At 55.5% G+C, this 57,671-nt stretch carries 46 protein-coding genes (1 of these 46 running past the window's edge); 11 read left to right on the plus strand and 35 right to left on the minus strand.

Features of this window, described 5'->3' with window-relative positions; genetic code table 11:
• Positions 1 to 421, plus strand: a 421-nt coding sequence (locus tag JWG43_RS12320; RefSeq protein ID WP_205243239.1) for a hypothetical protein, incomplete at its 5' end; no start/stop codon positions are given.
• Here the strand turns inward: JWG43_RS12320 and JWG43_RS12325 are convergent.
• Positions 396 to 1,649 (minus strand): chloride channel protein, encoded by a 1,254-nt coding sequence (locus tag JWG43_RS12325; RefSeq protein WP_240193563.1) that lies wholly within the window; start codon positions 1,647 to 1,649, stop codon positions 396 to 398. The two genes, JWG43_RS12320 and JWG43_RS12325, sit on opposite strands and share 26 nt — an antisense overlap.
• Positions 1,650 to 2,489: 840 nt before the next feature.
• On the opposite strand from JWG43_RS12325, the gene JWG43_RS12330 reads away from it, so the two are divergent.
• Both JWG43_RS12330 and nifJ read left to right on the plus strand, forming a co-directional pair.
• On the plus strand, positions 2,490 to 2,666 hold the full coding sequence (locus tag JWG43_RS12330; RefSeq protein ID WP_205243240.1) for a hypothetical protein: 177 nt from the start codon (positions 2,490 to 2,492) through the stop codon (positions 2,664 to 2,666).
• Between the two features lie 452 nt (positions 2,667 to 3,118).
• Complete coding sequence (gene nifJ / locus JWG43_RS12335; protein WP_205243241.1) at positions 3,119 to 6,694, plus strand: pyruvate:ferredoxin (flavodoxin) oxidoreductase; 3,576 nt, start codon at positions 3,119 to 3,121, stop codon at positions 6,692 to 6,694.
• Between the two features lie 295 nt (positions 6,695 to 6,989).
• Here nifJ and JWG43_RS12340 read toward each other — a convergent pair whose 3' ends face one another.
• Positions 6,990 to 7,922, minus strand: a complete 933-nt coding sequence (locus JWG43_RS12340) for a YkgJ family cysteine cluster protein (RefSeq protein WP_205243242.1) — start codon at positions 7,920 to 7,922, stop codon at positions 6,990 to 6,992.
• Positions 7,923 to 8,222: 300 nt separating this feature from the next.
• Between JWG43_RS12340 and JWG43_RS12345 the strand changes: the two genes are divergently transcribed.
• Together JWG43_RS12345 and JWG43_RS12350 are read left to right on the plus strand one after the other, a co-directional pair.
• The gene (locus tag JWG43_RS12345) at positions 8,223 to 8,420 is read left to right on the plus strand and encodes a hypothetical protein (protein ID WP_205243243.1); all 198 of its coding nucleotides are present in this window, start codon (positions 8,223 to 8,225) and stop codon (positions 8,418 to 8,420) included.
• Positions 8,421 to 8,488: 68 nt separating this feature from the next.
• A complete protein-coding gene (locus tag JWG43_RS12350; RefSeq protein ID WP_205243244.1) occupies positions 8,489 to 9,286 on the plus strand; it encodes a histidinol-phosphatase in 798 nt (265 codons plus the stop codon).
• Positions 9,287 to 9,298: 12 nt separating this feature from the next.
• Here the strand turns inward: JWG43_RS12350 and JWG43_RS12355 are convergent, their stop codons facing one another.
• The 5 genes from JWG43_RS12355 to JWG43_RS12375 all read right to left on the minus strand — a co-directional run bounded on the left by JWG43_RS12355 (position 9,299) and on the right by JWG43_RS12375 (position 17,169).
• A complete protein-coding gene (locus JWG43_RS12355) occupies positions 9,299 to 10,927 on the minus strand; it encodes a HEAT repeat domain-containing protein (RefSeq protein WP_205243245.1) in 1,629 nt (542 codons plus the stop codon).
• A gap of 196 nt (positions 10,928 to 11,123) precedes the next feature.
• Positions 11,124 to 12,851 (minus strand): FAD-dependent oxidoreductase, encoded by a 1,728-nt coding sequence (locus tag JWG43_RS12360; RefSeq protein ID WP_205243246.1) that lies wholly within the window; start codon positions 12,849 to 12,851, stop codon positions 11,124 to 11,126.
• Between the two features lie 71 nt (positions 12,852 to 12,922).
• Positions 12,923 to 15,205: a hypothetical protein gene (locus JWG43_RS12365; RefSeq protein WP_205243247.1), complete on the minus strand. Its 2,283-nt coding sequence runs from the start codon at positions 15,203 to 15,205 to the stop codon at positions 12,923 to 12,925.
• Positions 15,206 to 15,809: 604 nt separating this feature from the next.
• Positions 15,810 to 16,412, minus strand: a complete 603-nt coding sequence (locus JWG43_RS12370; RefSeq protein WP_205243248.1) for a response regulator — start codon at positions 16,410 to 16,412, stop codon at positions 15,810 to 15,812.
• Positions 16,384 to 17,169 (minus strand): sensor histidine kinase, encoded by a 786-nt coding sequence (locus JWG43_RS12375; protein ID WP_205243249.1) that lies wholly within the window; start codon positions 17,167 to 17,169, stop codon positions 16,384 to 16,386. Before JWG43_RS12375 ends, JWG43_RS12370 begins: the two co-directional genes overlap by 29 nt.
• A 682-nt stretch (positions 17,170 to 17,851) precedes the next feature.
• Here JWG43_RS12375 and JWG43_RS12380 point away from each other — a divergent pair.
• Positions 17,852 to 18,259 (plus strand): hotdog fold thioesterase, encoded by a 408-nt coding sequence (locus tag JWG43_RS12380; protein WP_205243250.1) that lies wholly within the window; start codon positions 17,852 to 17,854, stop codon positions 18,257 to 18,259.
• 88 nt (positions 18,260 to 18,347) lie between these two features.
• Here JWG43_RS12380 and JWG43_RS12385 read toward each other — a convergent pair whose 3' ends face one another.
• The 7 genes from JWG43_RS12385 to JWG43_RS12415 all read right to left on the minus strand — a co-directional run bounded on the left by JWG43_RS12385 (position 18,348) and on the right by JWG43_RS12415 (position 25,940).
• Positions 18,348 to 18,746, minus strand: coding sequence for a hypothetical protein (locus JWG43_RS12385; protein WP_205243251.1), 399 nt, complete (start codon positions 18,744 to 18,746; stop codon positions 18,348 to 18,350).
• Between the two features lie 208 nt (positions 18,747 to 18,954).
• Positions 18,955 to 20,052, minus strand: coding sequence for a TIGR04283 family arsenosugar biosynthesis glycosyltransferase (locus tag JWG43_RS12390; protein WP_205243252.1), 1,098 nt, complete (start codon positions 20,050 to 20,052; stop codon positions 18,955 to 18,957).
• Positions 20,053 to 20,110: 58 nt separating this feature from the next.
• Positions 20,111 to 21,628: a glucose-6-phosphate dehydrogenase gene (zwf, locus tag JWG43_RS12395; RefSeq protein WP_205243253.1), complete on the minus strand. Its 1,518-nt coding sequence runs from the start codon at positions 21,626 to 21,628 to the stop codon at positions 20,111 to 20,113.
• Positions 21,629 to 21,630: 2 nt separating this feature from the next.
• Positions 21,631 to 22,656: a phosphogluconate dehydrogenase (NAD(+)-dependent, decarboxylating) gene (gene gnd / locus JWG43_RS12400; protein ID WP_205243254.1), complete on the minus strand. Its 1,026-nt coding sequence runs from the start codon at positions 22,654 to 22,656 to the stop codon at positions 21,631 to 21,633.
• Between the two features lie 70 nt (positions 22,657 to 22,726).
• The gene (locus JWG43_RS12405) at positions 22,727 to 24,211 is read right to left on the minus strand and encodes a dihydrolipoyl dehydrogenase family protein (protein ID WP_205243255.1); all 1,485 of its coding nucleotides are present in this window, start codon (positions 24,209 to 24,211) and stop codon (positions 22,727 to 22,729) included.
• Positions 24,212 to 24,234: 23 nt separating this feature from the next.
• Positions 24,235 to 24,942, minus strand: coding sequence for a TVP38/TMEM64 family protein (locus tag JWG43_RS12410; RefSeq protein ID WP_205243286.1), 708 nt, complete (start codon positions 24,940 to 24,942; stop codon positions 24,235 to 24,237).
• Positions 24,943 to 24,962: 20 nt separating this feature from the next.
• The gene (locus JWG43_RS12415) at positions 24,963 to 25,940 is read right to left on the minus strand and encodes a glucokinase (protein ID WP_205243256.1); all 978 of its coding nucleotides are present in this window, start codon (positions 25,938 to 25,940) and stop codon (positions 24,963 to 24,965) included.
• Positions 25,941 to 26,251: 311 nt separating this feature from the next.
• On the opposite strand from JWG43_RS12415, the gene JWG43_RS12420 reads away from it, so the two are divergent.
• The 4 genes from JWG43_RS12420 to JWG43_RS12435 are packed head-to-tail and all read left to right on the plus strand — an operon-like array spanning position 26,252 to position 30,878.
• Positions 26,252 to 27,286 carry an SPASM domain-containing protein gene (locus tag JWG43_RS12420; protein WP_205243257.1) on the plus strand — a complete coding sequence of 345 codons (1,035 nt, stop codon included), beginning with the start codon at positions 26,252 to 26,254 and terminating at the stop codon, positions 27,284 to 27,286.
• A complete protein-coding gene (locus JWG43_RS12425; protein WP_205243258.1) occupies positions 27,283 to 27,951 on the plus strand; it encodes an ATP-binding cassette domain-containing protein in 669 nt (222 codons plus the stop codon). Before JWG43_RS12420 ends, JWG43_RS12425 begins: the two co-directional genes overlap by 4 nt.
• A 21-nt stretch (positions 27,952 to 27,972) precedes the next feature.
• Positions 27,973 to 29,175 (plus strand): ABC transporter substrate-binding protein, encoded by a 1,203-nt coding sequence (locus JWG43_RS12430; protein WP_205243259.1) that lies wholly within the window; start codon positions 27,973 to 27,975, stop codon positions 29,173 to 29,175.
• On the plus strand, positions 29,172 to 30,878 hold the full coding sequence (locus JWG43_RS12435) for an ABC transporter permease (RefSeq protein WP_205243260.1): 1,707 nt from the start codon (positions 29,172 to 29,174) through the stop codon (positions 30,876 to 30,878). The genes JWG43_RS12430 and JWG43_RS12435 overlap by 4 nt, the downstream gene beginning before the upstream one ends.
• Before the next feature lie 86 nt (positions 30,879 to 30,964).
• Here JWG43_RS12435 and JWG43_RS12440 read toward each other — a convergent pair whose 3' ends face one another.
• From JWG43_RS12440 to JWG43_RS12530, 19 genes are all read right to left on the minus strand, one after another.
• Positions 30,965 to 31,663, minus strand: a complete 699-nt coding sequence (locus JWG43_RS12440) for an endonuclease/exonuclease/phosphatase family protein (RefSeq protein ID WP_205243261.1) — start codon at positions 31,661 to 31,663, stop codon at positions 30,965 to 30,967.
• A gap of 15 nt (positions 31,664 to 31,678) precedes the next feature.
• A complete protein-coding gene (locus JWG43_RS12445; protein WP_205243262.1) occupies positions 31,679 to 33,814 on the minus strand; it encodes a VTT domain-containing protein in 2,136 nt (711 codons plus the stop codon).
• 33 nt (positions 33,815 to 33,847) lie between these two features.
• A complete protein-coding gene (locus JWG43_RS12450) occupies positions 33,848 to 34,195 on the minus strand; it encodes a P-II family nitrogen regulator (protein ID WP_205243263.1) in 348 nt (115 codons plus the stop codon).
• Positions 34,196 to 34,205: 10 nt separating this feature from the next.
• Complete coding sequence (locus tag JWG43_RS12455) at positions 34,206 to 34,922, minus strand: DUF1538 domain-containing protein (protein ID WP_205243264.1); 717 nt, start codon at positions 34,920 to 34,922, stop codon at positions 34,206 to 34,208.
• On the minus strand, positions 34,922 to 35,617 hold the full coding sequence (locus JWG43_RS12460; protein WP_205243265.1) for a DUF1538 domain-containing protein: 696 nt from the start codon (positions 35,615 to 35,617) through the stop codon (positions 34,922 to 34,924). The genes JWG43_RS12455 and JWG43_RS12460 overlap by 1 nt, the downstream gene beginning before the upstream one ends.
• A gap of 147 nt (positions 35,618 to 35,764) precedes the next feature.
• Entirely contained in the window at positions 35,765 to 36,880 is a 1,116-nt protein-coding gene (locus JWG43_RS12465; protein WP_205243266.1) for an NAD(P)/FAD-dependent oxidoreductase, read from the minus strand.
• Positions 36,877 to 37,722: a rhodanese-like domain-containing protein gene (locus tag JWG43_RS12470; RefSeq protein ID WP_205243267.1), complete on the minus strand. Its 846-nt coding sequence runs from the start codon at positions 37,720 to 37,722 to the stop codon at positions 36,877 to 36,879. Before JWG43_RS12470 ends, JWG43_RS12465 begins: the two co-directional genes overlap by 4 nt.
• 497 nt (positions 37,723 to 38,219) lie before the next feature.
• Positions 38,220 to 39,209: a 3-oxoacyl-ACP synthase III family protein gene (locus JWG43_RS12475; RefSeq protein WP_205243268.1), complete on the minus strand. Its 990-nt coding sequence runs from the start codon at positions 39,207 to 39,209 to the stop codon at positions 38,220 to 38,222.
• Positions 39,210 to 39,270: 61 nt separating this feature from the next.
• A complete protein-coding gene (gene brxL / locus JWG43_RS12480) occupies positions 39,271 to 41,316 on the minus strand; it encodes a BREX system Lon protease-like protein BrxL (protein ID WP_205243269.1) in 2,046 nt (681 codons plus the stop codon).
• A 48-nt stretch (positions 41,317 to 41,364) separates the two neighbouring features.
• Entirely contained in the window at positions 41,365 to 41,748 is a 384-nt protein-coding gene (locus tag JWG43_RS12485) for a GxxExxY protein (RefSeq protein ID WP_240193566.1), read from the minus strand.
• Positions 41,735 to 44,104: a BREX-1 system phosphatase PglZ type B gene (pglZ, locus tag JWG43_RS12490; RefSeq protein WP_205243271.1), complete on the minus strand. Its 2,370-nt coding sequence runs from the start codon at positions 44,102 to 44,104 to the stop codon at positions 41,735 to 41,737. Before pglZ ends, JWG43_RS12485 begins: the two co-directional genes overlap by 14 nt.
• Entirely contained in the window at positions 44,101 to 45,600 is a 1,500-nt protein-coding gene (locus JWG43_RS12495; RefSeq protein WP_205243272.1) for an RNA-binding domain-containing protein, read from the minus strand. Before JWG43_RS12495 ends, pglZ begins: the two co-directional genes overlap by 4 nt.
• Complete coding sequence (locus tag JWG43_RS12500) at positions 45,597 to 49,370, minus strand: Eco57I restriction-modification methylase domain-containing protein (RefSeq protein ID WP_205243273.1); 3,774 nt, start codon at positions 49,368 to 49,370, stop codon at positions 45,597 to 45,599. Before JWG43_RS12500 ends, JWG43_RS12495 begins: the two co-directional genes overlap by 4 nt.
• Positions 49,370 to 49,771, minus strand: coding sequence for a four helix bundle protein (locus JWG43_RS12505; protein WP_205243274.1), 402 nt, complete (start codon positions 49,769 to 49,771; stop codon positions 49,370 to 49,372). Before JWG43_RS12505 ends, JWG43_RS12500 begins: the two co-directional genes overlap by 1 nt.
• A gap of 18 nt (positions 49,772 to 49,789) precedes the next feature.
• Positions 49,790 to 53,278 carry a BREX system P-loop protein BrxC gene (gene brxC / locus JWG43_RS12510; RefSeq protein WP_205243275.1) on the minus strand — a complete coding sequence of 1,163 codons (3,489 nt, stop codon included), beginning with the start codon at positions 53,276 to 53,278 and terminating at the stop codon, positions 49,790 to 49,792.
• Between the two features lie 40 nt (positions 53,279 to 53,318).
• Positions 53,319 to 53,699, minus strand: a complete 381-nt coding sequence (locus tag JWG43_RS12515; RefSeq protein WP_205243276.1) for a GxxExxY protein — start codon at positions 53,697 to 53,699, stop codon at positions 53,319 to 53,321.
• 27 nt (positions 53,700 to 53,726) lie between these two features.
• Positions 53,727 to 54,278, minus strand: a complete 552-nt coding sequence (locus JWG43_RS12520; protein WP_205243277.1) for a BREX protein BrxB domain-containing protein — start codon at positions 54,276 to 54,278, stop codon at positions 53,727 to 53,729.
• Positions 54,265 to 55,056 (minus strand): hypothetical protein, encoded by a 792-nt coding sequence (locus JWG43_RS12525; protein WP_205243287.1) that lies wholly within the window; start codon positions 55,054 to 55,056, stop codon positions 54,265 to 54,267. Before JWG43_RS12525 ends, JWG43_RS12520 begins: the two co-directional genes overlap by 14 nt.
• Positions 55,057 to 55,625: 569 nt before the next feature.
• A complete protein-coding gene (locus tag JWG43_RS12530; RefSeq protein WP_205243278.1) occupies positions 55,626 to 55,844 on the minus strand; it encodes a hypothetical protein in 219 nt (72 codons plus the stop codon).
• Positions 55,845 to 55,986: 142 nt separating this feature from the next.
• On the opposite strand from JWG43_RS12530, the gene JWG43_RS12535 reads away from it, so the two are divergent.
• Positions 55,987 to 56,970 (plus strand): helix-turn-helix transcriptional regulator, encoded by a 984-nt coding sequence (locus tag JWG43_RS12535; protein WP_205243279.1) that lies wholly within the window; start codon positions 55,987 to 55,989, stop codon positions 56,968 to 56,970.
• Positions 56,971 to 57,000: 30 nt separating this feature from the next.
• On the opposite strand, the gene JWG43_RS19940 is transcribed toward JWG43_RS12535, so the two are convergent.
• Positions 57,001 to 57,129, minus strand: coding sequence for a hypothetical protein (locus JWG43_RS19940; protein ID WP_275888466.1), 129 nt, complete (start codon positions 57,127 to 57,129; stop codon positions 57,001 to 57,003).
• Positions 57,130 to 57,323: 194 nt separating this feature from the next.
• A protein-coding gene (locus JWG43_RS12540; RefSeq protein WP_205243280.1) for a DUF4149 domain-containing protein crosses the window boundary here: on the minus strand, positions 57,324 to 57,671 show its 3' portion. It continues 171 nt past the right edge of the window; the window shows 348 of its 519 coding nt (coding positions 172-519); the start codon falls outside the window, past its right edge — the gene reads right to left on this strand; its stop codon occupies positions 57,324 to 57,326.

Below are 57,671 nucleotides of genomic sequence, written 5' to 3' on the forward strand. Positions count from 1 at the left end.
CGGCGCGGTGGAGTGCGGTTGCAAGGAGTTCAAAAACGTCTTCTACACCCAGTGGGAATCACGTCCGGCAACTGCGGCGGATAAAGAAAAAAATCTGCTTGAACAGGCCATCGAGGTGGCGGCGACCACCGTCCACCTCCTCAATGAGGTCATCCCCAGACCGGCGCTGGGAGGGGTAACGCCAGCCGATGTGCAGCGGGGTGAAGAGGAAAGCCGCCGACGGAAAATAGAGCGGTATCGCCAGGAGGAAGAGGACAAACCGCAGCCACCCCCTCCATCACGGCCCATCTGGGAGGTGGTCAAACAGGCAGTGAAGGCAGAGGCGATGAGCACCAAGGAAGTGCTCACCAGACTCGCCTTCTTCGGCATGCGGCCCTTGCGAAGGGTCGCTCAACTCAATAGGGAGGTGTGGGGGAATTAAGGTGATTTTTTGTCCGATTTATCTTGCGCCACTGCAGGTAATTGCCGGTCATCTCAAAAAGGAGAAAGATGGCGGTGAGTGGTGCATGGGTCGAGGCGGCAACAAAGGCTCCGATGCCCACCGTGGCATACGCCCCGGGGGAGGCCGTATAGTGCGGCAGAAAATGATGAACAACACTGCCATAGGCCCCGCCCAGGACCGCACCGATGAACAGTGCAGGGGCAAAAACCCCTCCGGCACCACCTGAGCCCAGGGTGATGGCCGTGGCCAGGGATTTGAGAGCGACCAGGGCCAGCATCTGCCACATCAAGGTTTCTCCGGCCAGGGTTTCAGCTATGTATTCATAGCCTTCTCCCATGACCTGAGGGAAAAAAAGGGCAATACACCCCAATAAAAAAGCGCCAAAAATCGGTTTCACCTGCGCATGCAGGGGGAGGGCCTGGAATCGGTCACGGACAAAATAAAAAAGGCGGATATGGAACACCGCCACCACTCCGACAATGACCGCCATCAGGGTATAGAGGGGCAGCTCGACAAAGGCGTTGACAATTGTGTAATCCGGAATGGGAAATGCGGGTACTTCTCCGTAATAGGCTCGGGAAACAACCGTGGCCAATGCAGAAGCAATCACCAGGGCCGCGAAGGAGGAGAGTTCATAGGTACCGAGCAGGACGATCTCGGCGGCGAAGAACACCCCGGCCAGGGGGGCATTGAAGATACCGGCAACGCCCCCGGCACAGCCGGCGGCAATATAAACCTTCCGCCGCGAACCCGAGACCCGGAATCGCTGCCCCACCTGAGACCCGAGGGCTCCACTGATCTGGGCTATAGGCCCTTCCACACCGGCCGAGTTTCCGGAACCAATGGTCAGGGCGGTGCTGATGGTTTTGATGAAAATGTTCCGGGCTCGGATAACACCGTTTTCCAGATTAACCCGGCGCAGAAAAGCCGTGAACCCATATCCGTTGACCTTACCGGGAAAGGCTAGAGACAATGGGATCAGCAGGGCAGCGCCGGTCATGGGCAGCAGAGGCAGAAGAAACCAGCGCCAACCACCCTCCCCTATCCGCAGCAGCTCATACCCCCGGACAAAGAGCATTTGATGCACGAACTCCACGGTCTCCCGGAACACGATGATGACCAACCCGGCCATAACCCCGATGCAGGCGGCGATCATGAGCATTCGTGATCGATCACCCGGTAAAAAAGGTTTCAGTCTAGCCAGCATATCCGCTCCGGTTTCCAGGTCGTGCAGTCATTTGGTACATCTTTGGAACATAGCAGTGAACGGTTGCCGGTCATTCCTGAGCGACAGTCACCGGTCTGGAAAAACAATTCCGCGACTGCAATCGCCACAAATAAACGCCAATGAAATATATCCGGCGGTCTGGCGTGTTTCAGTCATGGAGAGGGCCGGGCCATGCACTTGCCGCCCCTGTCTGCCGCGCGAAGCGACCTGGGCCGTGACGAACCCAGGACAAGGCGACCATAACAAAAACCACGTCTGAAAAAAAGAACCTCTCACAAAAAAAAGACTACCACCTCGTGTCCCTCCACAAGCAAGAATTTCTGTTCTCACTGGAGGCACCCTGGCAAAGGTGCCCACAGGCATGGAGATCCTGTTCGAAGAGGTCATGTGCGGTGCCACAAAGTGTCAAGCATGGATCCATGAGCGTTCGTCCGCAGGTCGGCTTTGTTATTGGTGGCCGTTCGATTAAAGTAGACTGTATCGGACGGGTACGGAAATGAAGTTAGCGGATGAACATCCCCAAGGGCGGCGAGTACAGTCGCATTAGACAATTTTTCTCCAAGTACAACCTGATTTCGTTACATTACAACCTAAACAGCAGCACAGCAGCTCAACCTTGACGAATCCAGGTCAGGGGAAGAAATCCATTTCTGGACACCGGAACCACCTCGAGCAAACAGAATATACGTCCGCGGGATGGTCACCTGCACCATCCGAACCTTGCACAATGGTTTCCTGTCCCCTATAATGGTCTCGTGCACCCCTTCGCTGTACAGTCAGCGTCTCTATTTTCACACCGATTCATTGCGGGAAGGTCTCATGCCAGACAATAAAAGAAAACCCGATGCCGCCAGGGTAGCCTTCCTACGTTCACTGCCCGCTGAAATCAAAGCGACCATCAGCGGAACCGAGGCCGAACAGTTCATGTACGGAGACGATATCCCGGAATCCCTCTTTGAAAAAATCAAGGATTTCCTGGTGGACAACGACGAATAAACGATTCCTCCCTTGGACGTCAATCTGCTCACCAGCCCGCCCCATCTTTGCGTACCCGGGCCGAGTTGTACCCAAGCCGACACCGGTAGGCCGTATCTCTTGCCGGGAGCGGCAACCCATTGCAACTGTATGGATTTCCGCAAACGCTTTAGCATTGCATAATGCTATTATTTGGTTTATGTTGCCCCATTAAGGTGCTGAATGTCAATTCAGTATCTCAGCCGGCAACACCCTTTTTCCTCTGCATTGTGCAGTTGATGTGCAACCAAGGTCTACCGGTACAGTTATCAGTCATATCCTGCCTGCAGCAACAAGAGGGCGAAAAACAGGGCGGCACGACCTGAATTTTTTTTCAAGGTTCCCCGGAACCTTTCCCATGGCGTTCATCTTTTAACCGTTTCCGGCGGCCAGCCGTCGGCAAATACCAACCACCGTGTAAGGAGAATGATCTTATGTCGCGAAAAATGGTCACTATTGACGGAAACCAGGCATGTACGCATGTAGCGTATGCCACAAGTGAAGTCATAACAATCTATCCCATTACGCCATCGTCTCCGATGGCGGCCGAAGCGGATGCCAAGGCCAATGCCAAACAGAAGAACATCTGGGGCTCCATCCCGGTCATCTCCCAGATGCAGTCCGAGGCCGGTGTGGCTGGCTCCATCCACGGTTCGTTGGGTGCCGGAGCGCTGTGCACCACTTTCACCGCATCCCAGGGCCTGCTGCTGCTGACCCCCAACATGTACAAGATCGCCGGCGAACTCCTGCCCACGGTCTTCCATGTCACCGCCCGCGCCATTGCCTGTCAGGGTCTGTCCATTTTCGGCGACCACGGCGATGTCATGGCCGTTCGCCAGACCGGCTGGGCTCTGATCTGCTCCCAGGATGTCCAGGAAGCGCAGGACTTCTCCCTGATTTCCACCCAGGCGACCCTGGCCTCCCGCATCCCCTTCCTCCATTTCTTCGACGGATTCCGCACCTCCCACGAAGTTATGAAGATCGAGGAGTTGAGCTATGAAGAAATGCAGGCCATGATCGATGAAGACCTGATCATTGCCCACCGTGAGCGCGCCCTGACCCCGGACCGTCCCACTATCGGCGGAACCGCGCAGAACCCTGATGTCTACTTCATCGGTCGCGAAACGGTCAATAAATTCTACGAAGCGCTTCCGGGCATTGTCCAGCAGACCATGGACAAATTCGCCGCCATCACCGGGCGTCAGTACCACCTCTTTGATTACATCGGTGCCCCCGATGCCACCGATGTTATCGTTGTCATGGGCTCCGGTGCCCTGACCGTCACCTCCACCGTCGAACATATGGTCGCCCAGGGCGACAAAGTGGGCGTGGTTATTGTCCGCCTGTTCCGTCCGTTTGACGCCACAGCCATGGTCAATTCCCTGCCGCCGACCGTGGAAAGGATCACGGTGCTTGACCGTACCAAAGAGCCCGGCTCCAACGGCGATCCGCTTTACCTTGATGTCCGCACAGCCCTCACCGAGGCTGCCGAGGCCAACCCGACCATGTTCACCCCGGTCATCCTCAACGGCCGCTATGGCCTGGGTTCCGCCGAGTTCACTCCGGCCATGGTCAAGGCTGTCTACGACAACATGGCTTCCCTGGCACCGAAGAAAAAATTCTGTGTCGGCCCCAACGACGACGTGGCTTTCACCAGCCTCAAGTACGACAAGACCTACAATATCGAGGGCGCCGACGTCTATCGGGCCATGTTCTATGGGCTGGGCTCCGACGGCACCGTCGGCGCCAACAAGAACACCATCAAGATCATCGGTGAAGAAACCGATAATTCGACCCAGGGATACTTTGTCTACGACTCCAAGAAATCCGGTTCCATGACCGTCTCGCATCTGCGTTTCGGCAAGAATCAGATCGTTGCTCCCTATCTGATCAATAAAGCCAACTTCGTAGCCTGCCATAACCCCGCCTTCCTCAACACCTATGACATGGTGGGCAAACTCGAGTCCGGCGGCACCTTCCTGCTGACCACCACCTTCACCAAGGATGAGATCTGGGATCACCTGCCGGCCATGGTGCAGAAACAGCTCATCGAAAAGAAAATCAAATTCTACATCATCGATGCGGTCAAACTCGGTCAGGCTCTAGGCCTGGGGGCGCGCATCAACATGATCATGCAGACCGCTTTTTTTGTCATCTCCGACATCATCAGCAAGGATGATGCCATCAAGGCGATCAAAGACGCGATCAAAAAGACCTACGGCATCAAGGGCGACAAGGTCCTGAAAATGAACTACGGTGCCGTTGATGGTGCCATTGAGAATATCGTCGAAGTCAAGATCCCGAAAAAAATCAGCGGACATGAACTGCCGCCCACCGTTTCCGAGGAAGCCCCGGACTTTGTAAAAACCGTGACCGCCAAAATGATGGCCGGGTTCGGTGACGAGATCCCGGTGTCCCAATTCCCCAATGACGGTCGCTGGCCCACCGCCACCTCCCAGTGGGAAAAACGCAATATCGCTGTTACCGTGGCCCAGTGGGATCCAGCATCCTGCATCCAGTGCGGTCGCTGTTCGCTGGTTTGTCCGCACGGCTGCATCCGCATGAAGGTCGCCACCCCCGAGGCCCTCAAGGCCGCAGGTGCCGATGCCAGCTTCAAGACCGCCGATGCGGTGGGCAAGGAATTCAAGGGTATGCAGTTCACCGTTCAGGTCTCCACCCCCGACTGCAACGGCTGTACCCTGTGCGTGGTCGCCTGTCCGGCCCGCGCCAAGGACAAGGATGGCAAGAAGACCGAGCACCGTGCGCTGGAAATGGTCAATAACACCGACGCGGTCAAGGCCGAATCACTGAAGACCTGGAAAACCTTCCTGGCCCTGCCGGAAGTGGATGAGAGCCTGTTCAATGTCGGCACCATCAAGGGCAGCCAGTTCAAACGGCCCCTGTTCGAGTTCTCCGGCGCCTGCGCCGGTTGCGGTGAGACCCAGTACATCAAACTCATCAGCCAGCTGGTTGGCGATCGGATGCTGGCGTCCAATGCCACCGGTTGCTCTTCCATTTACTCCGGCAACCTGCCCACCACCCCGTACTGTCAGCGTGACGACGGACGCGGTCCGGCTTGGTCCAATTCCCTGTTCGAGGACAACGCCGAGCATGGATTGGGTATGCGCCAGGCCGTGGACAAACTGGCCAGCCAGGCCGTTGAACTGGTTGAAGAGGCTGTCAAGGATGGCCTGGTCACCAAGGCCCTGGCTGACTCCCTGCTCACTTCTTCGCAGAAAACCCAGGCCGAGATCGAAGCCCAGCGGGCTCGCGTGGCCGAACTGAAGGCAGCTCTGGAGGGTAAAAAAGACAAGATCTCCAAGCGTCTTCTCCCGGTGGCTGATTATCTGGTGAAAAAATCGGTGTGGATCATTGGTGGTGACGGCTGGGCCTATGACATCGGGTACGGCGGCCTGGATCACGTACTGTCCACCGGCATGAACGTCAATGTCCTTGTCATGGACACCGAGGTCTACTCCAACACCGGTGGTCAGATGTCCAAGGCCACCCCGCGGGCCTCGGTCGCACAGTTCGCCGCCGGCGGCAAGAAATCACCCAAAAAGAACATGGGCCTGATCTTCTCCACCTTCGGCAATGTCTATGTGGCCCGGGTCGCCCTCGGAGCCAACCCGCAGCAGACCATCAAGGCCATCCAGGAAGCCGAGGCTTATGACGGTCCGTCCATCATCCTCGCGTACGCCCACTGCATCAACCACGGCATCAATATGGCCATTGGTCTGGATCAGCAGAAGAAAGCGGTCGAGTGCGGTCACTGGTCACTGTTCCGCTACAACCCGACGCTTGAAGCAGAAGGCAAAAACCCGATGGTTATTGATTCCAAGGAACCGACCATCTCCTTTGCCGATTATGCCATGAACGAAAACCGCTACCGGATGCTGAAACTCTCCAACCCGGAAATGGCCGATGAGTTGATGGCACTGTCCCAGCAAGACGTTGATAAAGCCTGGAAACTGCTCAAGGGTTGGGCTAAGGCTCTTGAAAGCGAATAAACCTGGAAAACCATCATCCGTCCGCGGATGATGACAAACAAAAAAAAACCTGCCGGCTCACGCCGGCAGGGTTTTTTTTGTGGCAGAAACCTGAATCCGTGACGGCTGGTGAAAGGTATCGCCAAGGATTCCCCTACAATTAAGATGATTACAGCAAGATATATCCGAAATAAGAGTTCAGCCGTCACGCATTCAGGAGAAAGGGACGCGTTCTCCATCCCCTCCGAAGCTTGCTCAGGTCGTCCCGGGTTGTCAAGAACGGGGACTCAGGATTAGCCGTCTTTTCTTGGTCGGCTTACCGTTCCCGTGCCATGCGGTCCCGTTCCGCTTTCATTTGCTGATACTCCTGCTCCGCCTTCTGCAGCGCTTCGTCCTGGCGCTTTCTGATTTCTTCCACCTTGCTCTGAATTTTTTCCTCCTTGATGCTGAGGCCAGCGGCTCCGAACAAGGTATTGGCAAGATATTTGAATGAAAAGAGCATCAGCTTGACATCATCTTCCCTGATCGCGGCCAGGGTTTCGGCATCGACCTCATAGGTGTCAAGAAAAGAACTCTCAAAAATAAAAGTACGAAAAGTATCAAGGTCGGTTGAAGCCATGAAGAACATGCGTTTGGCGGCATCACTCAAGGAAGCCTGATGGCCAAAGGATTTACGCCGCATCACCAGGCGCAGCCAGTCCTTGTTCATCTCGTCCCGCAGGTCGACCCCCTGGTCCTGCCGCCACTCTCCGATGGTCCATTGCTTCGGTTCCTCGTGCCCTTTGCAGTGCGGTTCTTTGACCAGAAAGAAAAATTTCTCCTCGGCATCATCATCCTTGCCTCCTTCATGAAAGTCGGCCATGCCCACCGGGTAATACCGACAAGCGGAAGGCCTGTCCGTATAGACGGTGCATCCTTGTGGGGTCACAAACGGACAACCATTTTTCTCGCCAACCAGTTTTATCTGCAATCCGGGCATATCGGTTTTTTCCAGGTAGGTCGGTTCGGTATACTCGGTGATGAATGCATGCGCCGGCATATTGAGCCGTTTGCGAAGGACAAGGATGTCATACGGTGTGAGAATGATCTTGATATTATGACAGCATGCAGTGAAGCAACTCACCTCAGGATGGCACTCAAATTGCAATCGTGAGTCAAGAGTTAATTTTTCCGGCTGAATGTTGGACGGGTTTTTGTCCGTAGCCTTTAAAAAATCATATTCAGTCTTATTCTTTTTTTTAATGACCATTAAGCACCTCGTGCGGGTGAGGATTGAAAGCAAGAATATACGTCTTGCAACATTGGCTAAACACGAAAAATTGCCATTTTACCATGTGACATGGCGGTGTCAAACCTTATCAGGATAATAATCCTTCAGCATGGAGCAACACACTAAGACGCAAGGTTTGAAAAGGCAATGCAGGCCTGAGTCAAGGATTCAGGCTGAAGAAAACAATCGTCCCCGGTGCGTATTTTATTTGTATTCCACCACAAACCTGCTAGAAGACAACCACAGTGTTTTTTAATCCCTTTGGACCGACAAACATCTATGAAAAAATTTTTTCACAACCCCATTGATTTCAGCAAGGTCAACACGCTCATCTACCATCTGCCGGATGGCCCTGCCTTTTCGGTTGAAATGAGCGATTTGGAAGGGTTCATCGATATCGACATCGGCCTTGGTGATGTCTGCGATACCACCGATATCGACGGCGTCCTCCATTTTTTTCCCAAAGGAAACGCCTGACTCCTGCACTTCTTTATTTTTCGATTAAAATATTATCGAACGCCGCCCAGCGTTTTCCTTGCGCCGCCATGTCTCTTCCGCCGATTATTGACATCACAACCGATGGCCATGTGCACACTCACCTCTGCAATCATGCAGTAGGCGAAATGGAAGAGTATGTCGAGCACGCTGTGGCCCAAGGATTACGTGGCATCACCTTTCTCGAACATCTTGAAGCCGAAATACGTTATCAACCCCGCAGTTGGCTGGAGAAAGAAGAATTCGATATCTATTTCCGCGAGGGTGAGCGGCTTAAACACCGCTTTGGAAGCGTAATCAAAATCCGTTTAGGAGTGGAAGCCGGATACAATCCGGCCGCATCCAACCTTCTCAGGGAAAAGCTGAGCCATTATCCCTGGGATCGAATCGGTATTTCCTGCCATTTCCATCCGCAAGGCGAGGTTCATCGCAATCTGCTCAGCCGCCGCCGGGAAAGCCTGGATCAACTGGCTGCCATCGGGGTCGATTTTGTTGTCACACAGTATTTCGACGCCTTGCTCGAAGCCGTGGACTTTATCGACTGTGATGTCCTCTGTCACCTCGATGCGGTTCTCCGGCACTATCCAGGCATCCGGTTCAATACGGAGCACCAACAACAGATCGCTGCCTTACTGGACGCCATGCAGGCCAAAGGTGTGGCACTGGAAATCAACACCTCGGGGTTTGATTACCGCGGCTCTCCTTTTCCGACGCCATGGATCATCGCCGCAGCCATGGAACGCGGCATTCCCTTGAGTGCCGGATCCGACGCCCATCGACCGGAAGATGTCGGGCGGTACTTCGATCGCCTTCCGGACTACCTGGTACAGGTTGCAGCGCAGTCCTAACCTCGAAACCATTCAGGGCATCTTGATAAATTGCCGCATAGCGGTACGCAACGATTCGGCATTAAAGGGTTTGATGAGAATGTGATCCACGCCGGCCTGCGAAGCCGCCTGGTGATCCTGGACATCACTCTGGGTCGTGACCATGATCACCGGCAGTTCTTCACGTGAATACAGCTTGCGGATGCCGGTGGTCAGTTCGATCCCGGATAGTACCGGCATATTGAGATCAGTCAGCACCAGGGCCGGTTTTTCCTTGGCGAGCCATTTCAACGCCCCGGCGGGAAACTCAAAAACCACCGGTTCAAAACCAAGCTCATGCAAGGTTGCCTTGTAAATATTGAGAATCATCCTGGAGTCATCAACAGCGCATATTTTGACTCGCACAGGCCCTTCTTTTTTTCCTCCCTCGATTTCACCGGCAAATTCGTTCAGCCCCCGTTTTTTCAGCAGGTCAACATAGTGCTGTTTCACATCGGGATGGGCATGGGGGAGATACATCAGCGCCATTTCCTGAAAATACTCTTCCCCGGCCAGACTGATAAAAAGGTTGTCAACCTGGGCATTGACAATGATTTTAACAATATGACGGGACTCCTCGGTCATCGGTCGAAGCAAGTTCTTGATGCCCGCGGCCAATATCTCGTTAAAATTACGGTCAATCGCCCGTGCCGCAGCTGTACAGACATGATCCTCGCGGTCGGTGAGACCGGCGGCAAGGGTATATGCCCCCTTCCGTAGAGGAAGCGCGGCCAGGGCCTCGTAGGCGGCGAATCGGACGTTGGCGTTTTTCGGCAGGGCGGTGAGCAGGGAACGGATCGGCATAATGGCGCTCTCATCGCCAATATCACCAAGGACATTGAGGGTATGGACCAGCAGATCGCTGTCCTCTTCCTTAAGATTTTCGATCAGGATCGGCACGGCCTTGACACCGATGCGGATCAGTTCATCCTTGGCAAAAATACGCATATGGGCGTAATGGGACCGCAGGGTGTCATTCAGTTTATCCAGGGAGACCTGGTCCTGCACCTCGGCAAAAATTCCCAGTATGATCAGGTCCATTTCATTGTCCGTGCCCATGCGTTCGACAAGGCGGTGCATGGCCGTATGGGTGCCGACCTGGCCAAGGGCATGGATAGCGGCTATTATCAGATCACGATCCGCTGCATACAGATAATCGGTCAAGGTGCTGACCGATTCCGGATCACCAATCAAGCCCAGGTTCTCGATGATCAACCTGATGGTGGCGCTGTCCCGGGTTTCGGCAAGCAGAGCGATGAGAGCCGGGGTGGCCTGCTCGAACTTCAACTCACCAGCGGTTTCAATCATCACCCTTTTGTCGGTAATCTCCGGGTCAGCCAGCGATTTGAGCAGAACCTCCGGATAAGCGATCAAATGAGAAATCAGAGTTTCCCGAATGATGGGCAGCCCTGCGGCCAGTTCAGGCCTGGTCACCAGGATATGATTCAACAGCGGCACGGTAAACTCCATGGCACCGCGGGACACCTCATACAGCAGTCGGTTCTGCGTCTTTTTATCGACTTCGCCGAGATGATCCAGGACCAGGCGCGCCTTGAGGAGATCCCCGGTGCGAATATTGTCTTGAATCTCCTGTATCATGTGTTCCACGTTGACCTCGGTCATATTTACCCCCTCTCGGCTGCGGAACCAACCGTCCCGGTGACTTGAGTGTAGTGAGCGGAACATTTCCTGTTCCACTCGCAATCTGAATCCGTTGTTATTCCTAACGACCTGCACCAACCAGTCGACGAGCTATCCATCAGGGACCCCGGCCCGATGGCACCGAACCGGGGCCGCCTGACAGATCAGAGCAGACATCCTAATGTATCAACCAATCGACCCCAAGCCGGCTGATCACATTGAGTCCTCCACATAAAACCATGCTATCCGTTTTGCCGAGATGGTCAAGGAAGACCTGCACCTCATAGGAACGGGTCCCGGCATTACAGATTATGATCCAGGTTTTTCCAGCCGGCAATTCATCATACCGCGCCCGCACCTGTTCGTACTGCAGGGCTACCCACCTCTCGGCTCCGAACTTTTCGACATACGGTGCCGCCTCCAGAGGATGGCGGAGGTCGAGTATAGCCCAATCAGGCTCGCTGTCCATATCCTGCATCCACCGCAGGAAATGATCGAGATCAACCCGACGCAGACGCTGGTCACAAAGATTCTCCGCCACATACGCCGCCGCGTTGATCGAATCAATGGCCGAGGAGAAGGGCGGTGCGTAGGCCATCTCCACGTTGGCAAAATCCTCGATGGACCCTCCCTTGGCGATCAGGGCGGCAGCAGCATCCACCCGGGCGGAAATGGAGTCGTTCATCATGCCAAAGGCCTGGAGGCCGAGGACGCGGCGCGACCGTCGATCAAAGACCAACTGCAGGATGACCACAGCCTGATTTGGAAAAAAATGGGCGCGATCAGGCGGCGAGGTCAGGGCGTAGTCCGCTTCAAAGCCTTCAAATTGCGCTGCCTCGTAACTGATCCCGGTCGCCGCGATGCAGCGGTCAAAAGCCTTCATGATGAACGAACCACATACCCCTTTGAACATTGCCGGAATGCCGGCCATATTATCGGCGACGATCCGTCCCTCTCGGTTGGCCAGGGAGCCAAGAGGGGCATAGGTGTCCCGACCGGTGACCAGACTGGTGATGGCGATGCAGTCACCGGCGGCGTAGATATCGGGATCAGTCGTCTGCAGCCGCTGGTTGACCTTGATACCGCCCCAGGGGGTCACGTCAAGCCCTGCCTCCCGGGCCAACTCACTCCGCGGCCGCACACCGACAGCCATGATCACAAGATCTGCCTCGAGCCTGCGCAAACCGGTCTGCACGCCGACAACCTTGCCCTGCCCGTCATCGAGCAGCTGCATGGCCGATTCACCGGTATACACGGTCACGTTTTTTTCCATCAGGTGCTGTTTGAGCATGGCGGCAAAGGGCCAATCAACTATGCAGGGCAGCAGTTGGGGCTCCAGTTCCAGCAGGGACGTTTCCACGCCCCAGAGATCGGTGAGCGACTCAGCCATCTCGATGCCGATGGCGCCGCCGCCGATCACCACCGCCCGGCTGACCTGGCCCTGGGCAATCCGTTTACGGATTTCGATGGCTTTGTGCAGATCGGCAATGGTGAAGACCCCGTCAAGATCAGCACCGGGGATGGGCAGCTCAAACGGTCTGGAACCGGTGGCCAGCATAAGCTTATCATAACTCAGATCATGCTGATCGCCGGTGTCGAGATTCTCCACCCGAACTTTTTTCCCCTGACGGTCGATGGCCAGGGCCCGGGTCCGGGTCATCACCCGCACCCCTTTGGCGTTGTTGAAAAAAGCAGGGTCGCGGACAACGTGAAAGCTGGTGGCCCGCAACTCGCTTTCATCGGACACATCACCGCTGACGTAATAGGGAATACCGCAGCCGCCGTACGAAATCAGACTGTCCTGGTCAACCAGGGTGATCTCCCAGTCCGGTTGCAGCCGTTTCAGCCTGCAGGCGGCTTTGGGCCCCGCGGCTACGGCCCCGATGATGATAATTTTTTTACTCATGCTCAACTCCTCTTTAAATATATCGGTCAGATTTGTACCTTGTATGAATCCATGGCTGCAGGGCAGACCCTTCAATTCGTGGCTCCCTGCTCCGCCTTTTCGGGTTCCGGTCCCGGCTCGATTTCGTTCCTTCCCTTTTCCTCCGAGGGTATACCCTGGAAGAAATCAGCTAATTGTGCCCGTATCGCTTCCTGCAAGGCCTCAATATCCGCCTCTGGTTCGTCATCGGTACCATGAAGACGCACTTCGACAACGGTGTCCCGCAGTGGCATAGGTTCCCGCCAGTCTTCGACTCTCAGGGCGAGAAGTGCCGACGTATGCTCTTCCTGGACATGCAGATGCCGGACATGCAATTTTCGCCGAAGAAAATCGATCCAGACAGCCGCCGGCCCGACATCGATGAAATCCTGCCAGTCCTCGGCCACCATCAACTCCCGGAGCACCACCCGTTTGTCCCCAACCGGAGCTCGATGTTCCACTTCAATGGTCAGTTGCTGTTCCTGGTGGAGTAAACCCTTTTTTTCAATCACGGCCAAGTCCTCAACAACAGCAGAGAGATTGTGCAAGGACAATCGCCGGTTGTGCCAGGAACCTGAACCCGTAAAAGATAGATCTCCCTCCAGGCTGATGCCGGCAGGGTCATACCCAAGGCTCTGCAGTATTGAGGTGCTCCTGGCGAGATCCATTGAGCCCCGAGCCGTTAAAGAGGTGTGCCTCTTCCCGGCCCATTTCTGTCCGCCCTCCAAGACAAGGGCCAAGGTTCCCGGCCAGGAAACACTCTCCAGTTCCAGCTTGGTAAAAAGCTGCTCACGATCCAATTTAGAAGGAAGTCGCCCCTGCAGAGTAAGGAAAAAATCGTGGATCGGAAGGAGGGGTACCGCTTCCCTGGTGAGGGCAAAATCATTGATAAAAGTCCGGGTTGCAAACTGATAGCCATCCCCCCCCACCGCTTCCAGGGAACCGGTGAGTTGCAGCAGTCCGCTGCCGCGCCAGGGAAGGGTGAAAAACTGGCCGAGTTGGGCTGACATCGCATCCAGATCAGCGCTGGCCTGGAAGGAAAAGAGATCCTGTTCACCATGGCCCTTTGCCGCAAAAAAAGGAGCATACAGCTGCAGATCGCTGATAAGGACTTTCCCCTGCCGATAGGCACCATCAATGTGCAGGGACAAGGGCGATTCCCAGACCAGGGGTTGATCGATGTACGTCGCTGAGATTCGTTCAGCCCGACACCGGGATTGAAAGATCACTTCCTGGAGGTCTCCTCTTATGTCCAGGGAGAAATCAATGCTTCCCTCTTTAATCCGGGTCTTTTCATGGAGGGCAAGGAGGTGCGGCACCTGGGCGGCAATCACCGGCAGGTCAAACGAACCCTCGGCAGTGAACAGAACCGTGGCATGGTCATAGAGTCCGGAGGCCTCCATCCGCACCGGTTGAGAATGAAGGCTGAAGGTGTTGAGGCGCCACCCCGCGTGCAAGGTACGCTCTCCATCAAAGGTGATATGCAGGGCGTCTAATTGCGGTTGATCAGGCCCCAGTGCCCCGCCGAAAAGATGGACATCATGCAGATCGGCTGTTCCCTGTATTGCCAGATCCTGGAGCCCGGAGGTGTGCAGCGAGCAGGAAGCATGCAGACGGCCGAGCCCCTGGGGTAAACCGGACCAGGATGCGGTGAGCTCGAGGAAAGGGGCAATATCCATGCCCCTTATTTCCATCTCAGCCCTGGAGATAAGAGTCTCACCAAGGGATTCCCACGACGGAGGCAGATTGATATACCCCTCGACCCGTAAACTGCCTTCCTGGTCCAGTCCGGAAAGAAAATCAAGGGCATAGTTGACAATGCCATCGGCAAGACGGCCCTTGAGCTGGACCTCGGTGGCCAGTGACCGACTGGAGGCGTCTCCCGAGTCAACCAGAACTGTTCCATGGTTGACGGCAAGCCGCAGCGCTGCCCTCTCCCACCAGGGCTTCCCGGATCCTGGAATCCTTACCGATGTCAACTTACGGTCATGAACATCGCTTGGCTGTTCCCCTTCTTTCCCGGGAGGACTCAAGGTGAGTACAGGTTGATCCAGGGTGAACGTCCCCAGGTACCGAGGCGCGGCCAGGAGGCCCAGTAACCCTTTATCACTGGAGAGCCCGGGGGTCTCCAGGCGCAGCCCCTGCCGCGGATATTCATAGCGCAGCCCCTGACAGTGCAATCCCTGTTGCCAGCCTATGGAACAGGATTGAACCTGCAGGGTCCCGGCGAGCTCCTGGTTCAACAGGTTCAGGCTGGATTGAACAACCGGTCCCAGGGAGAGGAGCACCGGTAAAAGGAAAAGCGCGGTGGCCAGGACCACTGCGCTGCTCAACATGAGTATGCGCCACTGTTTTTTCAATCCACCCTCACTGCATATCTTACTCACCGCACAAGCGATTACAGGCTCCCATCTTGGCACGATCATACTTGCCCGGATTGAGGGGCTATAGCTGAGTCACGCTTGGCCAAATCCGGGGCGTCTGTGACCGCGCACAATATCGGCGAGTGGCACATCAAACAGGCCCATTGCCAATGATTGGTTACAAACCACCCACCTGGAGCCCGGTGACAAGATACGTTCTTTGCCTGTCAACCTTGCCGCGAAAGAACGTCGTTGTCAACTGTGTTATCGTTTCTGAAAGGTACCTATCCATCGGTTGCGCACAACATACCTGCTTGCCGGTTCTTCTCAGGTGCCTGGAGGGCGGCTGATGGAGGTTGTCTTTAAGGATTCTGCCGCGATTATCATATGAGTACAGCAAAATATATCCAAAATAAGAGTCCAGCCGTCACGGATTCTGGAGGTGGACAGCACTTGGGACCAAAGCGGGAAACACGACAGGCAGCAGCAGGGCAGCTGATTGCTCCACCAAAAACGGCAGATCCGGTGATCAGAGAGGGGATGGGAATAAACAAGCGGAGAAGGAAATGCGGATCCGTCAGGGAGCTGAATAAAAACGACCGTGCCGAATCATGTCGTTTAATTCAGTCATTTTCGAATGATAGCATTCCGGGCAGATACCATGACTGAAATCGCTGCCGATGGTTTTTGAGATGAACTGCTCAATGCTGATCCAGCGGGCGTCACCATGGGGATCCACTTCCTTGTCGCGAATTTTTTTGCATTCGCTGCAGATGGACAACAGCGATTCATAGAGCCGCACCTTTTGCTGCAGCTGCTGGCCAGCAAGGCATCTGGCAATACAGAGAAACAATTCATCATGATTATAGGGCTTGAGCAGATAATCATTGGCACCTAGGCGAAGAGCTTTAATGGCAGACTCGAGTTCGCCAAACCCGGTAAGAATAAATACAGCCTGCTCCGGGCGTCTTTCCTTGGCCAGGCGCAGGACATCAAGCCCACTCAAACCATCCATGATCAGATCGGTGATAATCAGGTTGTATTGCCGATCAAGCCGGGCAACCGCCTCCTCGCCATTGGCAGCCAGATCCACGGCATAGCCCTGATCAAGCATGTCCAGGCGAAGACTTTCACGGATCAACTCTTCATCATCAACCACAAGAATGGATGTGTGCTCCATAATTCTGCTCTCCAGCGTCACCTTGTTCTCCCGCGGGGAGCAATACGGAAAAAGTCGTCCCCCGCCCCGGACTTGATGTCACTCGGATTTCTCCCTGATGCTCCCTGACAATACCATGGGCAACCGAAAGACCGAGGCAGATCTTCTGACCACTGTGTTTCCCTGCGAAACTCGGCTCGAACAGGTGCGGCAATTGTTCCGCAGAAATGCCGCCACCGGTATCGGCAATCATGATAGATACAAGTGCTCCCTGGCGTGCAGTGTGAATAGAAATTTCGCCACCGGTCGCTAACAGTGCCTCACCACTGTTTTTGATCAGATTGAACAAGACCTGCTTGATCTGGTTTTCCACACCAACCAGCAGCAGGACTCCATCGGCATATTCTTTACGCACTGTAGCCTTGCGTACTTTGAGGTGTTTGTTCAACAACAGCAACACCGAATCAATGACGCGATGCAGATCAAAAACCTCACGTATATCCGAGAAGGGTCTCTCGAAACGCTGCAGTTCCCGACTCAGGATTCCCATCCGGTCGCACTGCTCCAAAGCCAGGCGGAGCAGGTCACGGTCTCCGGTTTCAAGATCAAGCTTCCGGGAAAGCCGCGCCAGCACACTGCGAATACCACAGAGCGGATTGTTGAATTCATGGACGATGGCGCCGATCAGAGCACCAACAGACCTCATTTTTTCGGCATGCATCAACATTTGCCGGGTCTCGCGCAATTCAGACCGCGCCTTTCTGAGTTCGTCCGCCAAGTCAGTCTCGGATGCCGATCCCCTATCATCCTGAACCGAAGTGGCGTCAGGATGCAGGTCCGAGGGACAACCTGCTGACCGCTGCCTGGGGGCCGTGTCCTCGTCGGGTGCATTCAAGCGTTCAGGGTTCCGTGGTTGCTGCCCTCCGCTCACGTCACCCCGGGGCCCAGCTGAATTTCATTCATTGTCATCGCTTCCTGTACATCAGTGCATCAGCAACGGGTTTACCGGACGTGCCATCCGACCGGACGATTCCATAGACATCACCGTATAATATAGCAGACAACAAGGAAAAAAACACCCAAGAAAGACCAAAATTCAACAATAAAGCAAGAAAACACCATTCTCATTGTCCCACAACGCTTTTCGACCGATGCCCATGAAAAATGCTCCATCAGCGCCTGCTTGATAAGTGCCCGGGGACGCATGTGAACATAGGAGCCCCATTCGACTCCCGCGGCTGCCCCCTGTTTTCCCTTCCTCAACGATGATTCGACCCACCTCAGGCCCAGGGCGCATTATTTCCGTATTCGAAAGCCAAGGTTGTTTCTTTTCGAATTCAGCTATGGCATGTTGAGACATTTTTCTCGAGCGAAATCGACAGCCGATCCGCAGAGAGGGAAAAGCAACAATGATTCACCCGGGCTACTGTGACCCCGGCAACAAAGCAAGGATAGCAGTCATGTGGAAAAAACAACTGACCCTGGAAGAAATGCAGGCAGCCTGCGCATCAACCCTGATCCAACGTCTGGGAATCGAGTTCACAGCCATTGGCGAGGATTTTCTCGAGGCGCGGATGCCGGTGGATGAGCGGACCATCCAGCCCGCAGGCCTGCTGCACGGTGGCGCCTCGGCAGCTCTGGCCGAAACCCTGGGCGGAGCCGGAGCCTATCTCTGCATAGAAGCGGAACAGAGTTGTGTTGGCCTGGAAATCAACGCCAATCACGTCCGTCCCGCGGCCGGAGGATGGGTCACCGGACGGGCGACCCCGCTGCATCGGGGTCGCACCACCCAGGTCTGGAATATCATGATTCGGGACGAACAGAATCAACTGATCTGCGTGTCACGCTTGACCGTTGCGGTCCGCTGACCTTCTCCAGAACAGAGGCCACCTGGCTGAAACGCGGCAACGAACGTTCACGGATTCAGGCTGAATTCAATTGTCTGCCTGCTTCCCCTCATCGCCGCTCTTCCCGGACCTCCTTGCCGTAAAGAATCGACCAATGACGGAATCTGCGCGGCATATGGCTGCCGATACTGCCGGTCACCAGCATGGCCCAGAGTAACGGCATGACCAGATCCGGACGAAAATGAATACTGCCTGCCAGGCCGATATGCACAAGGGTGACGAGTCCTTTGCCCTGATGGATCCAGTTGCGATCCTGAACAAGTTCGAGCACAACGAGGCCAACACCGGTGGTGATGGTCAGATGATGCCAGACCTGCAACTGGGCAAAAGGAATGTGGAAAAAAAAACCACCGAACAAAAGAGCCGCGGCAGCGATGTGGCCGGTGCGTAGAGCGATATCAAGCCACCGCAGCCAACCGGGACGGTGCGTACTCCAGACCTTCTCCATCAACAGCCTCCTCTCTGGCCGCATCCATTGCGGCTCACTGGCCTCTTCCTGAATCCGTGACGACTGGATGCTTGTTTTTGATTTAATATTTTGTAATCATTTTAAAAATACGCCAATATTTCTGACAACTCACCTGCACCAGCCGCCCTTCTCCGGATGCGGGAAAAGGATTGCCGGATCCGGCAACGGGCATCGCCTTGCTTTCAGCTCATCTGTCTTCTGCTTTTTTCCGTCGCTGCGCCCCGATCTTTTCGGCCAGGGCTTCCTGAACACGGAAATACGGGGCGAGAACACCCATGAACCAGAGCATGCAGAGCAGACCGGCCAGGGCATTGCAGATGCGGAAATTGGTGCAGGGAGCAAAGATCCGGTCATGCAGAGCGAGCAGAGGGTAACGACCGGTTCCCAGCAGAGGCCGCAGGCAGACATCGGCAAGGAAAAACAGCTGCCAGGCATGCGCACGGGTGTATCGACCCAACCGATACATTTTCCGGATCGACCCCGGCAGTCCCCAGTTCCGGCGGAGCATATCCCAGAGAAGCGAGAAAAACGGGGACAGCAAAAGCTTCCCCGTCTCCTGCTGGACCCGGTAGACGCCGGGCGCCTTGGCAAAAAATGATTCTTCACCGATGCTGTCCATTCCCATGATGATGCTCATGAGGATATACCGGCGGTGGAAGCCCTCGGTCTCAAAACGACGGGCCGATGTTCCGAGCAGACCGGGCAGGGTCATCAGGGTGCCCTGGGTGCGGATTCGGGAGACAAGGCGCTGATCCTCGAGAAAGGGCAGGCGCTCATCAAATCCGCCCAGAAACCGGAAAAATTGCCGCGTCAGCAGCAGGCCCTGATCACCGTTGACGGTATTGAGGCGATTGCACCCAGTTTTTTCCTCGAGAAATCGGTAGGCCAGGGTATTGCCCGGCTGCGAGCGTATGAACCGCAGACGAAAATGGCCCGCGACCCATGCGGTTGCCAAGGCAGCCTCCTGGATGGCTTGCAGAGACCTGGCGAGAAGCAGAGGATCCATGATTCTGCTGTCGGCATGGAGAAACAGCAGATAGGTGCCCCTGGCCTGTTCCGCGGCCGCATTCATCTGCGCACCCCGCCCGCGCCTGCCTGGTATCCATCTGGCTCCGAAGGTCTCGGCCACGGTACGGGTTGCATCCACGGACCCACCATCACCGACCAGGATCTCAAAAAGGCAATCCCGCTGCTTTTCGAGATCAGCCAGCAAGAGCGGCAGGATACCGGCCTCATTGAGAGTCGGGATGATAATGCTCAGCACCGGCCGATAGCCGCACCCCATATGCAGGTATCCTCCTGGATGCCGTAAGCGCACCGCTCCCTGGCTGACCAACGACTCATCATCCCGTTTCCGCTGTCCGGGCCGGCTGCAGCCAGTTGTGCTGCTGCCTGGCCACCATGTGATCCGCGGCCGCCGGTCCCCAGCTTCCCGCGGGATAATTGGCAAAATCCGTTGCCGGGACCGCTTCCCAGGCCTCAAGAATCGGCGCGACCACCTGCCAGGCACTGTCCACCTGGTCGGCTCGCATAAAGAGGGTGGCATCACCGCGGATCACATCGAGCAACAGCGTTTCATAGGCCTCGGGAGCGGAGGTTTTGAAGGCCTCGCTGTAGAGAAATTTCATCTCCGCCCCACCCAGGAGCAGCCGGGTTCCAGGCTGTTTGACCTGGATCATGGTGCCGATACCTTCCTGGGGCTGGATACGAATAACTATACGATTGGGCTGCCAACTCTCCACCGCCGCCGAGGGGAAAAACTGGTGCGGCGGCGAGCGGAAAACAACAGCGACCTCGGAAACCTTGGCTGGGAGACGCTTACCAGTCCGCAGATAAAAAGGCACTCCCTGCCACCGCCAGTTATCGATATGAAAAGTAAAAGCAGCGTAGGTTTCAGTGTTGGACACCGGCGAGACGTTCTCCTCTTGACGATATCCGACCACCTTTTCGTCGGCAATGCTTCCTTTGAGATACTGGCCGCGCACAGCGACCCGATGCACGTCCTCGGGTCGGATCGGTCGGATGGCCCGGAGCACGTCCACCTTTTTGTTGCGGATATCATCGGCGTCAAAAGTGATCGGCGGCTCCATGGCGATCAGGCAGAGGATCTGGAGAAGATGATTCTGGACCATATCGCGCAGGGCACCGGCATGATCGTAATATTCGCCCCGCTCCTCAACTCCAACGGTTTCCGCCACCGTGATCTGGACATGATCGATATAACGTCGATTCCAGATCGGTTCAAACAGGGAGTTGGCAAAACGAAAGGCAAGAATATTCTGGACTGTTTCCTTGCCGAGATAATGGTCGATCCGATAGATCTGTGATTCGACAAACAGGTCATTGAGAAAATGGTTGAGCGAACGAGCCGAAGCCAGATCCCGGCCAAAGGGTTTCTCCACCACCAAACGGTCATGGGCGCAATCCCGGCAGACGCCAAGCCGCTGCAACATGATTGCAGCCGGCTGCATCATGACCGGCGGCACCGCCAGATAGTAGATCCGGTTGGCCCTCGCCCCCCATTCTCCCTCAATCTCCTCGAGCCGGGTCCGCAGTGCGGAACCGGCCGCGGGATGAGTCAGGTCTTCAGAAAGGTAGGAGATATTGCCGGCAAAAGCATCCCAGGTAGCGGCGTCTACCTCTCCCCGCCGGGAAAAACGGGTTATCCCTTCCCGGAGCCGCTCCCTGAAGACATCATTGTCCAGGTTTTTCCGGGCCACACCGATAATGGCAAAGCGCTCCGGCAGCTGCTGGTCGAGGAGGAGGTTATACAGCGCCGGCACGAGTTTGCGCCGGGTCAGATCGCCACCAGCCCCGAAAATGACGAGAATCGTTGGTTCAAACCGCGCCTGGCTGGTCATCCTCATTTCTCCCTGGGTCCTGATTTTTCCATATGGCCGCCAAACTGATAGCGCATGGCGGAAAGCAGCTGATCAGCAAACCCGGCCTGACCGCGTGAACTGAAACGCTGATACAGGGCTGTGCTCAACACCGGCGTCGGCACTCCGGCCTCGATGGCGGTGCTGATGGTCCAGCGTCCCTCGCCGGAATCGGAGACCCTGCCGGAGTACCCGTCCAGCGCGGGACTCTCATTGAGCGCCTGAGCGGTTAAATCCAGCAACCAGGAGGGAATGACGCTGCCCCGCCGCCATACTTCGGCAATATCTGCCAGATTGAAATCATATTGAAAATACTCCGGATGGCGGAGAGGCGTTGTTTCCGCATCTCTGTCCTGTTGCCTGCTGCCCACATTGGCATGATGGAGGATGTTGAATCCCTCGGCGTAGGCGGCCATCAGGCCGTATTCAATACCATTGTGGATCATTTTGACGAAATGACCGGCCCCGCTGGCGCCGCAGTGGAGGTATCCCTGTTCCGCGGTGGACCCGCTCTGATGGCGTCCGGGTGTTGGTAGAGCGGCACTGCTTCCCGGGGCCAGGGCTCGGAAAACAGGATCGAGCGTCCGTACCGCTTCCAACTCACCGCCGATCATCAGGCAATATCCCCGTTCAAGTCCCCACACCCCGCCGCTGGTCCCCACATCCAGATAACGGATGCCCTTGGCCTGCAGGGCGCGGCTCCGGCGGATGTCGTCCTGATAATTGGAGTTGCCGCCATCGACCAGGATATCGCCGGCTTCCAGCAGGGGGACGATTGTGTCAATCACCCCCTCCACCGCGGCGGCCGGCACCATCATCCAGATCACCCGCGGAGTTTCGAGACCGGCGACAAACTCCGTATACGCCAGGGTGCCCACAGCTCCCGCCTGGACAAAGGGCTCAATCGCTTCAGCCCGCCGACCATACACCACACAGGAATGCCCCTGGCGCAGCAGCCTCCGCACCATATCACCACCCATTCGACCCAGACCGATCATACCAATTTGCATATTGTCCTCCATCGGGAGTTTTTTTTGAATCCACCTGAGCGAGCAACACTTCAGCAGGCGCGATGCATGTTCAACGTGTACCCTCTTGCTTGTTATCATCTGTTTCCCAGGTACAGGCCCGACCCTTGAAGCTGAAAAAGAATTTGAGACCTTTGCGAACAGTGGCCGAAAATATTTTCGGAGAAAAAACCGAGCCGACCACCCGCTTGTTGATCTCGCCCAGGGTTGGATAGGGATGGATGGCCGAGGCAATCCTGGTCAGCCGCACCCCGCCGTTCATAATCGCCACCCACTCACTCAAGAGATCCCCGGCCTGCGGACCAAGAATCTGCACGCCCAGGGGTTTTTCTTTCCGGTCCAGCAGCAGTTTGATCCGACCAACCTCTTCTCCTTCAGCCAGGGCCCGGTCATTACCGCTGAACTCTTCGCTCCACACAGAATACTCGATCCCGGCCTTGCAGGCGCTTTTCTCGTTCATACCTATACTGGCCAGCTGGGGATGACAGTAGGTGCACCAGGGCACATGGGTATAATCGGTCTTTTTGGGCAGATGAAAAATAGCATTGCTGACCACAACCCCACCCTCATAGCCGGCAACATGGGTGAATTGATACCCGCCAATGACATCACCAGCGGCATAAATGTGTTTATGTCTGGTCCGTAGACTCCTGTTGACCGTGATGCCCTGCCGGTCAACAGCAATGTTGATGTGTTCAAGACCAAGCCCGGCCACATTGGGGGCGCGGCCGGCAGCCACGAGCAGTGCTTCGCCTTCCAAGGTCTCGGTCTCACCTGCTGCATTGGCCAGAATCACCTGACGCCTGGGACCCAGATCGCTGACCCTGGTCACCGCGGCGTTCATCCGAAAGACGACCCCTTCCCGCTCGAGTTCCTGGCGGACCAGCTCAGCCATGTCCCGATCCTCCTTGGCCAGGATCTGATCACCACGCTCGATCACCGTGACTTTACTGCCCAGACGACAAAAGGCCTGGGCCATTTCCACGGCAATGGGACCGCCGCCGAGCACCAGCATTGAGCCGGGTAGTGTATCAAGGGAAAAGAGATCACGATTGGTCAGATAGGGTGTTGTATCGAGCCCCTCGACCGGAGGAATCGCTGCTGAAGAACCGGTGGCAATGACCCAGGAACGGGCGGTTATGGCGGTGCCATCGAGATCCACTGTATGCTCGTCGGTGAACACCGGATCGCCGAACTCGACCTTTGCCCCCAATCGACAGAACCTCTCCACCGAGTCATGGTGCTGGATGGTGCTGATCACCGACCTGATCCGGTCGGCAACCTTCCGGAAGTCCACCGGTGGCGGGGTGAAGGCGGGCAGACCGAATTGTGTTGCATTGTTCATAAGATGATAGACGTGGGCGGTCTTGATCAGGGTTTTACTGGGGACACAACCGTAATGAAGACAATCCCCACCTAAGGCCGCTTCTTTTTCGATCAGCAGGGTTTTCGCGCCGAGCTGGGCCGCCCCGGAGGCCACGGTCAGTCCCGCGGCGCCACCGCCGATAATACCGATGTCATAATCATAGTCAGCCATGCTGTTTCTCCTTTGTCCACAATTTACGGCACGGTGGGATCATCGGGTGTCGGCGGGAGGTTGTACCGAGCCCGGTACCATGCCAGGATTTTTTTGACGGTCAGGGGAAACAAGCCGAGCAGGGCAAAAGAAAAGAGGACCCCCGGTGAAATGATGCCGGCCAGAGAGTCAATCCTCGCCAGTTCCTTGCCGGCGTTGACATAGACCATGGTACCGGCCAGCATACCAACCTGCGAGACCCAGAAAAAGGTGAACAGCCGCATTCTGGTCAGGCCCATGAGTAGATTGATGACAAAAAAAGGAAAAATCGGCACCAGCCGCAGGGTAAAGAGATAAAAGGCCCCTTCTTTTTCAATGCCGGCATGAATGGTGACCAGTTTGTCACCAAACCTCTGCTGAACCCAATCGCGGAGCAGAAAACGCGCGACCAGGCAGGCCAGGGTGGCGCCGATGGTACTGGCAAAGGAGACCACCAGGGTGCCGATCCAGAAACCGAACAACCCGCCCCCTGCCAGGGTCAACACCGCCGCCCCGGGCAGCGACAGGGCGGTCACAGCGATGTACACCCCCATGTATCCGGTGATGAAAGGGATTCGGTTGTGCAGGTACAGCGCCTGCAGCCTTTCATGCGATGCCTTGAGATACTCCAGGGTCAGGTATTGTCCTAAATCAAAAAAGAAAAAGGCGGCAACTCCCAGAAGGAAAACACCCGCGAGGGTGATCCGCTGCATCGTTTGTTTTCTGTTCCCGGTCACGCCCTGTCCCTCTGCTGCATACTCTGCCGGCCATAAAACGCAGCGCCCCAGAGACCGCTGTCCTCGTTGTCGATGAGAAAAACCGGGATATTGGCCAGCAGGTGCCCCATCGTCGGTGAAGCATGAAATTCCCTCTGGAAAGAGGGATGCGTCAGCAGTTCGGGGTTTTTGGCAGCTACGCCGCCGGCAACATAGAGCCCGCCCAGGGCCAGGGTATCGAGGGCATAGTCGCGGCACACACGGCCAAGGAATGTTGCCGCCCAATCCAGGGTTTCTCCAGCCCTGCCTTCGGCAAAGAGGGCAGAAACCTGCTTTGGCTCCAGGTCATTGCCGGAAAGGAACCAGTGGAGATAACGCAGGCCACGACCGGAAACCACCAGGTCACCGGTGATGACCTGCTCGCCGCTTTTGTCGCGATAGAATTCCTGGAACGCCCACTCACGCGAAGAAACAAAGGGGAAGCAGGCATGCCCTCCTTCCGAGGGCAGGGCGAGAAATCCCTGACCCGGGACCGGCACCAGGGTCGCCTTGCCCAGGCCGGTGCCGGCCCCCAGCACAGCGATGACCCCATCAGCAACTGCAGTGCCCGGTAGCACAGGGCGGGCCGCAAGGCCCACCGGCGAACGGCAGGCATAGGCCTGGGCAACAAAATCGTTGATCAGGCGAGTCTTGCGCACCAGATCCTCGGTATCAAGATCGCGCTTGAGATCGATATCCCAGGGGATGTTGGGTGGTGCGCTATAGGTCCCGTGTTCCACCGGCCCGGCAATGGCAAAAACCGAAATGTCGGCACTGGTGACGGTCAGGGGAAATTCACTGGCATGCAACTGCTCCAGCAGGTGGGCAAAGGATGTCGCCCCGGTGGTGGGCAGCCACTGTATCCCCTCAAGAACAAGGAGATCATCCTCTTCTACCCGAAATAGGGCGAAACGGCTATTGGTACCGCCGATATCCGCGGCAAGAAGCGTTGTCATCGCTGATCCTCCCTGTTGCGCTGTTCCTTGGATTCTGTATCCCTGCTGCGTTACCCGCAAAGCAGCTCAACCATCCCATAAATCTGAATCCGTGACGGCTGGACGTTTGTCTTGAACATATCTTGCTGTGATCATTATGTAATTTCAGCGAAACCCTTGACAATACCCTTCACCAGCCGTCACGGATTCAGGATCCCATAAAAAAAAGCATAAGTTTACGTTGACACAAAAACCGAACTTGTCAATCTTAATCAGATGCGCCGGCATCAGTGCCGACCGGGCCGGCCCCACCTTCACACAGGACATCCAGTATGCTCGAATCCATTTATTATGTCATCACCTGGGCCTGCCGCCGGGAATGTGCCCATTGTTATGATGATCGATTCCGACCATATACGCCGGTTGAAGTCGATGACCTGATTGCCCGGGAAAAGGCGATCCTGCCGCGCATCGTTGCCAACCTGCCGGAGGAACTGCAATATATTGATCTGGAAGATCAAGACGCAAACGGCACGTTTCCGAGCAAAAGCGGGCGCATCATTCTTTCCGGTGGCGAGGTGCTCATGGATCCGGTCCGGGAACGGCTCCTTTACCCGCTGCTGGCCATGCTCCGCGGCCGCTACGCAAGAGATGTACGCCTGGTCATCCAGACCAGCGGCGATCTGCTCACCCCGGAGATCATCAACCAACTCCTGGAACAGGGGATATGGATGATTTCGGTGTCTTCCATCGACTCATTCCACGGTGGCGAACTGAGCAGAGAGCAGGTCAGGGACAATCTCACCCGGATGTTCACCGCGGCGGGCATGCAACCCTCGGCACTTGCCGCCGGCGAACGTCGCTGGCGGGATGAAGAGGGACCGGTTTTCAGTTTTTTCGGGGCAACCCGGGATTCGTGGATCGGCAAGCTCTGGCCCAGCGGCCGGGCCTGGAAAAACGGATTGTCCACGGCCCGGTACGTGGATAATTTTTGCAACAACTGGTCCGGGGGACTCAATTTCCTCAACCTGGGCTACAGCGGGTCAGAGGTGGCCATTGACCCGGAGGGCAATGTTTATCCCTGCTGCCGGAAAACCCGGCTTCCCTACGGCAATCTCGCCGCCGAACCCCTCCGAACCATTCTGGAGCGGTTGCAGGGGCAGCCCCAATTCGAAGCAATTACCAACGGTCACCCGGAGCGCATGGGCCTGATCCATGGGATCAGCCCCGGCGATTTCATCAACCTGAGCCGGACCATCGACCCGCGCGGCAGAGCCTATGTCAACCGCTGTATCGGCTGTGACCGCCTGCACGAGAAGTATCTCGGCCCGGTCCTGGAAAAACTGCGCCAGCACGACAGACCATGAAGCATCCGGACGGACTGTTGCTGCACCGGGTGACTATTTCCCTCGGCGCTCTTGCACTGATCCCGGAAACCACCCTCACGGTGGCTCCAGGTGAAATCACCACGGTCATGGGTCCCAGCGGCACCGGCAAATCAACCCTGCTCAACTATCTCTGCGGCACCCTGGCCCCGGCATTTTCCGCAAGCGGCCAGATCTTTATCCATGGTCGGGACATATCGGCGCTGCCCATTGAAAAGCGCCGGATCGGCATTCTCTTCCAGGACGACCTGCTTTTTCCGCACATGAGTGTTGGCGAAAATCTGCTCTTTGCCCTGCCGCGGAGTGTTAAAGGCCGACACCGACGCCAGGATCTGGCGGAACAGGCCCTGGATGAAGCCGGACTTGCCGGTTATTACCAGCGAAGTCCAGGTACGCTCTCCGGCGGCCAGCGGGCCCGGGTCGCTCTGATGCGGACCCTGCTATCCAACCCGGAAATCATTCTCCTCGACGAGCCCTTTGCCAAACTGGACACGGAACTGCGTACAGTGATCCGCCAGTTTGTCTTCGCGCACATCGCTGCCCGCGCTCTGCCTACCCTGCTGGTTACCCATGACATCCGGGACGCCGAAGCCGCCGGCGGGCCGCTCTTGTCTCTCGGTGCCCGGGCAACCGATCACCAATCCTGAAAAACTATTGTGGAGGCTTATATGAAAAAAGGCGTACTGCTGACCCTGATCGTTGTTGTCGCCGCATGTATACCGGCTGCCGCCCAGGTTGCCGAAGACTGGGAAAGCATTGTTGACAAGGCCAGGGGCCAGACCGTGTACTGGAATGCCTGGGCCGGAGATGAGAACACCAACAGCTTCATCGCCTGGGTCGGCAGAAGGGTCAAGGAGGATTATCAGATTGACCTGCGGCATGTCAAAATATCCCTGACTTCGGAAAGCGTCTCCCGGGTGGTTGCCGAAAAAGCAGCGGGACGCGACACCGGAGGCTCTGTTGACATGATCTGGATCAACGGCGAGAATTTTCTGGCCATGAAGGATCAGGGACTGCTGTTTGGCCCCTTTACCCAGCTGCTTCCCAATTTCCAACTGGTGGATACCGAGGGTAAACCAACCACCATCATCGATTTCACCGTACCGGTGGAGGGTATGGAAGCACCATGGCGCATGGCGCAGATTGTCTATGTGTACGACGCGCTCCGCCTGCCCGAGCCGCCGCGCTCCATTCCCGGCCTGCTGGAATGGGCCCGGGAAAACCCCGGCCGCATCACCCACCCGCAGATACGCAATTTCCTTGGCTCGACCTTTCTCAAACAGGCACTGTATGAACTGGTCGAAGATGCCGATGTCCTCGGCAAGCCGGCCACCGATGCAAACTTCGCCACGGTCACCGCGCCACTCTGGGCATGGTATGAAGAACTCAAGCCATTGATGTGGCGCCGGGGTGAGCAATTTCCGGAAAGCGGTCCGGCCATGCGCCAACTGCTGGCGGACAACGAAATAGATATCATGATCTCCTTCAGTCCCAACGAAGCCTCCACCGCCATCAGCAAGGGTCTGCTGCCGGACAGTGTCCGGACCTATGTCCTGGATAAGGGCACCATCGGCAACACCAGCTTCAACGCCATCCCCTATAATGCCGCCAATAAGGAGGGCGCCCTGGTGGTGATCAACTTCCTGCTCTCGCCCGAGTCCCAGGCCCATGCCCAGAACCCGGAGGTCATGGGCAACTTCACCGTCCTCGATCTCGACCGTCTGAGCCCGGAGGAACGCCGGCTGTTCACCGATCTGCCCAGGGGGCCGGCCACCCTGAGTGACGCCGAACTGGGACGCCCCTTGCCGGAGCCGCATCCATCCTGGATGGATCGTATCGTTGCTGCATGGGAACAACGCTATTCCCGATGAAATCGGAGAGGCACAAAGGGTCACGTGCCCTGCGTCTGGTCCCCTGGATCACCCTGGCCCTTTTCCTGGGACCGGTGCTTGCCGGTCTTGCCGCCACCGCCCTGCCCGCATTCGGGTATCTGCCCGCCCTGGGAGGGGACCAGTTCAACCTGCATTCCTGGCAGCGCCTATTTGAGGTTCCGGGACTGACCAGGGCCGCCGGCCTGAGCCTGTGGACCGGTCTGCTGGCCACCCTGTTGACCGTCATCCTGGTCTTCGGTTTCTGCAGTGCCATGCATGACACAGCGCTGTTCCGGAAATCACAAATCATCCTCTCGCCGCTGCTGGCCACGCCCCATGTGGCCCTGGCCATCGGTCTGGCTTTCCTGATCGCCCCCAGCGGCTGGCTGGTCCGGTTAGTCTCTCCCTGGCTGACCGGATGGACCCGTCCGCCTGATATCGCCATGGTCCAGGACAGCCTCGGCCTGGCGCTGGTTCTCGGCCTGTTGATCAAAGAGGTGCCGTTCATCCTCCTCATGACCCTCAGTGCCCTCAACCAGGTACCCACCCGGGAAACGCTGCTGACGGCCCGTTCCCTGGGGTATTCTCCCGTGGCAGCCTGGCTCAAGGTCGTTCTGCCGCGGATCTATCCCCAGATCCGCTTGCCGATCTATGCGGTCCTGGCTTTTTCCATGTCCGTGGTCGATGTCGCCGTGGTCCTCGCCCCGACCACCCCACCACCCCTGAGCGTCATGGTGTTCAGAATGTTCATGGACCGTGATCTGACCATGATTTTCCCCGCTTCAGCCGGCGCCTGCCTCCAGTTTCTCCTCGTTGCCGCAGCCATAGGGGCCTGGCGACTGGGCGAGATCCTGGTGGCCCGCGGCGCACGTCCCTGGATGCTGCGCGGCCACCGTAAACGGAGCGGACCGCCCCTGTATTATGCCTGGGGAGGTCTGGTCATCAGCCTGGTGGCCCTGTCCGTGGTCGGCACCCTGACACTTGGCCTCTGGTCCTTTGCCCACACCTGGTTTTACCCCCTCGCCCTGCCCTCCGCCTGGACCCTGTCCCACTGGCTGCGCCATCTCCCCGACCTGGCCGGCCCGGCTTTGACCACCCTGTTACTGGGCCTGGCCGCCGCTTCCCTGGCCCTGGTTCTGGCCCTTGGCTGTCTGCAGAATGAACGGGTCAACGGCGTTGGTCCGGCATCGCGCATGCTGTGGCTGCTCTATCTGCCGCTGCTGGTGCCCCAGATCGCCTTTCTCTTCGGCGCCCAGATGCTGCTGGTCCGCCTCGATCTTGACGGTACCTGGCCGGCCCTGATCTGGGCCCACCTCCTGTTTGTATTCCCCTACGTCTTTCTCGCCCTGGCCGATCCCTGGCGGGCCTTTGATCCCCGGTACCGCAACACGGCCCTGGCATTGACCGGCTCGCGACTGCGAACCTTTTTCCGGGTTGAACTGCCCATGATGCTCAAACCGGTGCTCTTTGCCTTTGCCATCGGGTTTGCGGTCAGTGTCGGCCAATACCTGTCCACCATCTTTGCCGGTGGCGGCCGCTTCACCACCCTGACCGTGGAAGCGGTCACCCTGGCAACCGGCAATGACCGCCGCGTCATCGGTATTTACGCGCTGACTCAGGCAGTCCTTCCGTTGTTGGTCTATGGGATGGCCATCGTTCTGCCGGCTTTTTTGCAGCGACGACAGGAACGAAGGAACAGATGAAAGCCAGGCATCGGAAATTTCCCGACAATTGACCAGGCGTAGCCGGCCCCCCTTAAAAGCCCCCTTGGGAGGCACGCAGCATAAACTCAATGAATGTCGAGGGCAGCCACAACAGGATAGTGATCCGAAGCAACCCGGGCCAACCGACTTTTATGGACATGCGTTGCCATCACCCGTTGATGGGGTTTTATGAGTATACGGTCCAGGGCAAGAAAAGGGAAAAACGTAGGAAAAGTCAGCGGCGCAGCCAGGTGGCCAAAAGAGGCCATAATCTTCCTGAAAGGTCGCCGAATCGGCAACCACTCGTTGAAGTCCCCCATAAGGATGGTCATGTCCCGATTGCCGATGCTCTGGAGAATATCACCAAGAAATGCGTGTTGCTTTCGCCGTTCCGAAGCCCGCAAGCCCAGATGGGTGTTCAGAACACGGATAAGGCCGGAATCGGTTATCAAATCGACATCCAGAACGCCCCGTGGCTCCCAGGGCTCTATACTGATATCGTGCCTGCGAATGGCGTCAACAGGTCTATCCGTTAACAGCACATTGCCGTACGCAGCGTGTTGACGCATCAACGTTTTGCCGATTATCAACCGCATACCCAGTTCTTCAGCCAATTGTCCGGCGGAGATCCTATGCGTGCTGTGTTTGGGAAAATTAACCTCCTGCAACCCGATTATGTTCGCACCGATCTCCTGGAGGACCGAAAGCCCCCGGCCAGGATCGTACTGCTTGTCTGTGCCCACCCATTGATGGACATTATAGGTGACCGCGGTCAGGTATGACATGAAGAGAGCTCAGTCCTAGGTCAATCGACGCTTGAGCCATCTGGTAATCAGGAACAGGAAGATCAGAGCACCGGACATGATCAGGATGTTCGCCGGTCTGGGGTTGAGCAGAAAAGCCAGGAACTGGTCGGTAAAAATGGTCACGGCAAGAATGCCGGGGACCATGCCCAGTGCAGTGCCAAGCATATAATCCACAAACCGGATATGCGATGCGCCAGCCACAAAATTAATAATTGTGAACGGGGCAAGAGGCAGCACGCGCACGGTTGCCATACTGAGTACTCCATGCCGGGCAAGGTACTTACTGATGCGATTGAGACGATCGCCAGCCATACGTCGTATACGTCTCCGGCCAAGCTTCATGCCCACCCCGTAAGCGGCAGCGGCACTGCACTGGGTACCAATCAGGGCAGTAACCAGCGCGGGGCCTGGCTCCAGCAAGATAGCCGTGGCTCCGATGAGGACCGTTACAGGAAACAGCGCAAGCCCCCCGACCAGAAAAACAAGCACGATCAAAGGATACATGGTCCAGCCCGCAGCCAGCCCCTGAATGATCGCAACCAGATTTTCCCTGTTGGCGATCTCGGCAAGCGATGCAAAACGCCATGCACTCGCCAAAAGAACCAACGCCAGCACCCCCAAAGTCAGCCACAGCCAATTGCCGCGTAACCACCCTCCTTGCGAGGATGTGTCATCAGGGACAAAAAAATCCAACAGCTGATCAACCTCCAAAGGACGTTCCGGGTCAAGAACCTCGGCCTCACTGATCAATTCCGGGTACTTGTTTTCCTGGGCCTCCAGGGGAGCCAGACCCCGTTGGGCGGCTTTCTGTCGACCAGGTGTCGACAATTCATCCAACATCCGAAGAAGCGAACCGTATTTGACCGTCAACACATCCACCTCGGCCGGTGCAACGCCTAAATGTTCGGCCAGCAACTCATTGCGCACCCGGCGTATGCCGGCCTCAACGTTCGACGATCCAGCTTCAATGGCAAGATCGCACTCCGTATCCAATCCCAGAGACCGGTTACATAAATTGGCAGAGCCCACCCGTAGCAACTTGTCGTCCACGACCATCAATTTGGCATGAACCATGACGCCCTGATCACCGACCCACGGGTAAAGCAGCCTCAACCGGTTATGGAGATCAGCCATGAGCAACCTGTTGAGCACATGGATCCGCTTGGCCTCCATAACCTTGTTGCCCAACCACCCCTGTGTTTTCTTGGGGAGGATGACAACCACCTCCGGCCCCTGCTTTTCACGCAATCGCTCTTCCAGGGCCTGCAGCAAGACCGGAGAGGTGAAATACTGGTTTTCAATAAAAATCAAATGGCGAGCCGCCTGGATTGCATCCAGATACAGCGCTTCGACCTCGCGGACCTCGGGTCGCGTTTTGTATTGCGGTACCGTCCGGGAGATTGCCACCTCCACATTTTCAAACCATGGTTGAACACCGTCAGGCCAGGCATCACTGCCGCTGCTGCTGCGCACTTCCATGGTTTTTTTGGTGGCCTGGTGCCAGCGAAGTGCACAATACTGGGCCAGGGCTGAGGCAGCATTGCCGTCCACAATCATCATGGTATCGTGATATGGAGAGTAGGTGTCACCTGCCGGGGTCATGCGGCGCGGATCATCTGGTTCGTGAGCAGATGTATCCCAGCGATAATGGCTCAGGTCCATACCTCCACAAAAAGCCACCTGACTGTCAACGACAACAATCTTCTGATGATGGGAAGCACCGAAAGGATGCTCGTCATCCAGATGGAAACAAATGCTCGGGTGCGGCACCCAGCCCAGATTGAACAGCAGGTTGGGATCGCGCTCCATGCTCAACAGCATGGAGAAATCCCAGATCAAAATACGAATATCCAGATCAGGGTTGTTGCACACCGCATGATCGAGCAAAAGACCCAACTTGACAGGGAGACCATTGGATTGCGCCTGAGAGGCCGCTTCACCGCGCAGCAATGCCACCTTGCTGTGAATATCCCAGCCAAGAATGAGAATCTGTTTTTGCGCCTTCAATACGGTTTGGTGAAACGCGGCAAAATACGCTTCACCATTGATCAGCACTGCCGCACGATCCGCCCTGACCAATTGCCCGCAGTTTTTTCCGGGAGTGAGGATTCTGGTTGGCACGTAAGTCATTTGTGACTCCTTTGCCATCTGCTGAGTACTCTTTCAGAAATTTACATCGCAGACCAAATTGCCGTCGACAAGGTGACAGATCCCAGCCACCCTTTTGAGCTCGACCACAAAAACGACCCCAGTCCCCGGTTTATCAAGGCCTGCAGATTGAATGATGGCGTTGAGCACCTGGTCGGTGCGTTCCTTGGGGATGGCTGTCAGGACAATCTCTTTTTCCGGCTCAATGGGAATCCCCAGGAGGGTTTTGGTTTCATGAATACCGGCACCACGCCCCATCAGCGTGGTTCCTCCTTCGGCACCAGCCTCTTTTGAAGCCTTGATAACCGTCAGTGAATGTCCCTTGTTGACGATGGTGATGATTAAATCGTAGTGATTCATCATTGAATATCCCTCATTTTCTTGAATAGAGCAGCCCAAGAATCATAACCGAAAGAATGGGGGCCAGTGCGACCAGAGCGATGAGTCCGAAACCATCGGCAATGGCGTCCCGGTCCGGCATGGCCGTGGCGATGCCCACGGCGATGGCAAGCACAAAGGTCACTGTCATCGGCCCCGTGGCCACGCCTCCGGCGTCAAAGGCAATGGAAGTAAAAGTAGGATCGGAAAATTTCAGCATAACGAGAACAATGAGATACGCGGGAATGACCAGGTAGAGGATCGGGATACCGTAGAGGATACGCACCATGCCCAAAGCCATAAACACAGAGACCCCCAATGCCAGGGTGGCGAGGATGGTCTGCGACCGGATCGAGCCTCCTGAGGTTCTTTCTACTTCGTAGCTCAAAATGCGGACAGCGGGCTCGGCAATGGTGGCAACGAAGCCGAGCAGGAAACCGATGGGAATAATAAGCCATCGGTTCTCCATGGACCCCAGCACTTCCCCCATGGCACTACCCACGGGGAGGAATCCCACAGTGACCCCCTGGAGGAACAGGACAAGGCCGATGAAGGTCAAGGCCACCCCCTTGAGCAGATTCTTGACGTATTCAATGGGCAACTTGAGGAAAAATATCTGGAAAACCAGGAAAAAAAGGACCAGCGGTCCCAGTGCCATGATCACTTCCAGAATGATTTCTTTACAATCGAGAAAATCGAGCAGTTCGTTCATTATTGGTAGATCACACCCAGGATCATGACGGCAAGTATGGGTCCGATGGAGGCAAGCCCCACCAGACCAAACCCGTCGGAAAAGGATGACCGGCCGCCCAGGACCGCAGCCGTGCCGATCCCCAGGGCCAGGATGAAAGGCACCGTTACGGGCCCGGTGGTTACACCCCCGGCATCAAAGGAAAGGGGAACAAAGTCCGGGGGGGTGAAGAAGGAAAGAAGCAATACAATGGTGTAGCCTCCGGCAAGAAGATAGGTAATGGGGACACCCAAAATGATTCTGAGTACTGCCATACACACAAAAACAGCCACCCCAAGAGCCACCGCCAGGATGAGAATATTTTTGCTCACCGCACCTTCGGAAACAAGATCCACCTGAAAGGCCAGCACCCGAACATCGGGCTCAGCGACTGTAACCAGAAAACCAAGCAGGAAGGCAACCAGTAAAATAATGGGCAAGGAGGCTTTCTGAGGCAGTTCCGCGCCGATGGTTTCGCCCATGGGTAAAAGACCCATCTTCACCCCTTGGAGAAAAAGGGTCAGGCCGACCATGACCAGCAAGGCGCCAATGAGAAAACGCAGGAACATTGGTGTGGGCAGGGCAATGACAAACACCTGAAGGATTGTTGTCACCACGGTGATAGGCAGCACGGCCAGCAGCACTTCATACAGGTTGTCTTTCAATCGCACCGACATGCAAAATACCTCCATTGAGACGGCAAGATGTTGTTGCTCTGTAACCAGTTCATACCATAGGACAAAGTCTCAATCCGTGCAAGCGCATTCAAAATGAAAGCCTGGAACAGGGATTCGACGGGCATCACGTTGAATTTGTGCCCTTTTTCATGGTTTGACTCGAAAAGCGTCAATAAACCGGCGATCAATACGATCCTTGAGATAAAAGGCCGGTTTTCCTGAAAAGGTGATCTTCCATTTGGAGAGGATCCCCTCACCATCGCCCAGGTTGTAGATGAGCAGGTATTTTCCTCCCGGTTGAAATTGCTCAAGCGGTTTGTTCTCAAGAGCGGCGAGCAGGTTTCTGTAAAGAATGGGGTTTTGCCGCACGGCATAAACACCGACCTTGTCCAGCGGTTCAGCCTCGAAATAGATACAGTCGCCACCACCAAAAATATTGTCATGGCCAACGGACTGCAGACATTGGTTCACTCGAAGTCCACCATCCGGACCGACCGGCAGCCCGGAACGGGTAAAAATCGGCGACGGCTTGACTCCGACTGCGTGAAAAATAATATCAGCGGTATATTCCTGACCGTTTTCGATCATAATCCGGCCGTTTTCTACCTGCTGTACATATCCGTTCTCGAGGATGTCCACCCCTTTGCGCGTCAGGATTTTCCTGGCGAGTCGGCGAACCCGTCCGGGCCTTCCTGCGAAGAAATGCCGACCGGCAAAAATTCGAATCAACGGCATGGGAACCGCCTTCTCGCGACACAATTGATGGATATTGCCGGCAATCTCAACAGATGATGGGCCACTGCCGATAACGGCAATGGTGATTTTTCCGCCGGCGGCACGATCAAGTATCGTTTTCCGAGCCAACAGCAACTCCTCAATGGGCTTGGCGGTAAAAAAATTCTTTGTATCTCCTTGCAGCACCTCCCTCGGCACAGAGGATCCTGCATTACAGGAAAGAACATCATAGGGAAGAGCCTCTTTTGAATCCTCAAGAGAGACGAGCTGCTGCTCGGGATCGATGCTGAAGGCCTTGCCGAGAACAAAGCGGCCTCCTTTGGCTTCGACAAGTTTTCGGGTCGCAAAGCGAATATCCTCCGGCTTATATGTTCCCCCAAGCATACCTGGCCCCATGCCACTGTAATAGTGGTATTCCGAGGGTTGAATAACCGTGACCCCAAATCCCTTGGCAACAAAAGTTTCGAGATTGGCAAGGGTGACCATATGCGCATGGCCACCACCGATGAGCAGGAGTTGTTTTTTCATAACGTATTGTGATGTTGATCCATATACTCGCTTAATTTCGCCATGTGACTGCGCTCTTCCTCGGCAATCTGCAGGAGAACAGTACGAAACTCTTGACTATTTTCGCTTTGTTGTGCCGCTCGGGAATAGAGATCCAAGGCCTGCGCCTCAATGGCCAGTGCCATGCCGAGCACCTCGGTTTCAGATTCAAGATCTGTCTGGTAGAGCTGCAGGTACTCCTCTGTGGTCAGACCACCTTCCATTGCCGGTTCGGCGATTTTCCGGGCGAATTCTTCTCGAGAGATATCGACACCGGTGCTTTCAGCGTAGAGCTGGACCAGTCGCTCCTGATGACGGATTTCGATATCCGCCAACATGGCAAAGAGATTTTTTGTCGACTCATTGATCACTTTTTCCTGCACAGAGAGGTAAAAATCCCGCAGACCGGCTTCAAGCCCGAAACCGGTAATGAGGGCCTCCTCAGGGCTGGTGCCTCCGGAAAAGAGGTGCAGGCCGACATCTTCCGGACCGACAGCCACCTCTTTTTTCCATGCCTTGATGCCACCGGACAGATTGTAGAGATTCTTGAACCCTTTGCCTGCCATCATTTGCGCAGCAACCCGGCTGCGTCCGCCAATGGCTCAATAGATGACAATCGATTTTTCCCGGTCGAGTTCATCCAGCCGGTTGTCCAGTTCGCCAAGCGGAATGAGCTTTGCTCCGGGCAGGTGGCTTGCTTCGTATTCCCTGGGTTGTCGTACATCCAGAAAGATCACATCACCAGGCGGGTGCTGTTGAACAAGCTCGTGCGCCTCTTGCCAGTTGAGGGAAGAAACCGGGGTGAGAAATTGCAGCCATTTCATAGTAAATTCCTCCAAATTCTTTTTCTGGTCACAGCACCATACAGATTGGCTTCTTTCTGGGAGTATCTATCCTTGATATGCAGGCAATCGAGACCGCCACATCGGAGGGCTCAATCCAGAGTCAGGAAAAAATCTCCCGCATCCAGACCAAAACCGAGCTTCGCCATAATGTCCTCCTTTTGCTTGACCATTCACGGTTGGTTTCGACTACCACAACTGACCAGTAACAATTATTAAACAATGCTATACATCATACAACCAAACGCAACTAAAAGAATATCAACGGGGTTACAATTGCGTGTTGCAGGCTTGGTCGATAAGAGGAGGGGCAAGTCTACCCTGGGACTTGTTGTGGATTCAATTCATGATTCGCCGTCGAGGCTGGGGAAATTTCTCCTGAAACATGCTAATCATCCTGTTCGGTTTTTGCGCGGGCCAACCTCAAGTGAAGTGGGAAAATATTCCACCGGCTTCGCCGCGGAATCAAGGCTGCATGGTTAATAGCGAAACACCGCTGCAGCAAACGAAAGGCCGCCTCCCGAGGTAATCATCAAGATTAAATCATTTTCCTTCAGCCTTCCGCATTGGACTGCGTCATCAATGGCCATGGGAATACATGCAGCACCGGTATATGCATATCTGTCCATGATCGTGTGCGCTTTTGCACGTGGGACATCCAGGTTGTCCATTGTCTGATGGATGCTGTTGATATTGATCTGAGTCATGAAATAATGAGCAATGTCATTGGGTTTGATGTCTAATTGCTGACACAGGGAACGAACCATTAAGGTCCAGGTTTCTGGATTCTTATTGTCTGGAAATTTTTTCACAAACTGTAAATACTGATCGCCCTTCGCCAGGGCTTGAGGAGAAATCGGATACTGGGTTCCTCCTGCATAGATCCCCATCCACCCATGATACTGCCCTTCAACTTTGTGTCTGGCTCCCAGAAATCCGCGGTTCCCTCCCTCAACCGCGGTCACTACAGCCGCTCCGGCTCCATCGGCAAACAGGGTGACCGTTTTTTTATCTTTTGGATTCAAATATTTACTCATGGCATAGGCGCCAATGACCAGGATTGTTGCGTAGTCATTGCCTGAGCGGATATATCGACTTGCCATTTCTAAACCAACCACAAAGCTTGAGCAGGCAACGTTTACATCTAAAGCACCGGCATTGGTCGCCCCCAAACGATAGTGGACCGCGGATGCCGTGGAGGGGGAAATATGTTCCGGCGTATCGGTGCCGACAATAATCAAATCAAGGGCCGTGGCTGCCAATCCGGCCTTTTTCAAAGCTCTCTGAGCAGCTTCAACACACAAATCCGCCGTGGATTGGTTATCCCGGCACCATCGGCGCTCTTGTATGGTCAAATTCTTTTCCAACCAGGTACTGACATTTTCCCCCAGCAATTGATCAAAATACTCATTAGTAAGAATACGTTCCGGAGCGTATGAACCTATGGAGCGGATGACGGCATTTCTCATAGCTTTCTCCTCATATTTAGAATGATTCTGACCAAGATACGAAGAAGTCCACTGTTCTCCATTACTCCACTATTGCTTTCAGGAGAGCATCCTGGATATCGGCATAAAATTGGATGTCGATTCTGGTCGCCATGTCGTCTGAGAGGTCAAACAATTGCCGACGACAGCCGACCGGCATCAGCAGTGTCGCTGCGCCTTTTTCAACCGCAATCTCTGCAATGGTGACCGGATTGTGAACGGGTTCAATGGAACCACCCAGATTGACCTCTCCCACGATGATAAGTCCACCCCGCACGCTTTTTTTCAGCAAGGCGGTACAAAGGGCAATGAGTGATGCCACGCCCAGTTTCGCCCCCGATTTCGCAGCATCGAAGGCCCGGAGCTGTGCGGTGAATGCATGATGACGAGGATCTTTGTCGCCAACCAATTGCGTGGAGCGTGCATAAAGGTTCTGCTCGGCATACCCCATGCTTTCCTTAAAGGCCGGCGGAACGGGTTTGTTGAGAATTTTGACACCGGAACCTGGGCCCTCATTGACTTCAATCCGGTACAGCCCAGGATGATCTTCTCCACCACCCGGTGAGATGGTCCAGACCTGACCAGGCTCTAAAGGATCACCGCCGATACGGTTTTCGCTTTGCAATTCAGGGGTTGAAACAAATGTTTCAACTCCATCGATACCCAGCACGTAGCTGAAGTGGGTGTTGCGGAATTCCGCCGCGCCGACACGTTTCTGCTGCTCCTTGACGCGACGTCTTGCCTCCATGGCAATATGGACGGCCCATGCAACATCCTCGTCTGCGACCTCACCCTCTCCAGGATAAAGGAGTTTGAGCAGGCCGCTCACTGTTTTGTTTACGGCATTGGTATCACGGCCGGAAAGAGCCCCCCCGAAAAACACCCTGTTCTGCAGGACGCTGAGCCGACTTTGATGACGGAGCTGACTCCAGCATTCAGAGAGAAAATCGCTGACCAGACCGAAATGATTGGTCAAAAGCTCCTTGCTGATTTTGGGAACATCCCACCCCGGCAGAAAGGCATGGATACGATCCATAAAGGCGGTATCGTCTTGTATTTCTGCCGGCATGGGACCGAACAGGTGCCCGATCCGTTGCTGGTGCTCAACATCCACATTGAAATTACCGACCAGAACGATGCTGCCATCGGCACGAATACTTTCTTTACCACGGCTGAATTCACCGGATTCCATGTACCCCTTCATGATATTAACCCCATCCTTTTGGTCGAAGGAAATACCGGATACCTCATCAAAGCAAACAACATCGTACTGGCAGACCAATCCGCGCTGGCCGGTTGCGTTGTTGACGAACATTCTGGCAACCGTTGCCTTGCCGCCGGAAATAAGATGTGCATACGGAGAAACTTGCTGATAAAGATGACTTTTGCCGGTTCCTCTGGGTCCAAGTTCCACAAGGTTGTAGTTGCGCTCAACAAAAGGAACCATGCGCAACATCAAGGCATCGCGCTGCCGCTGTGACAAGCCGGCCGATTCAATGCCAACGGAGCGAAGCAGGAATTCCTTCCATTCCTCGGTGGTAAAATTTGACCGTGCCTCGGTTAAGCTGTCGAGCACATCTCGTTTTGACAGCTGAATTTCCCGGAGGAATTCGATACCAAAAGGCCTTCCTCTACTCTCCTGAGCAATAGAAGCATCGTAGTTCAGACTGATTTCGGCATAAAAGCCGCCAGTCAGCATTCGTTCATGTTCATTCACCAGTTCCGGGCTGATGCGGACATCGGTCAGTTGCAGGCTGGGCAGGGTTGCGATGTAGGAGTCGGTCTTGGCATCCAGCCGAGCGGTGATGAGGTCGATGATTTTGACCTCGCCATTTTCCCTGGCCCGAGCCTTGAAAAGCTCTTCTTCCCCGGCCTTGACCGTTCGCGATTTGAGTTGCCGTTGGACGATCTCAAGCCCCTCGTCGATCTCGTCCTGCTCGGTACTGGCGCAGTACCGGCCGAGGAGAAACTCGACCACATAGGTTGGCACCGGAAACTGGCGGCTGAACATCCGGACCAGATCCTTACGAACCAGGTACCCTTCCAGCGAGGAGGCCGCTTTTTTGTCGATCTGGTCCATTTCAATCATAAAGCCTCCTTTGAACCACAGATTCACACAGATAGACACAGATAACATTCATAGAACGAGGCGTTCCCATTGGAGCTTGGCATACTTGAAATTCAGGATGAGGCCCACTCGTAGACCTGTGATCTTCAGGTAATTCAAAATCTGGCCTTTTTCATGGTCGGCAATTCTTTCAATGGTCTTTGCATCTACCACAATCTTGTTGAAAACGATCAGATCAGGAATGTATTCACCCACCTTGACCTCTTTGTAGACCACATCAAAACGAGGCTGCTGTGCATGGGCGATATTGCGCAATCCAAACTCAACACACAAGGCGTTTTCATAAGGCTTTTCAAGCAAACCGTGACCCAGAGTGTTCAAAACCTCCATCGCACATCCAATAATTTGATGAGTTTCCTCTTTGAACAAAAATCTGTGTTCATCTGTGTCCATCTGTGGTTCCTCCGATGATGGTGGCAATCTGCGCAACCAGCGCCCCATTGGTATCGATCAGGACCACCGTTGCTTCACGCCCCTCCATGTCCTCGTCCTCGACGACCACGGAGGCTGTTCCGTTGTCTTTGAGCGGTTTGCTCCCTACAACCACACTGGACAATGAATTGCCGGCCTGGCTCCGAACATCAAATGATAAACCCGAGAAGTTGCCATCAACGGCAACGGTACAGCGCAGACCCTTCCATACCACGTCGGTAACTTCGACAGGTACCGCACTGTTCACGGATTCGTCTCGTGTTACCGTCAAGTGCAGCGTCAGGCACTCCTGCAGACTTAGGCCGCCATGAGAGTATTCCTCCCCTTTTCTGAAACAGCTGACGCCATCGGCAAGGGCAAAGTACTGATTCGGATTCCAGAACCAGGGATACAGCCGCTCCTCGGCAACGGCTCCAGGTTTCAAAGACGCGCAACGTCCCCATTTGCTGTCTGTCAGGGCACGGGGCAGTTCTATTTTTGGCAAGCCCCCGGGCAGCAGCAGCCATCCATGATCGGTGACCACCCGAACACGCTTCCATCCTGCTGCCAGAAGCTCCGTGATACAGTCTGTGATCTCCAGAATCAGGGCATCGATGTGTTTGGCAAGTTTCCACCCACGGTCGTGGCCTTCGTGGTCGATATCGCCGAATTCGAGCCATATTTTTTTATCCACGAAAGACACGAAAGAACACGAAAGTTTTTTGTCGGGGATGTAGTAGCCGTTTTCTTCGATGGCCTTGCTAAGCTGGTAGGCACTCATGGGTTCAAAATTAAAGCCTGCGGGCTCTTCGGCGACACGGTGTGATTGACAATCAAGGGGGGCCACCGCCGGCTTGCAGGTGCCGGTGACGCTGGGTAGAGCCGCCCATGCCACGGATTCCTCAACCTCGCATCCCGCCGCTTCCAGCGACTCGCCAAGCCGCTTGGCACAATCAAACCGCAACCCGTCCACAAACAGAATGCAGTTTTCGTTTTCGCGTCTTTCGTGTTTTTGGTGGACCCAGATTTTCTGGAGATAGCGGGCTGATTCTTCCACCCACGGCAGATAGAGAGATCGGATGGCAACTTTCACCGCTTCAAAGTCTTGAACGCTATCAACTTCCGCCAAGGCGCGCACAACCCCATCATCGACTCGCCAGCCGTGATTGCGATACCCTGCCGCGAGATCATCCTGGGATCCCGCGGCCAGTCCGGTTTGCGTATTCTCTGCGATGGTGGTCAGGTGTTGCAATGCGCAAGCCAGGGGAGCATCGCCCAATTCGACCCACACCAAGGAACGCCTGCGGCCATGCTGTTTTTCAAGTTTTTCGACCTTGGCCCTTGCTTCATGAGCCGGGACTTTGGCAAGGGCTATAAGATCCCGTTGCAGATTTTTCTCCTGGTCGTCATTCCATTGCGGCCAGCCGTCGAACGATCGGTCTCCCATGTGCCAGAAAATGGTGTCACTCGGCGGACGACATTTTCTGATTTGTGCCGGAATGTTGGGATAGCGCTTAGGTGCCTCGCGGTAGCGCTCCCAAACGGCATGCCAGGGACCTTCATGGTTTGCAAGCTTAGTGCACCCGGCCAAGACTCCTTCGTTCAGGGGGTTGAAGGCCAGTTGAGACTTGCAGACCTCGACAAAGGCTTTCCATTCGTTCTCGCCCCGACCTGCCTGGAAGGCATCCCCTTGATCGAGCCATTGCAGCAGATCGCGAATCGGGTCGCCACCGGTCAACAGGGTATTGAAGTAGTCCTTATCCAGACGTTTACCTTTCAGTAAGGAAACATCCTCGTCGAGGAGCCGATACAACGCGAGCTGCATGGCATTCTTGGCATCATTGTCCTGGGCGACATCCAGCCCAAGTCCGCCTTGATCTGATTTCAGGTAGGCCAGGATCGTCCAGTCTTTCCCATTGATTTGCGACCAGATCACGCCCCGGTATTGCAGTTCAGCAAGCGGCTTAAGGTGATCCGGGCAACTTTCGACAGCCCGCAGGTCCTGGCGGCTGACGCCCGGCAGATAGAGAATTGGGGTCCACGAAAGACACGAAAGGCACGAACATTTATTTTTATCATTTTTGTGTTTTTCGTGATTTTCGTGGACAACAGTCTTTGCCAGCACACAGCGCAACCATATAGCAGGCCCAATACGCTTTTCAGGGGCATAGTCGCCCAAGATCATGAGTTCCGGCAATTCGGCCTGAAGAACGGGGATAACGGCTTCCCACTGACGGTCACGATCCGGCCACAGAATACAGGCCGGTGCGACCTGAACCTCCGGGTTGAAGACGGCGGCATCACGGATGGATTTCAAGAGATGATCAAGCACTCTCATTCAATCACCTCCCAGTAGCCGCCCTTGGCTCCACCGATACGGCGAAGCAAACCTTTCGCCTTGAGCTGCTGGAGATGGCGTTGCACGGTCTTCCGTGTTTGCCCGACACCCGCAGCCAGCTCCTCATAGGTCATTTGCGGATGCGCTTTCAACAGGGCCACAAGCTGACCCTGAAGAGGCTTTAATACGGTGTTATCAGGGACAGTTGTCACGACATCCGCATTTTTCAGGGACAGATTTGCGTTTTCAGGGACTGTTTCAGGGACAGTTGCCGAGCGAATGGTGGTTTTGAAGTAATCGTCGGTTGCTTCAAATGCAGGGGCGGCTCCAGTGGACTTCTCAATCAACGGCACTACCTTGGTGCGTATCCCCATCCCCCTGGCATCTACATAGCCGTAGTCGCGCAGCACTTCGACTACGATGGTATTTCGGGCTGAACGTTGTCCCGCCAGCACTTTTTCGATGGTCATGGAATTGGGCAGGGCGCCGGGACTGGTAATTTCCAGCCGATCCTGGTAACCGGCAATTTCCACGTCAACAAAGCGAGTCCAATCGCGATGGGCCAAGGCATTGATCAGCAGTTCCCGTAGTGCCTCAAAGGGATAAAGCCACTTCTTTTCCCGACGGAAATTTTGGTCAATGTGGTCGGATTCGCGTGTGACAAAAGGCTCGATCAGCTCCAAAGCCTTTTCGATCAACCCCGCATCAATCAGGCTCTTGCCCGCTTTTCCAACCTGAAAACGACCCACCAGCGGAGCATCCAAGACTTTGTCCATCTGTGCCTGGTATATCTTGTCCGGCGCGCCGAAGAACATGATACGTAGGCCTGATTGGCGGAGAAACTGCCGGGGCTTGATGCCAAACAAAAGCAGTCCGGCAATGGTACAAACAGGTTCATTAGTCACTGCGTCAACCATCAACCCGAGGGCTTTCAGGCGAGTAATCCAGGCAGCACGGGATTCAGGGACTTCCGGATCATTGAGAATATCCCGCAGATAATTCTCCAACCGTGCCAGATCGAGCGATTCAAAGCTGGTGCGATGCACCGGCATAATCTCCGAATGCACCATGCCGCTGGCCGATCCCAGTATCAAAAGCTGTTCACGCGTCGCGGGACGCGAAACCGAGCCTATGCGAACATAGGCGGTCTCCCGGTCGTTGGTCCGGACCACATAAGGCTTGGAAATTTCCTGCCCGATGGTGACCACGGCAACGACCTTGCCGTCATCCATGGTTATTTCCTCGTAATACGGCAGAATGATCGGATGCACATAGCGGGCGAACACTGTATCCGCAACCCATTCACTGAGATTGTCGCGGGTGATCCCAACTATCGATTTATCATCGGCGACCCCCAGCAGGATACGTCCGCCTTTCAGGTTGGCCAGGGCCACCACTTCCTTGGCGAGTTGTTCAGGGCGAACATCGTCCAGCTTGAATTCCACACCGGAATTTTCACCGTTAGTGATCAGCTCTAGAAGTTCTCTTTTGTTCATGCCTGGCCTCGCGCTTTTTTCTTTTCATCAAGGCTCAAGTGGTGGTCGTTGATGCGGTCGCCATTGAAAAGATGATACCACGGGGCGGATTTGACATCCTTGCCCCGGTCCTTGTTCCAGTGGATGTTGGGTTTGTCGCGTAAGCACCCCGCGCCTTTTTTGCCGACATCGGGCACGCTGAGGAAGGGGCGGATGTTGAGGCGCACGCCGTCGTTGAGGTCCGGGTCCCAGCCGATGGGCTGTTGTTCCAGCGGTTTCCAGCGCACGAAGATGTCGTAGGGCGCTTCGCCTTCGAGGATCAGCTCCAGCTTCTTCTTGAGGGCCTCGGCGGCGGCCAGGCGCTCCTGGGCTCCATCGACGCCGCTGGCGATGTCCTGCTTCTGGCGGCTGATCCAGTCGCCCAGGTAGGTGTAGATGAGGGTCTCCAGCAGCTTGGCATCGAGCTTGTGGTAGTTGACCAGGGCAGCGAAGCCGTCGCGCAGGCCATCCCAGATGTGCCAGATGAAGGGGCGGTGCTGGAACAGCTTGCAGTGCTGAGTGAAGAACTTCTCCCGCAGCCAGGTCTCCAGGCTTTTTCCGCCATGATCCGCAGCGGCAAGGATCTGGTTTGTCCAGGCGGAAAAAGAGATATCAGGGTTCAGTGTGCAGTGGTCAGTGTTTTTACTGCCATCTGATAACTGATAACTGACCACTTGCTTGTGAGCGGCAGCGAGCAAGCCAAGCAGGCGGTCGGACGCCGAAGCCTCTCCCCGTACCGGCGGGATGCAGACGATACCGTCATCATCGGCGAAGCTCGCCAGGGCTTCACAGCGCTTGACCCATTCGCGCTGTTCGTCGGCCAGTTCCATATTCGGGTCCAGCTCGGCGGGCCAGCGGTAGCCGAGCAGGCGGGCGACAGCGACATGCAGCACGCTGTCATCGGTGCGCAGCAGTCCGTGCGCCGTCCATTTTTGCTCCTCATTCCAGATGACCGAACCGCAGGGGTGGCCGTGGAAGATCCATTGGGTGGGATCGTCGGTGTAGGGCCTGGGCAGGCCGTTGGGGTATTTTTCTTCGGCAACCTTGGTCCAGTGGACGAGGTCGAAGGGGACTTTTGCTAATGTATGGTTGGTCACCTTGAGCGCTTGATCAATATCTCGCACCAACACTGGATATTCAGGCGAAGAGCAAAACGCCCAAATTGCGGGAAGCTGCTCTATAGTTTTCGGTATGATAGCTGCGATATTGCAGTCAAATTTTTGCCCATAGAACAAAGAGGATTCAAGATTTCGCATACGATTAATCGCAATACCTTTCTTACCCCATGCACGAAAACCCCTTGTCGGTCTGCTATTCTGTTCACGGGCTTTTTTTACCATATCACCGGCACCCGATTCCCAGAGCAAGGCTCCTGTATAACCAGCGTACTCCTTGGTAAACTCAGAAGTCGTCCTGAATGGAACTATATAATCACTGGTCAATACGCTTTCCCACCAAAACATCTGAAATCGAGCTAAATCGCCGGTTCCTATTCCCTCGTAGGAATCCACGTAGTTAATCAACAATTGGACATTGTCATCACCTTCTTGAAAGCCAACCCTTGCATCCGGATTATCCAACTGCTTCGCCTGCTCAACGCTCTTGATTTCTCCTGTCAGCAACTGTGCTGCTTTTTCGGCGGCGGTGCGGGGCTCGGAGACATCCAGTCCACGAATTTTATTGTCCACGAAAGGCACGAAAGACTCGAAAAGGTCTAATTCATTGTTCGTGCTTTTCGTGTTTTTCGTGGACCCAAACAGCCCGCCCGCTTCTTTTGTTGAATTGCCACGGCTAAGGGTGATCAAGATGGCTTTCACCACCTCGCCACTAATGGTTTCAAAGGCTCCCGGACCCAGGCGGGCGATCAGATGCCAAGTGTCATTCTTCAGCAGCTTCTCGCGAAATTTCTTGTAGCTGGTCAGGAAGAGCCAGTTCTGCGGCAACACGATGCTGGAGGTGCCACCTTTCGCGCAGAGTTCCAGGCAGCGGTCGAGGAATACGGTCGCCAGATCGTTCTTCGCGGCCGGATAGTGCTTTTCGCAGAAATCGCGCAGCCGCTCATTCTGCTTTCCTCGGGCCAGATACGGCACATTGGTCATCACCCATTGATAGCGCCCGGCAAGCAGAGTTGCGGCCTTGGCCAGTCCCTGGGCGACAACAGCGACTTCTCTTTTTTCGTCCACAAATGACTCGAAATTTTCTTTTTCATTTTCGTTCGTGCTTTTCGTGTTTTTCGTGGACTCTGCTTGTAACGCCTGCTCCAACGCGCTGGAGAGTTCATCCCACTGCACCAGTTTGGCGGCATCGGCCTTGGCGGGATTGAGCAGGCTGCCCAGCACCGGCGCATCCTTGAAGGTATCGTGCATCCAGCCCAGGGCGATGGTGAGGTTCTTTTTACCCCCACCCAATCGAGAGCCGAGCTGTTTCCATTCCTCTTTTGCCACACTCACGGACAAGCCAGAGCAGGCGATATTCAATTCCGGCAAGGGACGATAACCGCCCGCATCCGGGTATTTCCAAGCAGTCAGCGCCAGGGCAAAGGCGGCCAGTTCCACGCAGCGCTGGTCCAGTTCCAGGCCGTGGATATTTTCCCGCAGTACCGCATCCGCCGCTTCCCTGGCCGAAAGACCGTCGCGCTCCATGCGCATCGGCACCAGCATCAGGAAGGCAGCCACCAGGAAGTGGCCGGAGCCGCAGCAGGGATCCAGCGTTTTGAGTTCACTCAGGCTATCGGGCCAACCATCGAACCAACCGGCGGCTGGCATCCAGTGTTCTCCGTCGAACACGCTGGAGTTATCAGTTATTAGTGTGCAGTGATCAGTTTTGACAAACCGAAGATAGGAAAACGGCACGCCAGGCAAACTGAAAAACTCCCGGAGCTCTGCTTCCGATTCAGCATGCTTCAGCTTCTCAATCGCTCTTTTACTGAAATCTGATAACTGACCACTTACCACTCGCTTGGTTTGTTGGGCAACAAACCAAGCGCCAAGGGAGTTGTCGAGCAGGAAGCTGACCATGTAAGGCTCGGTAAACAGCTGGGTGACGGCGGGCAGCTCCCGTGCGCCGATCTTGACCTCGGAGGCGTTGACCTCGTCCTTCTTCTTGGCCTGCCAGAATTGATAGACCCAGCCAAGGCTGTCGGAGGCGGTGAAGACCGGAAGCTCAAGGTCAGCCACCAGGCGCTCCAGTTTCTGCTGGTGCTCCGGCGGTAAGCTCAGTTGGAAAACCGGCGAATCGGGCCGGAAAATCTGCGGCAGCATGCGTGACGCCAGCTTCGCCGCCATCTCCCATTCGTTTTTCAACCCCTCATCCGCCGCCAGATCGCTGCACTCCTCCAGCGTCACCGCTACGGCATTTTCGTCCACGAAAGGCACGAAACTCGCGAAATCTTTTTCTTTATTTTTTGTGTTTTTCGTGTTTTTCGTGGACACTTCTTCTATATACATCAGCAGATTGTTCTCGGCCAGAAAGCGAGCAAACAGCATGCGGTGCCAGTGCTCGTAGGCGACCTCTTCGATCAGGCGATCCATGGTCTGGATCTTGCCGCCGTTCAGGGAATCACCCAGTTGACGGCCGTGAACGCGCAGCTTGCGGCGCAGCTCCCGGTCCGGTTCGCTCAGATGCGCAAAGGGCGCGGCCTCACCCACACCGAGTTGTTCCAGCGCGGCGCGGGCGGCTGCCTCGGCTGCCTCGCGGGCTTCTTTGATTGTTTTTTCGAGTTTGTTGCGCAGCGTCTTGTCCAGTGGTTGCATTAGTTTTCCGTCTCCCGCGAGGAGTGTTCAGAGTTCACTGTGCAGTTTTCAGTGGCCATTCGAGCCTTAATGGATTTCATCAGGCCCACGATCATTGAAGAAATCTCTTTCGATTCCTGTATCCATGCTTGGGCCTTCTGCTTTTCAACATAGCCGATTTCCTGGCCGATGTAGACTTGAGTTCGGAGCTCGCCACAGGAACCTTTGGCAAACCGAAGGAACTGCAAAAACTCTTTCTGTGAATCCCGCTCCATGCCTTCCGCAATATTGCTCGGCACAGACAGCCCGGAACGGCAAAGCTGATCTTTGAATCCGTAATCCTTCAAATCAGCCAATGCCTTGTAGATTTCCGCACTCAGTCGTGCAGATCGCTTCCAGACTTCGAGATCCTCGAACTTCATTCTGAACTCTTTCCTCTGTTATCTGATCACTACAGGCCCTGCCTGTAAGGCAGCCTTGAGTTGTTGTTGCACCTCAATGACCCAGGTATCTATCTCCTCGTCGGTTTTCAGCGTGCGGCGCGGTACCTGAATGAACTGAGCCTGGGGTTCACACAGTTCAGCGGCACCGCTGGCGACGTTGTCGAAGCGGGCGGGCATGGCCGCCACACGGTCGGCAAACATCGACAGGGTGCAGTTGTCCAGGGTGGTCAGTACGTCTCGGGTCGACTGTACCGCAACCGCGGGCCGGGCGGACTCGTGCAGAAATTGGGCAGAGATGAGCTGGTAGCGCTGTTCCGGTTCCAGTTGCTGCCAGTTGGTGTCATCCGCCAGGCGCGCCATGCCCTTCGCATGACGGGTAGCATATTCGCTATCGAGCTTGTTGAGTTCATCGCGCAGCAGTTGGGTCAGGTTGGCGATCAGCGGCCCGACCTGGTCGGGCTCTTCGAGTAGTTGTCGCTGCTGCTCGATGGTCTTCACCTGGGCGTAGATAATCTCAATATCGGGAACCACAGATTCACACAGATGGACACTGATTGTGTTTTCTGTCTGTGGTTCTTCCTTTATGGCATGATCAAGCAACCGATTCAGGGTGAGCCAATTTGGCCAGCGTTTGACGATGCGCTCGGCGAGATCGGTCCAGCTGTCGATGCTGCCGCCCAGTTCATCCCGCCGGTTGTAGAGAGCAAGCAGTTGCTCATTGCCCGCTGTAAGGCGGATTTCGTCGAGGAACGTGGTGTCCGGCCGGGCCGGCTTCGGCGCCTCGCCGCCAGCCTGGTCGGCAAGTTCCACCATTTTCTCCAGGAGCTGCGGTATATGGACCAACTCCTCACCCTGTTTGGCCGAGAGGCCGACCTTCTGCAACAGCTTGCGGATCAGGATGCGTTGGGCGGTGGTGACGGTGGCGGATTCCACCTTGAACATCACCTTGCCGATGGTTTTGCGCTCCAGCTCCTTGGGGTCGAGGGTTTGGCCGCGCTCACCCTGCGCCCTGATCAGCCCGGCCACCAACAGCACCTGGAGACCACCGTCCACGGCGTCACGCGACCATCCGCAGGGTGAAGACTCGAACTGGGTGCGGATATCCGTGCCTTTTTTGCCACCGGCGATAAAGCCGAGAATGGCTTTGCACACCGGATTTTTTGCTGGTTCGGCCTCAAAGCCGACGGCCTTGAGCGCATCGGGAGCGCCTTTCTGGGCTTTTTCATAAACCTTGGACCAGCCCACATGGTCGGCGATATGGAACTGTGGGTAGAGCCGTTGCTGCGCGTTGCCGGAGGCTTCCAGTACCATCTCCTGGAGATCGTTGCCGAGGATTTCATTGCCGCCGCCCTGAAAGACGCGGGCTCCGGAGAAGGTTTCGATGAGCAGTTCGCCAATCTTGCCCTCGGCGGCCTGCTTGGTGGTCTCCATGGCCGCCCGGGCTTCGGTGCCTTCCGGGGTATTGGGCACTCCGCGCTTATCCAGTGTGGCGCTGGCGGCCTTGTAATTGATGAGGTGGTGGCGGAGGTCATCGGCGGAACGCTTGGGAATGAACACAAAAACAGTCGGGGACTGATTGCCCGCTTGCCTTGAATCGGCCCGCACCGAGTTTTCGTCAATGCTCCAGCCGTCGCGAACCCAGAGGTAAATGCGCTGCTCGGCATCGGCGGGAAGCTGGGCGTCAAATACCGGATAGATGTCGCGGGTGACCTTCGAGCTCCCCTGGGCGAGGGAGAGCTTGCGCACCATCTCGCCGAATTTCTTACGGATGCGGTCGTCGCGTTCGGCCTCGATACGGTGCGCCTCGTTGGACAAGGCGGAGCGCTGGCTTAAGAATTCGTCACTCCAGGCCGCGCTTTCCTCGGTTTGAATGCGATATTCATCACCAACCTTCATCAGCAGTTCGCATTTGTCGAGCAATCCAGGCAACTTGCCGCGCAGGGCACCAGAACCACGGGAAAGATTCTCAACCAGCAAATCGGCCAGGGTGTCGATAGTGGCGCGGATGCCAATTTCGTTATTGCTGCTGGCGAGCTTATTGATGAGAAACACCAGGCCGCAGGCACGCCCCATGAGTCGTTCGTCATCCGTCCCTTTGCTCCAGCTCATGGTCTTTTCGTGGACCTTGCGGGGCAGGATACGCGACTGCAACAGCTTGTCGGCGGAATCAAAATAGAGATAGTCAGCCGGCACAACATTCCCCAGCGATTCGCCCAGATTGGTCTGAATAACCTTGTGAATCATACTGAGCTGGTTGCGGAGCTGACTGTCGGTTCCGGTCTGATCCAGCACCCGGAGGGTGTTCTCCCAAAAACGGCGCCGTACCGGAAGAATCGGATAGTCCTGGGGAAAAAAAGCAATGTCGTCCTGCTGATGGCCGATGGTTGTGCCCGCCAGATGCCGGGAGATCTCGCCCAGATTGGTTTGCATGATTTGCTCGATGGGCGCCCTGGCTTCCGGTTTTTTGGCCAGAATGACCTGACGAATGACCGCATCGACATCGGCATCGGAGAGTTCCACACGGATGGTGAAGCGTCCCTCGAGCTTCTTCAGGTTGCTGGTGCCGGTCACGGCGGTCTGACCGGTGCCGATGAAGAGGAATTTGCCGCCAATGTTTTTGCTGCAGGCTTCCACCGCCTCCTGGACATCAATGGAGCGTTGGCTGTCTTCGCCGATATACTGTTGCACTTCGTCGAGCACGACAAGCGTCAAGGGGAATTTGCCATCCTTCGTCAGGGCCTGCCGAATCGCCTTGAGCATGTCATCGCTGGAGACGTCCTGGACGTAAGGATAGAGATTGTTCAGGGTCTCGACGCAGGAGAGGGGTGATGAAAAGAGCTTGGGCTTGGCCTGAACCAGGGCGTCGTGAAGGCCCTCAGCCACGTAGAAGTTGTCCAGTTCCTCAATCCAGTCGAAGCCACTCTGCTCAACATGGGCGCGAACCTGGGTCTCGATGCCTTCGTGCTTGAGCCACATGACGAAGCGGGCAACAGGGTATTGCTCGGGCAAGCCGGCGGATTTGAAGATGATGCGCAGGAGTGCCAGACGGACACTACCGCTTGCACCGGCTCCCAGCGTGCCGGATGCGGCGTGCAAGCCCCCATGCCGCTTAGCCTGGGTGTCCAATTCCTTGAAATTATCGCGGATAGCAGTGGGCAGGTTGGCAATGCCGCGAGCCGTGGATCCATCTTCGAAGACCGTGTCGACCCAAAGCGCACGGAGCATTTTGACGAGGTGCGATTTACCAGATCCGTAAAAACCACTGACCCAGACTGCGGGTTGCTGCGCCTGGTCGATATTCTTCAGATAGGTCTCGAGGATGTGAGCCATCCCTTTCTCGTATTGGCCGTCGCAGACGAAGGTCTCCAGCTCGTAACGGAGTACCGCCAGGGCCTGACTGGTCTTTTCGTCGTTGACGCTTGCCACGCCCTCGTTGACCAGCTTTCGGGTGGCCGGATCTTTTTGGTAAATATCGCGATTGTTCATTTTTTTGCCTCCACGAAAGACACGAAAAGCACGAAAGAATTCACAGAACTATCCTCTCAACTGTTGCCTTTGGATAACAACCGAAGTTGATCAGCAGGCCAAGCCGCATTCCCGTGGCTTTCAGATAATTCAGAACTTGAGCTTTATGTTCCCCGCTAGTTGAGGAAAGTGCCTTCAACTCGACGATAATCGATTTAAAACAAATCAGATCGGGCTTATAAAGCTGCTGCAACGGTTCGCCTTTGTAGAGAAGTTTCAGCTCCTGATGAGCCACAAAGGGAACGGCTCGCCTGGTCAACTCTTTCTCCAGGCATTCTTGATACACCGCCTCCAAAATTCCACATCCCATCTCACGATACACCTCAAACACAGCACCCTGGATCTGATAGCACTCTTTTTCAAATAAAATTTTGTTATTCATTTTCGTGTCTTTCGTGTTTTTCGTGGACTAAAAATCTTTATCCGCAGTGATCGGTACGGCGAGATAGTTCCACCCGTCATAGCCATCCAGCAACCTGTAGTTGTTGTTTTCATAGCTGCCCGGGAAAAAGACCAGCAACCGTCCCTTGACCATCGGGGCCAACGTATCGACGACCTCTTTCACTTTCAGAAATCCGAAAAGCGAACCGACGCCTTTAATTGCCACAACGGAATCGGAGCCGATCTCATTCTCTTCGAGGAAGATCGCGAATTCATCGGTGATGAATACGAGGTATTTCGGCAGCAGCGTGGAAAGCAGATGCGGCTTCTGAAAATAGCTCTTGGCGTACCTTTGCGAGGCGAGCCAATTGGCAAAGGTATCCGTCAGATCGAACATGGCCCACTCATGACCTGCCTGGCGCGTGACGATTTCAAATTCATCGACTTTGGCTCGCAGCCAGCGTTCCTCGGTTTCGTTGTAGACACAAAAGATCACGCGCTGGGCAGCAGCGGCATCATCGCGCCATGGAACGGAGATGTATTTGCTGTAAGACTGTATCAGCCGCTTAACTCTGCTCACAAAGCCACTCCATTTCTTGTTGATTTATCAAGTTCGGGAAGAGAACCTCAATGACATCACCCACGCGTTTAAATACGATCCAGCCTTTGCGAGAGGCATCGATGGCAAGTTCAATGGCTTTGTCGAAGGTGCAATCGAGCAACTTGGTGTATTCCGTTTGAAAAAGCGCCTGCCCTCTGCTGCCTGCGAGATAACCAAGGAGCAAAGCGTAAGAGACGCTCCCGGCGGTAGGATGCGCGCGGAAGCGGACTTTACGGGAGCGTCCATGGAGGTGGCCGGACTTGGTCCACGTTGCATTGATATTTTGCGCCGTTGATTTCAGCGTCGCCTTGCTGAAGCGGCCTGGCTCCTGGGCGTCAATAAACTCCTCAAGAGACTCACGGGTAATCGTTGCGCCTTCTGGAAATTTCAGAATGAACGGTGCCGTAGACCGGAAAATGGGGTCCCGAGCGTAAGTGCAGAGCAGCGCCAGCAATGGCTGTCCATCGATATCGCGATTCCAAAAGTAGAGAAGAGCCCGGAAAAGGCCGCAGGTAGCGTCAAGCGAGTAAAGATCAACGAGATGTCGATAGGTGAGCGCGCGGGTTTTACCGGAGCGCTTGCCCAGGCAGTTCTCATCATCTATCGCCTGGAGGTAATCGCACTTGTCAGCCTCGGGTCGGTCGACATAGGTCAATAAGGCTCCCAGTTCCTCAAGCATCATGGTGCGAGAAGTATGAGCGCCTCCGCGTTCGAAGCTAAACCCGAACCGGGATAATCGTTTATTCTTTTCCGTCATGCTCACGGCTGGTCTCACTTGCTCCGCCCTTGCGAACTTGCGAACCTACTCGTCGATTTCGTTTTTCTTGGATTTCCGGAGACGACCGATTTTGTGGACAGGCAGGCCTTTCGCTGATCCACTTGTAGACCGTATCTGCATTTCAGATCGAAACAGGTTTCAATATATTCCACTATTTTAACTAAAGATCTCTACTTTCTTGCCCCATATATTTCAACGCAAACATGACCCTTCTCTTTTCCCTGCCACGATGATGAGCAGGCCGAAGTTCATAGAGGAGGGAAAATGTCGGCGCTTTTAAGCGCCATATGGTGGCAACTCAAGAATACAATGTGACAAAAAAAGGAAAGTATCCACGCCATTCCCTTGCCCACCTGCTCCGGTTTTTGCTCTGGCTTCAGCATACAAGACCGGGAAAAATTCACCGAAGCGCAGGGAACCGAGGCTGGTTATCACCTGACAGGAACTGCAGGCTCATGTTTTGTCTGGCAGCCTGCTTACCCTCACCTGAAACGCTGACAACGTCACCGGGTGCACCTCTGCAGGTGCACCCGGTGACCAGCTTCGCTTTATCTTCGCTCCTGTCGATTGTTGGCCGTTGGCCAGCGGCTGTGGCCGAAGCAGGCTGTCCCATCGGGCAACATCATCGAGCGGCAATCACAGATTGTCTCATTCCACAATCGCCGTTGACTGACGACGGGTGCCCGCTGTTCCCTCTCCGGTTTGATTATGGTCAGCATCAGGTCCACAGCCAGCGCCAGCAGCAGATACGCCACGATATATCCCATGTTGTCCTCCTGTTGTAAAAGGGGTTGGTGATTTTCCTGCCCCCATAGTACTCTGGCTGGTGGGACAGATAGCGTCCTACTGAAAAAAAAAGACCTGGATCAGTGAGCATCCAGCCGTCACGGATTCAGGAAAGAGGGACCCATGGCCAAGTACAAACCCCAGCATGCCCGCCTGCTGTTTATCGACCGGAAAATCCGGGAGAAAAAGTTTCCCAACCGCACTACCCTGGCCCGCGAATGGGAGGTCAGCGCCAAGACCATCGGCCGTGACCTGGAGTACATGCGGTACCAGCTCGATGCGCCCCTGGCCTATGCCAGCAGGGAACGTGGCTATTACTATACCGAGGAGCAGTATCGCCTGCCGGCCATGGACATCCGCGAGAGCGACCTGTTTGCCATCTATCTGGCGGACAAGCTGCTCGCCCAGTACGAGAACACCCCCATTCATGCCAGCCTCACTTCTGTTTTCAGCAAAATAGAAGCTTCCCTGCCAGACAAGCTCGCCACCGGACCCGGCAGCGACCAGGCCAGGTTCACCGTGTTCCCTCCCTTTGCCACGGTGATCCTGCCCGAGGTGCTGGCAACGGTCTTTGCCTGTCTGCGGCACTCGATCCGCATGGAGATCGACTACAAAAATCCCGGCGGAACACCGGTGCGGCGGCGGGTTGACCCGTATCACGGGGTCCGCTTCGAAGGCGACTGGTACGTGGTGGGCTACTGCCACCTGCGGCAGGCGGTGCGTACCTTCAGCCTGGCGCGGATAAGGGCGGTGCGGCAGTTGGATGAGCGGTTTGCCATACCGGCTGATTTCGATTTCAGCAAACTCTGCGGCAGCCATTTCGGCGTGTACTGGGGAAAAGAGGAGATTGTGGTGCGGATTCTTTTTGCTTCGGGTGTGGCGGACTATATTCGGGAGCGGCGCTGGCACCCTTCCCAGATCATGGAGGAGCGAGCCGACGGTTCCCTGATCCTGACTCTCACGGTGAACCATCTGCTTGAACTGATGCGATGGATTCTCTCCTGGGGAGATGGGGCGCAGGTGCTGGAGCCTGAAGAGTTGGCCGAGGACATCCGCGGGACAGCGCGGCGGATGGTCTGGGTTGGTGCCCCGGACTCGGGTATTTAAATTTTGTGGCCTTGACCGGAGATCTGTTGTTCAGGGACAGGTGTCGACCAGCGGATGTATCTTCACCGCCATCAGGGCTATATCATCATCCTGGGGGTGGGATCCCCTGAACTGATCCATTTCCTGAATGATGGCCTGGAGCAGTTGCGCCGGCGGCAATCTATTAACCGGCGCAGCCGAGCAGAACTAGGCAAACCACGGTCACGGGTATCCATGGTATTGGCGCTGCTATAGCACGAGAGTGGGGTAACCTGCCAGTTTCTGTGGATTTCTGAAGACCAGCCATACACGATGTCCTCGATATCGGGTACCTGTATGCAGGTGGGAAAAAAGACCCACCTATCGGCCTGCATTCAGCGCGGCAGGATGATGGAAGGCTGCGGTGTCCGGCCGATCAGGGATCGTCGCCCAGCTACTGGAGCCATCGGTGCACCAACCAGCACCACCAGTACCACCCCGCCGGCGATGACGCTTAAATTTGCGACCATGGAAATCCGATGCAGTTGCGTAAACTGGAGGCGCCGGGGATCATCGGCTGCCGTGGTCTCAAAGGAAGGGATCGCCTTTTTCAGCTCCGCGGCCCGTGGTTCAAGGATAAAGGCCTGGGTAGCGGTCAGCCCCAGCATGATGACAATGATCAGGGAGGAAACAAGGGTAAAACGAGCTCTCCACAGTAACCGGCTGATCAGGGCCACCACTCC

It is taken from the genome of Desulfobulbus alkaliphilus (assembly GCF_016918545.1).
In the GTDB taxonomy this organism is placed as follows: domain Bacteria; phylum Desulfobacterota; class Desulfobulbia; order Desulfobulbales; family Desulfobulbaceae; genus Desulfobulbus; species Desulfobulbus alkaliphilus.

What these genes read in the sequence shown, in the direction of transcription:
- JWG43_RS12475 (WP_205243268.1), bottom strand. Translation starts at nt 39,209, where the DNA reads ATGAGAAATGCCGTCATCCGCTCCATAGGTTCATACGCTCCGGAACGT.
- JWG43_RS12410 (WP_205243286.1), bottom strand. Translation starts at nt 24,942, where the DNA reads ATGCAGCGGATCACCCTCGCGGGTGTTTTCCTTCTGGGAGTTGCCGCC.
- JWG43_RS12370 (WP_205243248.1), bottom strand. Translation starts at nt 16,412, where the DNA reads ATGGAGCACACATCCATTCTTGTGGTTGATGATGAAGAGTTGATCCGT.
- JWG43_RS12385 (WP_205243251.1), bottom strand. Translation starts at nt 18,746, where the DNA reads ATGGAGAAGGTCTGGAGTACGCACCGTCCCGGTTGGCTGCGGTGGCTT.
- gnd (WP_205243254.1), bottom strand. Translation starts at nt 22,656, where the DNA reads ATGCAAATTGGTATGATCGGTCTGGGTCGAATGGGTGGTGATATGGTG.
- JWG43_RS12460 (WP_205243265.1), bottom strand. Translation starts at nt 35,617, where the DNA reads ATGTCGGTGCGATTGAAAGACAACCTGTATGAAGTGCTGCTGGCCGTG.
- JWG43_RS12360 (WP_205243246.1), bottom strand. Translation starts at nt 12,851, where the DNA reads ATGAGTAAAAAAATTATCATCATCGGGGCCGTAGCCGCGGGGCCCAAA.
- JWG43_RS12485 (WP_240193566.1), bottom strand. Translation starts at nt 41,748, where the DNA reads ATGGACACAGATGAACACAGATTTTTGTTCAAAGAGGAAACTCATCAA.
- JWG43_RS12445 (WP_205243262.1), bottom strand. Translation starts at nt 33,814, where the DNA reads ATGACTTACGTGCCAACCAGAATCCTCACTCCCGGAAAAAACTGCGGG.
- brxL (WP_205243269.1), bottom strand. Translation starts at nt 41,316, where the DNA reads ATGATTGAAATGGACCAGATCGACAAAAAAGCGGCCTCCTCGCTGGAA.
- brxC (WP_205243275.1), bottom strand. Translation starts at nt 53,278, where the DNA reads ATGAACAATCGCGATATTTACCAAAAAGATCCGGCCACCCGAAAGCTG.
- JWG43_RS12355 (WP_205243245.1), bottom strand. Translation starts at nt 10,927, where the DNA reads ATGACCGAGGTCAACGTGGAACACATGATACAGGAGATTCAAGACAAT.
- JWG43_RS12415 (WP_205243256.1), bottom strand. Translation starts at nt 25,940, where the DNA reads ATGACAACGCTTCTTGCCGCGGATATCGGCGGTACCAATAGCCGTTTC.
- JWG43_RS12505 (WP_205243274.1), bottom strand. Translation starts at nt 49,771, where the DNA reads ATGAAGTTCGAGGATCTCGAAGTCTGGAAGCGATCTGCACGACTGAGT.
- JWG43_RS12380 (WP_205243250.1), top strand. Translation starts at nt 17,852, where the DNA reads ATGTGGAAAAAACAACTGACCCTGGAAGAAATGCAGGCAGCCTGCGCA.
- JWG43_RS12430 (WP_205243259.1), top strand. Translation starts at nt 27,973, where the DNA reads ATGAAAAAAGGCGTACTGCTGACCCTGATCGTTGTTGTCGCCGCATGT.
- JWG43_RS12525 (WP_205243287.1), bottom strand. Translation starts at nt 55,056, where the DNA reads ATGACGGAAAAGAATAAACGATTATCCCGGTTCGGGTTTAGCTTCGAA.
- JWG43_RS12350 (WP_205243244.1), top strand. Translation starts at nt 8,489, where the DNA reads ATGTCTCTTCCGCCGATTATTGACATCACAACCGATGGCCATGTGCAC.
- JWG43_RS12535 (WP_205243279.1), top strand. Translation starts at nt 55,987, where the DNA reads ATGGCCAAGTACAAACCCCAGCATGCCCGCCTGCTGTTTATCGACCGG.
- JWG43_RS12515 (WP_205243276.1), bottom strand. Translation starts at nt 53,699, where the DNA reads ATGAATAACAAAATTTTATTTGAAAAAGAGTGCTATCAGATCCAGGGT.
- JWG43_RS12405 (WP_205243255.1), bottom strand. Translation starts at nt 24,211, where the DNA reads ATGGCTGACTATGATTATGACATCGGTATTATCGGCGGTGGCGCCGCG.
- JWG43_RS12450 (WP_205243263.1), bottom strand. Translation starts at nt 34,195, where the DNA reads ATGATGAATCACTACGATTTAATCATCACCATCGTCAACAAGGGACAT.
- JWG43_RS12330 (WP_205243240.1), top strand. Translation starts at nt 2,490, where the DNA reads ATGCCAGACAATAAAAGAAAACCCGATGCCGCCAGGGTAGCCTTCCTA.
- JWG43_RS12500 (WP_205243273.1), bottom strand. Translation starts at nt 49,370, where the DNA reads ATGCAACCACTGGACAAGACGCTGCGCAACAAACTCGAAAAAACAATC.
- JWG43_RS12530 (WP_205243278.1), bottom strand. Translation starts at nt 55,844, where the DNA reads ATGGGATATATCGTGGCGTATCTGCTGCTGGCGCTGGCTGTGGACCTG.
- JWG43_RS12345 (WP_205243243.1), top strand. Translation starts at nt 8,223, where the DNA reads ATGAAAAAATTTTTTCACAACCCCATTGATTTCAGCAAGGTCAACACG.
- JWG43_RS12390 (WP_205243252.1), bottom strand. Translation starts at nt 20,052, where the DNA reads ATGGGGTGCGGCTATCGGCCGGTGCTGAGCATTATCATCCCGACTCTC.
- JWG43_RS12340 (WP_205243242.1), bottom strand. Translation starts at nt 7,922, where the DNA reads ATGGTCATTAAAAAAAAGAATAAGACTGAATATGATTTTTTAAAGGCT.
- JWG43_RS12495 (WP_205243272.1), bottom strand. Translation starts at nt 45,600, where the DNA reads ATGAACAAAAGAGAACTTCTAGAGCTGATCACTAACGGTGAAAATTCC.
- JWG43_RS12365 (WP_205243247.1), bottom strand. Translation starts at nt 15,205, where the DNA reads ATGTTGAGCAGCGCAGTGGTCCTGGCCACCGCGCTTTTCCTTTTACCG.
- nifJ (WP_205243241.1), top strand. Translation starts at nt 3,119, where the DNA reads ATGTCGCGAAAAATGGTCACTATTGACGGAAACCAGGCATGTACGCAT.
- JWG43_RS12420 (WP_205243257.1), top strand. Translation starts at nt 26,252, where the DNA reads ATGCTCGAATCCATTTATTATGTCATCACCTGGGCCTGCCGCCGGGAA.
- pglZ (WP_205243271.1), bottom strand. Translation starts at nt 44,104, where the DNA reads ATGAGAGTGCTTGATCATCTCTTGAAATCCATCCGTGATGCCGCCGTC.
- JWG43_RS12325 (WP_240193563.1), bottom strand. Translation starts at nt 1,649, where the DNA reads ATGCTGGCTAGACTGAAACCTTTTTTACCGGGTGATCGATCACGAATG.
- JWG43_RS12465 (WP_205243266.1), bottom strand. Translation starts at nt 36,880, where the DNA reads ATGAAAAAACAACTCCTGCTCATCGGTGGTGGCCATGCGCATATGGTC.
- JWG43_RS12435 (WP_205243260.1), top strand. Translation starts at nt 29,172, where the DNA reads ATGAAATCGGAGAGGCACAAAGGGTCACGTGCCCTGCGTCTGGTCCCC.
- JWG43_RS12440 (WP_205243261.1), bottom strand. Translation starts at nt 31,663, where the DNA reads ATGTCATACCTGACCGCGGTCACCTATAATGTCCATCAATGGGTGGGC.
- JWG43_RS12425 (WP_205243258.1), top strand. Translation starts at nt 27,283, where the DNA reads ATGAAGCATCCGGACGGACTGTTGCTGCACCGGGTGACTATTTCCCTC.
- JWG43_RS12455 (WP_205243264.1), bottom strand. Translation starts at nt 34,922, where the DNA reads ATGAACGAACTGCTCGATTTTCTCGATTGTAAAGAAATCATTCTGGAA.
- zwf (WP_205243253.1), bottom strand. Translation starts at nt 21,628, where the DNA reads ATGACCAGCCAGGCGCGGTTTGAACCAACGATTCTCGTCATTTTCGGG.